This is a genomic window from Segniliparus rugosus ATCC BAA-974, assembly GCF_000185725.2.
Taxonomy (GTDB): Bacteria; Actinomycetota; Actinomycetes; order Mycobacteriales; family Mycobacteriaceae; genus Segniliparus; species Segniliparus rugosus.
This window is the reverse complement of the sequence record NZ_KI391953.1, coordinates 915540-970504: the sequence shown is the minus strand read 5'-3', so window position 1 is coordinate 970504 and position 54965 is coordinate 915540. Positions and strand designations below refer to the sequence as shown.

The window sequence follows — 54965 nt, the reverse complement described above, 5'->3', positions numbered from 1 at the left end:
TGCACCAGGTGCCGCACCGGGCGGGCCTGGTCATCGGCGCGCTCTCGATCTTCTCCTTCCTGCTCAGCGTCTCCGTGCACCTGCGGCATCTGGGCGAGCCCCTGCGGGAATACCTCGACAGATACTTCTTCGCCGTCCCCGACACCAGCTTCGCCTGGGCGTTCGTGCTCGGCCTGCTCGCCGCCGCGCTCTCCGAGCGCAAACGCCTGGCCTGGGTGGTGCTGCTCGGCTCGCTCGCGATCTACGCCGCGTACAACGTCGCCCAACTGGCAGACGGCGACCGGTTCTGGCCGATCGTCGGCCTGGCAACGCATATTGCCGCCATCACGCTGCTGATCGCAGCGCACCGGGAGTTCAGCACGAAAGTGCGCAGGGTCGCGCCGCTGCGCGCGCTGATCACGCTGTTCGTCGGGCTGCTGGTGGCGACCGGGTTCGGTTGGGCTCTGGTCGAGGCGTTCCACCACACGCTGCCCGCGAACGAGCGGTTGCCCTACACCCTCAACCGCGTCGTCATCTTCGCGGCGTTCGAGCGCCGCGATTTCAGCGGCTACACCTTCGGCTTCGTCAACACGCTGCTCGGGCTTTTCGGCGCGATGGCGCTCATCGCCGCGGTGATGGTGCTCTTCCGCTCCCAGCGGCTCGCCGCCGCGTTGACCGTCGAGGAGGAGTCTGCGATCCGGGGCCTCTTGGCCGCGTACGGCGAAGACGACTCGCTCGGGTACTTCGCGACCAGGCGGGACAAGGCGGCAGTGTTCGCGCCGAACGGCAAAGCCGCGCTCACCTACCGGGTGGAGGTCGGGGTGTGCCTCGCCTCGGGCGACCCGATCGGCGACGAGCGCTCATGGGCGGGGGCCATCGGGGCCTGGCTCACGACCTGCGAGAGCTACGGCTGGACGCCCGCGGTCATGGGCGCGAGCGAGCGGGGGGCGCGCGCCTACCGCGAAGCCGGCTTGTCCGCGCTCCAGCTCGGCGACGAGGCGATCCTCGACCCGCGCGGCTTCAGCCTGGACGGACCGGCCCGCAAAGTGGCCCGCCAAGCGGTCACCCGCGCAAAACGCGCCGGGCTCACCGTGCGGTTCCGCAGGCACAGCCAGCTCTCGGAGGAGGAGCTCGCCGCGACGGTGCGTCGGGCGGACGAGTGGCGGATCGGCGCGGAGCGCGGGTTCTCCATGGCGCTCGGCAGGCTCGGGGACGGCACAGACGGGGACTGCCTGCTCGTCGAGGCGGTCGGCCCGGACGGCGAGGTGGTGGGACTGCTCTCGCTCGTGCCGTGGGGCCGGTCCGGAGTCTCGCTCGACGTGATGCGCCGGGATCCGAAATCGCCGAACGGCGTGATGGACCTGATGATCTGCGAACTCGCCATGCGGTCGAGGCAGCTGGGCATCGCCAAGATCTCGCTGAACTTCGCCGTCTTCCGCAACGCCTTCGAAGAGGGCTCCCGGCTCGGGGCCGGGCCCGTGATCCGCTGGTGGCGCGGCGTGCTGCTGTTCTTCTCCCGGTGGACGCAGCTCGAGGCGATGTACCGCTTCAACCACCGGTTCGGCCCGGAATGGGTGCCGAGGTACGTCTGCTTCGAGGAGGCGAGGGTCGTGCCCCGCGTCGCCATGGCCTCCGGCATCGCCGAAGGGTTCCTGGTCGTGCCGAAGTTCGGCGGCAAATCCGAGCCGACCGGCCAGCATCCGATCACGGCGGCCGCCCTGCTCACGCCCGCCGAGGCTCCCTCGGACGACAAGCGGAACGAACCGCGCCTGCCGCAACAGGTGCGTGTGCGGATCGGGAAGCTCGAACGGCTCCAAGCGCAGGGGGTCAACCCTTACCCGGAGTCCGAAGCTCCGACTTCCACCGTCCGCGACGCGCTTGAGGCCGGCCGGTCCCGATCCGGGCGGCAGGTGCGCGTGTCCGGGCGCGTCCTGCGCGAGCGCGACCACGGCGGCGTGGTGTTCGTCGACCTCTCCGACAGCTCGGGCGTCGCGCAAGTGATCCTCGAGGAGCGCGAGCTCTCCCCCGGCAGCCTCGCCGCGTTCCGCAAGGAAATCGACCTCGGCGACCTGATCAGCGTGGACGCCGCCCCCGGAGCTTCGAGGACGGGGACGGCCTCCCTCTTGGCCACAGGTTGGCGGCTCGACGGCAAGTGCCTGCGCCCGTTGCCGGACAAGCGCCGGGGGCTCACCGATCCCGAGGCGAAAGTGCGTCTGCGGCATGTGGAGCTGATGACGAACCCGCAGGCCCGCCGGGCGCTCTCCGTCCGGGGCTCGGTGCTGCGCGCCCTGCGCGAGCAGCTATGGGGCGAGGGGTTCCTCGAAGTCGAGACCCCCGTGCTGCAGCGGGTCCACGGCGGGGCCAACGCGGAGCCGTTCCGCACCCACATCAACGCCTACGACATGCCGCTGTATCTGCGCATCGCCCCGGAGCTCTACCTCAAACGGCTTCTCGTCGGCGGCATGGAGCGAGTCTTCGAGATCGGACGCGTGTTCCGCAACGAAGGCGTGGACGGGACCCACAACCCCGAATTCACCCTGCTCGAGGCGTATCAGGCGCATTCGGACTACCGGGGCATGCGGGATCTGACCGAGCAGATGCTGCGCGCGTGCGCGCGAGCCGTCGGCAACGACGGGCCGCTCGCCGCCCCCGGCCCCTGGCCGATGATCCCGATGCTCACGGCGGTCTCCCACGCGCTCGGGGACGAGGTGGACGAGAACACCGCCGTTCCGAAGCTGCGCCAGCACCTCGCCTCGCGGGGCTTCGAGTTCCGGCCCGACTGGGACGCCGGGCAGCTGCTCCTGGAGCTGTACGAGCGCCTGGTCGAGCACAGGACGACCACGCCGACCTTCTACAGCGATTTCCCGCTGTCGGTCTCCCCGCTCACCAAACAGCATCCGGACCGACCGGCGATCACTCAGCGTTGGGATCTCGTGATCGGCGGCATGGAGGTCGCGACCGCGTACAGCGAGCTCAACGACCCCGTCGAGCAGCGCCGCCGCCTCCAAGCCCAATCCGCGGCGGCGGCGGGCGGTGACCCGGAGGCCATGGAGCTCGACGAGGACTTCCTCGAAGCCTTGGAGTACGCCATGCCCCCGACCGGCGGACTCGGAGTCGGCGTGGACCGGATCGTCATGCTGCTGACCGAGCGGAATATCCGCGAAACACTCGCCTTCCCGCTGGTCAAACCGAAATAATCCAGAGGTCTGCGCGGCGCTACGCTTTGACGACGACGGTGCGCATCACCTTGTCCGCGAACGTCTGCCGCTTGGCGTCCCACAGCGGCCAGAGGTAGCCGACGTAGCAGGAGACCACGTCGAGGATATGGGCGAGTTGGCGCACGAACACCACGCCCGGGCCGATCGGTCTGCCGGTGCTCTCCTGGACCAGTCTGATCTTCAGCGCCTCTTTGCCGACCGTCTGGCCGGTCCTGCCTTGTTTCACGATGACGTTCCAGACGCACACGCCCAGCGCGCCGAGCACGAGGAGCATGGAGGCGACAGCCGCGCCGTCCGGTGTTCCCGAGTAAGGGCTGGACGAGGACTCGTGCTCCCCGACGACCCCGATCAGCACTTGGAACGGGAGCAGGAGAAGCGAGTCGATCACCGAGGCGAGCACCCTCGACCCCCAGGTGGCGTAGCCTTTCCGCTGCGATTCCCTGGTATCGGCCGGTCTCCCGTCGCCTGCGAACTCAGACCCTTCTTCTGCGTACATCGTTCCCCGCCTTTCCGCGTGATGCTGTGGTGCAGGGACTCTAAACCATCGACACGCGGGGCAATCGGCCGGGTCACAGATCGGTCACAATTCGGTTGCGTCATGTTGCGCAACCGGCCCAGCGGGAGAATGCCTCCTGGGCTTTTCCCGAGCCGGCCCCCTCCGGCTATGCCAAGCGCCACAGAACCTCGCGAAACCGCCCTGTCCCGCCCCGCCGCGAACCGGAAAACCGGCTAAGATATTTCTTAGACATTCCACAGAATTTCGACCCTGAGGCTCGACGCGGAGCGCTCGGCTCACCACAGGAGAGAGTATGCCCTGGAGGCTGACATCGTTCCTCGCCCCGAAGAGGACCCACACCCCCGCGACAAGGCCGAGCGCGCTGATGGACTGGCCCCCGGAAGAGACCGAGCGCTTGGCGAACGGGCCGGAGCGGGCGCAGTTGACGCACGGCGGCGAAGAGGGCCGCTAGCCACCTCGCTCCGCGCCGCCGCAGCGTCGCGGCAACACATTGTAGTGATCCAGATCACTTGTAACGCCTAAGTTTCTCGGGAACTTGCGGCCATCGCTTTGCGTCTAACCCCATAAGCAGATTTTCGTGAGGCCTTGGCCCAGCCTGGCCGTGATCACATAAAAGGCAGGAGTGGGATGTCAAACAACGCTGTTTTGACGGTGAACGCCGAAGAGCTCAAGAGCTACGCGAGCGCGGTCCGAGGCGAGGCACCTGCGGCGCAGGCTCTTGCGAAGAGCTCCGCGGAGGCGCTGTCCGCGTATGGGCCCGCCCTCGGCGGGAAGGCCGCGCAAGCCGCCGCCGACTTGCAGGAAGCGTGGGCCGCGGCCGACGAGGCGTACATCAAGCGCCTCGGCGACACCGCCGACCAGGTCGAATCCAGCGCGGCGCTGTACGAGGGCTCCGACGACAGCGGGGCCCACGCGCTGCGACTCGTCGAGCAGGACGGGGGACACTGATCATGGCCTTGACCTGGGAAGAAATCCGAGACCATGACGCGAACGCGGCGGCAGCCCTGCTGCGCGCCCTCGTGCAGCGCGGCGAGGAGTTCCCCGCGCACGGCGCGGCGGTTCGGAGACACGAGGGCGTGATGGCCTGGGGCGGGCCCGCCCGCGAAGCCGCGAACACGACGTTCGAGGGGAACCAGGCGTACGCCAACGAGGCGGGCTCGGCCGCGACCCGGCTCGCCGCCGCGCTCAGCGGCAACTTCGACGCCCGCAGCCATCTCCGGGACGTGGTCTCCAACATCATCGAGGACGGGGCGCAGCTGCGCTTCACCTTCTCGGACTCCGGCGAGATCAAGGACTTCTACGGCTCCTCCGGGCTGTGGAGCGAGCTGCCCGCCGACCAGAAGTCGCTCTACCTCAAGCTGCGCGACGAGCTGCCCAAGCGGGTGGACGACGCGCTCGCCCAAGGCCAGAAGCTGGACGAAGCGGCGGCCACGGCGCTGATGGGCGCGGCCGGTCTTGCGGTGCCCTCCGCACTCAACCCCGAACAGACCAGCGCCGAGAGCCTGGGCGACGGGCTCGCGTTCACCCGCGACCAGGGCATGGTGGTCTTCAAGACCGGCGACGGAGACGACAACGTCTCGGTCAAGCAAGGCACGGGCGGACGCCTGGTGGTCACAGTGAACGGCCAGTCCCAGACGCTCAGCGCCCAAGACTCGCAGAACGTGCTCATCCAGACCCAGGGCGGCAACGACCGGGTGAGCGTGGACCCCAACGTGACCGTGCGGGTGCGGTTCCAGCTCGGCGACGGCAACGACACGATCGACGACCAGGCCATCGGCGGCTCCTACATCGACGCGGGCGCGGGCGACGACACCGTCACGCTCGGCGGCGGCCACAATACCGTCTACCTCGGCTCGGGCAACAACACCGTGACCGGGACGAAGGGAGCCGACTACATCAACGGAGGCTCGGGCAACAACAAGATCAACGCGGGCTCGGGCAATAGCGTCATCTACGCGGGCACCGGCAACAGCACGGTCAACGCGGGCACCGGCAAGAACACGATCTACGCGGGCTCGGGCCAGGCCACGATCAACAACCAAGGCGGCAACGACACCATCTACGCCCAGGCCGGCACCCACGTCAACGAGGGCTCCGGGCACAACCAGGTCGTCACCATCCAGCCGCTGGAAGTCCCCGACAACATCACCGTGAACGGCTCGCCGGAGTTCCAACGCCGGATGCAGGACGACTTCGAGCTTTTGGCCGCCTCGCCGGACGGGCAGAAAATGCTCCAAGGCCTCGGCCACAGCGGGCACACCCTGCTCATCGACGACGGCCACCTGCTCAACGACGGCAAGGTGCTCTACAACAACGGCTACACCGCGCCGGCCATTGGCGACCAGCCCGTGTCGAACAGCAACAGCGATTTCTACTACGACATGAAGCACGACCGGCCCGGCCCGGGGACGGACGCGATCATCAGCATCGACACCACGCTCACCTCGCTCGGCGACATCGCGCAAGGCTCGACCCCGGACTACCACGAGCTCAATCCGACCGTCGTGCTCTACCACGAGATGGCGCACGCCTACGACGATATGAACGGCACCATGATGCCAGGGGACTACGGCCCCAAGGGCAAAGACCCGGTGGACGCGCAGACGTTCGGTTGGGGCCAAAACCTCGCCAACGCGGAGCGCGAGGCCGTGGGGCTCCCGGTGGACTGGGACAACAACCCGAACACCCCGGAGGCTCCTGTGCCGGATTACGTGCACCCGCACGACGTCACCGAGAACGCCCTGCGCGAGGAGATGGGGCTCCCGGACCGCGAGCACTACCTCGGCTGACCACGTCCGAGCGTCGGGCTTAGACGTTCGATCAGACCGCAGAGCGGTGTTCTCGCGCGAAGGCGAAGTTCGCGGCGCTGCGGAAGTTGGAGCACGCGGAAGCGGTGTTGTCGTCGCGGAAGGCTGCGGTCGCCGCCGCTGTCGCGGAGGATGCGGCGGGGCGGGCGGCGGCGCTGGCGAGATCCAGGCGCCGCGCCCCTGCTCGAAGCCGCGATGGCGCAAGACCGGCCCGAAGCCGTCGCCAGAACCCTCTGCCCTGTGGACCCCAGAGCCAGATGGAACCGCCGAAGCGACGCCCTCGCCGCGCTCGTCGGGCACGGGGACGACCACCCGCGTTGCGAACCAAATCGGCCACTGGTGGTGGACCTCTCGGACCTCCCGGCTGGGGCGCCTCCCACTGCCCCCGCGCACGACGCCCATCCCGACACTCCACACACCGCCCCTGCGCGCCCGCTCCGTGTCCGTCCGACCAGCCCAACCGGCCAGCCCTCACCGCTGCGCTCTCCAGCGGAACCCGCTCCGAAACTCCGCGTCCCCCATTCCGTTGCGCTCAGCCTGAATTGATCGAAAAGCCGTGAGCAGTAGTGGAAAAACCCGGCCTCATGGTGTGCGAACAGGGTTTTCACGCCGCATCATGCTTTCTCGAGTCAATACGTCGCGGAGAAACACCCGCCCGACCAATCCCGTGAATCAGGAAGTAGAGCGCATGACCACCCTGCCCCGTGTCCGTTCCTCGGTTGCCCGCTGTGTCTCGGCCGCTGCCCTCGCCGCCTCGGCCCTCCTCCCTGCGGCTCCCGCGCACGCAGAGGCGCTGAACGGGCTGTTCTCCCTCACGCCTGGTTCCTGCGCCGGATCGCCGCAGGGTTCGTACTTCCGCATGATCCTCCCCGCTGGCGGAGAAAACGGCCCCTACCTCGGCAACAGCGACTCCCCGTGCGGGGACAACACGGTCACGCCGCTCGCTCCGGGCACCGACGGCGGTCTGATCAGCGGCAAATACCAGCCGCAGCCCGCGTCCCCGTTCGCGGGGAACGGAGACGCGACGGCGGGCACGGTGACCCGGCCGGTGCGTTTCTACGGTGTGCTGTTCGCGACCTCCACGAACCAGATCGACCCGCAGACCAAAGACCAGACGGCGCTGCCGGTGATCAATCGGGACGGCAACACCCTCAGCGGCGACCTGTCCGCGTTCGGCGTCACCTGGAACAACCAGCTGTTCAACCAGGGCGCTCCGAAACCTGGCGGCGACCTGCCCGGCCAGACCACCCCGGTCAAGGGGACGATCGACGGCAACGGCAACTTCACGCTCACCTGGACCAGCCAGATCGTCAGCGGCCCCTTCGACGGATTCACCGGCTACTGGCATCTGCAGGGCCACTTCCATTAAACCGGGATGGGCGCAGTTGTGACTGATCTGCCGAAGCATGAGGCTGACCAGCCAAAACTTCTCGAGCGTTCTTCGGCCCCGAGCCGTGGAGCCGGTTGGCTGCGGGCTCGCTGGCTCTGGTCGCTGCTCGTGCTCGTCGGCGTGGCTTTTATCCTGGCCCCGATCCGGCTCGGCATGTACGGCGAGGCGGCAGAAGGCCAGCGGATGGTGGAGCGCTTCACCCCGATCCTCACCGATCAACGCCTCGACCGGCTCGAGGACCATCTCAAAGTCATCGAGGCGGCGCGCGCGGAAACCGCCGCGCGGCGGCTGTCCGAAGAGGATCTGGCCCATGTGAACACGGTCCAGTTCGTCGCTCAATTCCCCGAGACGGAGAAACGTTTTTCCGGCTGGATCGCGGCGATGCGCGCGGACGAAGGGGTGTTCGGCGAGTTGCGATCGCTGCCCCCGTTCGGGATCTTCCCGTTCGTGTTCGGCTTCGCGGGCCTCGTCCTCGTCGTTGTGGGGACAGTCGGCCTCCTCTCGGACTCGACCGGCGGGCGGCGGGCGCTACGGGCCATCGCCGCGCTGGTCGGAGTCGGCCTCGTGGTCTTCCCCGTCGCGGCAGGAGTGTTCGCGCATTCCGCCTCGGGCTCCAAGCTCCTCTCCGATTTCCGCCCGATCCTCACCGAGGAGAACGTCCGCTGGGCGCAGAGCGAGTTCGTCGTGATCGGGCCTTCCTCCGCCGAACTGCTCAACGATTTGCACACCAACCCGCAGGCGGACCTGCCCGCGACACGGGCGTTCGTGGACCAGTGGGCCACGATCAGCTCGGACTTCGCGGGCGTGATCGAGGAGTTCGCCGACAACCTCGGCCACTTCCAGGCGCTCGAACGGCTCAATCAGACCGCCGGGCCGCTGGGCTTCGCTGCGTTCGACGAGTTCGGCTGGTTCTACCTCGCCCCAGGTCTGCTCCTCGTGCTGGCCGTGGGCGCGGACGCACTCTTGGGGGCCCGTCAAGGAAAGACAACATGAAGATCAAGGAACACACGACGAAGGCGCTCGCCGTGCTGCTGCTCGCAGCCGGAGTGTCCGCCTGCGGCAAAGAGGCGCAACCCGCGCAGCCGGATCGCGGCGGGACCGAGCTGGTCGGGCTCTTCCGGTTCGACTCGGGCAAGTCCCTCGGCCCCGACAAGCCGCCAACCGGAACCTGGTTCCAGATGCTCACGCCTGCGGGCGGGGTCATGTCGAACTCCAACCCCGGAGCCGAGGTCTGGCAGGTCGGCGGCAAACCGGTGCCCGGCGCGTACACGTATCTCGAACCGGGCTCCGGCGGCGGCCTGCGCGCGGGCGGGTACCAGAGCCTGCCCGACCCCGCGTTCGCTGGCACGCCGACCGATCCGAAGGCGGGCGACTCCCTCGCGAGCTCGGTGACCCGACCGACCCCGTTCTTCCTCGTGAAGTTCTCGATCTCCACCAACCCGACCGACCCGCAGACCAAGCGCCCGGTCGCCCCGCCGAAGGTGGTGCTGCTGAAAGACGGGACGCTCACGGCGGACCTGTCCAGCTGGGCCGCGACATGGAACGGCCAGTACTTCAACCAAGGTGCGCCGAAACCTCAGCCCGCGAAAGACGCCGAGGTCCAGGGCGCGGCGCAGGTCAAGCAGGTCTGGGACTGGGCCGCGCAGAAGTTCCTCGACGTGCCGATCGCCGATAACATCCCGCAAGGCGACTGGGCGAAAGGCACGTACGACCCTGCGACGAAGCATTACACCCTCGAATGGCGGAGCCTGATCGTCGGCGGCCCGTTCGACAAGTTCACCGGGCTCTGGCACCTCGAGGGAGTGTTCGAGCCAGCGCAAGCGCCAGCACCACCTCGATCTTGATCGTGAGCGGAGGACCAACGAATGACTAGCAGGAGGAGCATCGACATGAAGACTTCCGGGGGAGAACCTCGTCGGGCGCGGCGCGAGCGCCGTTCGGCGTTCTCGGCCGCGCGCGCCATCGGCACGGCGGTCCTTTCCGCCGTAGCCGTCGTCGGCACGCTTCCGGCGCAGCCCGCCTCGGCAGAGCCCGCGCCCGGCGGGCAAACGCTCGGCAAACCCGCATCGCATTTGCCGCAGCCCTGGAGCCAGCGAGAAGTGACCGAAGCGCTGACCCAGCTGGCCGGCGCAGTGCGGCATGCCAAGCAGCAGGCTCCGGCGAAGCAAACGCCGAAGGCTCCTGCGCAGCAGGCCAAGCTCGCGAGCAAGACGACCCCGTTCGCGCTGCCGGAGGCCCCGGAGCAGAACAATTCGCTCGACGACGAGGAAGACCTGCCCATCGGCATGAACCGAGGGCCGGGGTACGACCAGATCCTCTCGCTCGCGCTGCAAGACCCGCCCACGGCCAAGGCGCTGCATATGCTGGCGCGCGAGGAGCGCGCCTCAGCGGCCGCCGCTGAGGCGGACGACTCGGACGGTTCGGACACCGACGGCGGTGACGACGGGCCGCCTCCCGACCCGGCGCTTGCGACGGTGCTCAGTTTGAACAACGGGCCGATCCTCTACCAGCCGCCATGCCCGTTCGGCTGGCCGCCGCCGGACCGCTACGGCGGGCTCGCGGACATCATCGAGCTCGCGCCGATGGCTGGCGACTTCGTCTCGGAGGCCTTCGCCCCCGCAGCGGCGTGGCAGCCGATGGCCCAGCTCTTCGGCCCGCTGATCGCGATCATCCAGCCGACGATCAAGATGAACAGGTACTGGATCGACCCGACGATTATCAACGTGCGCAACCCCATCAACGCGGTCCACTACCTTTTCTTCGGCTGGTACGACATCTGGCACCGGCAGAAGTTCCTCCAGGAGGAGGTCGAGTGGGCCAACGAAGTCGCGCCGTGGCTCCAGCAGGTGTACCAAACGCCTCAGGCCGCCTGCTTCGTCGCCTTCGAGGGCATGTTCGAGCGGCTCGTGGAGACCGGCAACCCGTGGCCGCGCGGCTGGTACGTGGAAGACCACGCCACGACCTGGGACGTCGACAAGATCGGCCCGTACGAGCCCGCCTCCCCCGGCGCGCGGCCGAAGGCGCTGCAGGATCTGGACCGCCAGCTCGCGCTGGAAGACGGCGACGAGGTCGACGAGAGCGCGCCGAAAGCGCATCCCGCCGCGCCGAACACCCCGCAGCCCGCGCAGCCGCCGAAGGCTCCCGCCGTCGCGCCGCCCCAGCAGGAGACCCCGCCCGCAGCCCCGGCTCCGCAGGAGAGAACTCCACCGCAGAGCCCGCCGCCGCAGGCCCCCGTCCAGCCGAAGCCGCCGCTGGACTCGTTCCCCGGCATCGACGCAGGGATGAAAGTGCGCTGAGCTGCGCCGATAATGCAACGAGTGTGGCCGGACGAAGCACGTGCTTCGTCCGGCCACACTCGTTTATCCACAGGACTGTGCACAGATGTGGAATAAATCCCACGCGTGTAATTCCCGCCCCGCGATCTCCACAGGCTTGTGCACACCTGTGGATTGAATGACACGCGTGTCATTTCCCGGCTTCAGACCGGGAGGACGCTTCAGACTGGGAGGACATGGGCGGCAAGCTCGCGCACCAGCGCGTCGTCCACCGGCCGGCCGCAATCGCCGAGCCAGTTCGCGAGCATGCGGTGCCCGCCTTGGGTGAGAATGGACTCCGGGTGGAACTGCACGCCTTGCACGGGCAGCTCGCGATGGGCGACGCCCATGATCACGCCGCTTTCGCTCCGCGCCGTCACCGTCAGCGAGTCGGGCAGCGTGTCCTCTTGGATCGCGAGCGAGTGGTAGCGAGTGGCGGTGAAGCCCTGGGGGAGCCCCGCGAACACGCCGCTGTCGGTGTGCGTGATCCGGCTGGTCTTGCCGTGCAGCAGCTCCGGAGCCCGCCCGACGACGCCGCCGAACGCGACGCCGATCGCCTGATGCCCGAGGCACACCCCGAGCAGCGGCTTCGCCTGCCGCGCGGCGGAGAGGACGACGGGGATGCTGGCTCCCGCCTTCTCCGGCGAGCTCGGCCCGGGGCTGACGAGGACTCCGTCGTATTCGGCGATGGCCGCGTCGGGGTCCGCCAGCCGCGAGTCGTCGTTGCGCCACACCGTCACCTCCGCCTCAAGCTGACGCAGGTATTGCACGAGGTTGAAGACGAAACTGTCGTAGTTGTCCACGACAAGGACACGGGCTGTCATGGGCTTATTGTACGTGTTCACGATACGCGGAACACGTCAGTTTCCAAGGGCGGGAAACGAGCGCGGCGGGCGCTGGGCGACTGGCTGTCCCCTAGTGCCACTTCATGGTCATCAGAAGGCCCGCGACCATGAGCCCGAAGCCGATGGCGAAGTTCCACGCCTCAAGGTCGGCCATCCACTTGAGGGCCGACACATCGGCCGCGGCGACGTAGTAGACCACGAGCCAGATGAGCCCGGCCAGCATGAGGCCGAGCATGAGGGCCACGTACCAAGTGCTCGACGGAGTGGTTCGGACCGGACCCGCCCCGAACGCGCCAGGATTGATCGTGAAGTCGGCCTTCTTCCGGACCTTGGACTTCGGCATGATCTTCTCCTTGTTTCGTGTCACACGTCGTTTTGCTGCGAACCGCAGTCGCTGCCCGCGACCGCCGTGCGTCTGCGCTCGCTCGCGGCGCAACCGCGCCAGACTCTCCACCTGGGATTTCATCCCAGCCATGGCGCTCGCCGCTCCGCGAAGGCTAGTCGATGATAGCAGGCTTCATGATGAACGCGAGGCATGCCCGGAGCAACGGAACGATGTCGAGCACGGGTAGCCTTATGTTTCGATTTGATGTCGAAACATTTCGATTTGATGTCGAAATGATCTTCAAATGCGCAGACCTCGATATCGATCACTCCACATCCGGCAGCGGGAGCGAGGAGAGGAAAGAACGTGTTCCCATCGAAAGGACGAGTCGCGGCTTCCGGGGCCCCGTACGGCTCCGGGGTCCGCAGGGCGCTGACGGCGCTGGTCGCAGGGTTGGGCGCATGGGGGACGCTGCTCTCGTCGTCGAGCCCGGCGCTCGCGGACAACACGGTGGATTTGCCGGACGACTCGATCACGCAGACGCTGCCGGACGGCACGATGGTCACGCTGTCGGTTCGCGACCAGTACGCGATCATCTCGCCTGCGATGGTGGCGGTGCAGACTTCGCGGAACATATGGGCGAACGGCACGGTGCGGGTGGATATCGAGGGGCATAGCGACGAGGGCCGCATCACCCCCGGCTACATCGTCGGCTGCCAGTTCACCTTCGGCGCGCAGGCGGGCGGCTCGTTCAACGGCGGCACCGGCAACACCGGCACCGGGCTGAACGCGAACGCGATCGGCGGGGCGCTGAACTCCGTCGGCGGAGCGGTCGGCTCCATCACCTCGCCCCAAAGCATCCCCGGCGCGATCCTCAACGGCGCGCAAGGCGTCGGCAATTCGCTCGGCCCGGTCGCCTCGGCGTACCTGCCGAGCGGGGGCATCGGGTTCTCCATCGGACCGGGCCAGGCGATCGACTACCCGATGCTGCGGATCGAGGAGCCGGACGACTACGGCAACCAAACCTTCGACACCTACTTCGCCTTCGCGGGCAGCCACGGCGGCATCACCTACACGGACGTGACGTTCAAAGTGGACGGCTGCGCGGGCTACGCCCAGGCCCGGCCCTATTCCCGCGTGCGCATCAAGAACTCGACGACCATGGCATGGGTCACCATCTGGGGACCCCCCTTCAGCATCGGCTGACGCGCGGACCTGCTGCTAGCCTCATCCCCATGAGGGCACACACGGCGAAACACGCGCTCCCCTCGGCGCTCGTCATGATCGTGGCGTTGAGCGGCTGCGCCGGGTTCGGCCACAGCAAGCGCGCCACGTCTTCTCCGTCGAAGGCCGCCGAGCCCTCGTGGGAAATCCGAGAGGCGTGCTCTCGGTTGAAGGATGGAGTTGGCGACCTGGAAAAAGCGAGCGACGAGTTCACAGAGGAACTGGGGAAGTACGAGGACTACGTCGCCGACAACCTGCCCACGCGCGGCAACGGCGAGAGCATGCCCGCCTCTCTCAAGGGATCTGTCTTCCATCGCTACACCGCGGCCGCGCGGGATCTGGAGAACCTGCTCGCCAAGAACAGGGCCGCCCGAGACGATGTCTTCCGCGTCTCGCAAACCCGACTCCACGAAGCCGACGATCCCCTCAAATTCGACATACAAGAGGACGCGGCCGCGACCGGGGCCATAGACGATCAATTCCAGAAAATCGTCGCTGCTCGGGAGTACATCGACAAATTGTTCTCCCCGCTCCTCGACCCCGAGGCCAAGCTACCGGGGCCTCGGCCGAGCGGCTACGAGTACGACGACCACAAAGTCCCCATCGAGGCCTATCAGAGCATGGCCTGCGCGAGAACATGAAAGAGCGCGTCCGCCCTCAGACCGGAGAATAGGCCGGGCGCTTTGCCGACCTGCCGTCCCCCGAGGACCGTCCGCGCAGCCGCCGACCCACCCACGGGCCGCCGAACGCCCCGAACCATCGCAGATCCTTCGCCAACGTCCGGGGCGGCACCCGCTCCGGCAGCGGGTCCCACCAGCCGCCCTCGACGGCCAGTCCGAGCTGTTCCGCCGCGCCCCTGGCCAGCCGCTCGTGGCCGAGCGGGCTCAAATGCAGCCGGTCGTCCGACCAGGCCCTCGGGTCCTCGAACACCGATCCGGGCGGCGCGGACGGGGCGAGCGCGCCATGCCGGGCCGCGACGGACTCGATGATCTCGTTGAGCAACGAGTGGCGCGTGAGGAAGAGTTTGCCGAGCGGAATGAGGGCGGACAGGTCGGGGCCGGGGATCATCAGGACGGCCGCGCCAGCGCGCCGCAACGAGCCGACGAGATCGTCGAGCACCTCGGCCAGCTCGTCGAAATCGACTTTCGGGCGCAGCACGTCGTTGAAGCCCGCCGACATGGTCACCAGGTCAGGTCCGAGCGCCAAGGCCGGACCCAGCTGTTCGTCACGGACCTCGGCGGCCTCCTTGCCCCGCACCGCTAGATTCGCGTACTCCACCGCGCCGTGGTGCTCGCGCAGCAGCTCGGCGAGCCGGTCCGTCCAGCCTCTCGGCGTGCCGTCGGGCCACGGCGCGTCGCCCAACCCCTCGGACTGGCTATCGCCGATCGCGACATACCGGAACACCATGGCCACCTCACAAGCGCAAAGCCGACAACTCTTGTGATCATAAAAGGACGCGAAAACCCCGCCCTTCCCTGGCCTGCCCCCAACGTCCGCGCCGATCTGGCCTTCTCGCGCCGACACCAGCGGAGGAGCACCATGCCGGATGGCCGACGACCAAGGAGAAGCGGGGCGCGAGCCGCTTTCGCGGCATCCCCTTTGGGGCGAACGACGGGACTTGAACCCGCGACCACCTGAACCACAATCAGGTGTTCCGCCGTGCGGGAGTCTATCGCACCCGCGCACTGGACAGCAGCAGAGAGTAGCCATGGATACCCAACAACGTGCGGATTCGGGCCTGATCACCGCTCATAGCGCGACGGCCCCAATCTCACGTTTCCTACCGTCCGCTATCAGGGGTTATCGCCGGGAGTTGTGACAGCGTCGTGACAGCGAACGGGACCGAGAAAGGGCAGCCAGCGCCGGGCTTCGGCTCGGGCTGGCCGCCCCTCGCGTCGGGGGTCACACGGCGCGGGCGGCCCGCCCGCCGCGTCGTTTGTCGCGCAGGCGGCGCAGCCGTTTGGCGGCCTGAGGGTGCGCGGCGACGGCGGCGGGGCTGTCGAGCGCCCTGTTGAGCAGTTGGCAGTAGAGGATCGGGGCGAGGCCGAAGGCTTCGCGGATCGCTCTTTCTTTGTTGCCCGAGTTGCGCCACCATTGCCGCTCGAAGGCGAGGAGGGCGGCGGGGTCGGGGGTCATGCGGCCTTCCCGAGCGCAGCGCGGACGACGAGCCAGTTGGTCTCGTCCTTGCCAAGGTCGGCGACCGCCTTCTCGTCGCACCAGAGGAGTTCGGCGAGGCGGCCCGCTCGACTCCGGCCGTGAGAGGAGGTCAGCCGGAGGGGCGGGCCGCGTGCTCGCCCTACCGGCGATCAAGACCAATCCAACTGGTATATGGTTCGATACACCCCATGCCGCATCCTTTCGCCGGAAAGCTCGCCACCTGGCCCACAAACCGCGTGGTCGAAACACTCGGCGAGCACATCGACACATTGATCGCCGGATCGCGGACCTACGCCGACGCCTTCCTGCAAGTCGGCTCCCTCACCTGGGACTCCCCCTACCGGCCCGACCAACTCGCCGACCTCCCAGTCGGACAAGTCGCGTCCCAGATCGGCGAAGACCTCACCCACGCCGTCGCCGCCACCATCACCGCCATCGCGCGCAACCACCACGAGCACATCGACAAAATCGAAACCGCCTGGAACACCTGGCGCTCAGGAGGCGCATGGGAGCTGCGGCCCCTCCCCGCGCCCACGCCCTGGCCCCCGTTCGACCCCGCGCAAGCCCCGCCCCCGACCCTCGTGCTCACCCCACGGCGGCCCGAGCACACCATCACACATCAGAGCAACCGCGTCCTCGGCGACGGCGTCGAAAGCCTCATCGACGGCCTCCGCGCGAACGCGAACACCGCGAACAAACCCAATCCCGGCTACGAGACCGCGACCCACCCAGGCCACCTCTTCAACGCCCTCGACCGAGCCAACGCCCGCCACGCCAAAGCCGCCGCGTTCGTCCACACCCACGCCGCCGACTGGCTCGAATGGGCCTGGCAACAGCTCGAACACGCCGCCCGACTCTCCCTCGAGGACCAGAACCACTGGCACCGCCCCATCCTCCGATACCCCGGCCCCACCGGAAAATACTGGTAATAGCAACAGAGCGTGACCTTCAGGATAAAGGAGTCAGCCTCGGCGAAAGCCACACCGAAACTCGGCGGGATAAGGCTTGGGCATTCGATCATCCTTGCAGATCAGATGGAAACCCAACCCTCAGCAGACCCTTATGTCCGACATGGCTCAGAGAGATTCATGCTGTACCCGGTCGTATGATTCTTTAAAGGTTTGAACTCCGGCGAACATGGTTTCCGCGAAGCCACTTGAGGAGAGATACTTTCGGAGTTCGTCGCCGAGTTCTGCCCCGTTCGGCCCGTCTAAAGCTTCGATGCCAGGGAGATGTCCGTCAACGAGGAAGCGGTTGAGCGGTCCGGTTTCCGGCGCTCCTTGCTTTTGGATCAGCACGGATACGCCTGCATAGCAGGCGAAGTCGGTGACAACCGCGCTCCGGTGTTGCCAGTCTCCGACGTGCGCCCTGTCCAGTGATCCGACGAGTTCGCCAGCCTCCCGCATCAAGTGAGTCGCGGCTTCTTTTTCCCCGGAGACGACCGAGTCGGCGAATTCTCGCTCCCACTTCTCAGCGAGTTGTCTTCCTTGCTTGCCAAACTCGTTGCCCGCAGTTCGGTCAGTGCCGATCACCGCCGCTAGCTTGGTCACGTCCGCCGTCTTCAGACCGGGGGTGAAGCCTGACGCTCCCTGGTCCTCACCATACATGGCGGGAAGGTAGGCGGCGAAGGCTTTTGCGAGCGCACGGGCCAGGGCAGGACATCTGGCTCCGAAAGACTCTCGCAAAAGGGGCACGCTCTGGGATAGCTCCTTCTCATGCGCGACCGTGTAGACCGCCAACGCGCGGGTTATCGCACCGGCGTTGGACGTTGGGCGTGATGATGTGATCTTCGTGAGGAAGTCAGCGGCCGACTTGCAGTCTTGGTCCCATCTGCGTGTCAGCAGCGCACCGAGCGCCTCGCTGCCGGAGTTCGATCCGTCGCCGCCCAGCAACAACGAGTCAGCTTTCGCGTAGTCGCCCACGTCAGCAGCATGCGCAGCCTCGCTCAACTGCCTGTCGGGGAACGGCACCGGCCGGGTCCACCAGTAACCAGCCGCGAAGGATGCGGCGCAGACAACGATCACCGCAACACTGGCACGGGCCCTTGCGGACTTGAGGAACGGTGTCATTTCTTCGGCGGGTTGATCTTGTCGTAGTATTCGTGGAACCTCACGATGTCAGAGGTGACATCTCCGCCGACCGACTGGCCGTTGAGGTAGCGTTGGATAGCGTCACCCATACCAGCCCGTTGGTCCGGGGTCAGGTTGTCCCAGTTCGGCATCTGGCCGTTCTGAAGCAGCCCCGCGAGCTGACCTGAAACGGGGTGGTGACCGCTCGCGATCAATATGGTGGCGATCTGATAACGGATCGCGTCACCGTCGACCACCCGACCCGGTCCGCCGTCACCCGCGAGCGCCTTCTTCATCTCGTTACCCATGAGGTCATCCACCATGTCCCCGAATGGCCCCGCTTCCCCGCGAATAGCCTTCACCAGCACTTTCGCCCACGGTTTCGCGGCATCGAAGCCGTCTTCTCGCATTTTCTTCCCTGCGTCGCCGAGGTCTTGCGTGCCCTTGTCCACCGCTCCCAGCAGCTCGGCCGCGTTACGCATCGATCTAGTGTCTGTTTCTCCGCTGTCGAGCGACTTCGCGTACTGCTGCTCCCATGCGATGACCTGGGCGTACGAGGCTTTCGTCATCGTCTGGCCCGCGTCGTGGTCGGTGGCGAGCACCCGGATCACGTCGGCCATGTCGCCGCGTTTGTCATCCGCCAGAGCATGGAACCCCAAGGTGTGCTGACCGGGAAGCTCGTTCCCGTACGCAGCCCCGACGTAATGGGACAAATCGTCGGCGAGTTCCCTGGTGAGAAGCGGGCTCTGCGAGCCGAGGGAGCCAAAGAGGTACTGCCCGAATGCGTTGGCGCCCTTGAACGCGCCCGCTTCCTCTTTCAACTGGTTGAAGAAGGTTTGGGAGACCTCCCCGGCACGCTCCGCGACAGCTCTCTGCGCGGGACTGCCGCCGTCGTCGGGGATCACCGCGCCTGCAGTGGCATGGTGGATCATCTCCTTCGCCGCAGCGCCCCCGTCGTCCCACTTGTAGTGCAAAAGCGCCGAGGCGTAGCCCTTCGAGGCGGGGTTGGACGGGTCAAGCATTTGGTGGTCGGCGATCTGGTCCGCTCCCGCTGTGCGCATCGACGATTCGAGGAACGCGTCCACCTGCGGCGGGTGCCCCTCCACGCGCGTGTTCACGAACGCCATGATCTCATACTGCTTGTCGAGCAGACCCTTGTCGAGCGCGGTGCCCTGTCTGGCGGACTCGTCGCTCCCGCCCACGAGGTCGGAGAGCGCTTGCAACTGGTCCAGGGTCGGGTACTTCTGCCCAGGGATGACATCGTGCCCAGTGTCGTGCGAGTCGTCCAACGCCGCCTTGTCCCGCAACGCCTGCTGCACCTTCGCGGGCAGTTTGTCCATGCCGCCGCGCCACGGCGCGGTCTTGTCGCCCTGCACGACCGGCACAGCCGAGGCCACGTGATCGTCGCTCATCAGTTCCAACGCGTTCGACACCGCTTTGCCGTCCCCATGGAGCTTGTCTTTCACAAGCGCGCGGATGTCGGTGGCGGACTTGTCCCGCAACTGCCCGGACATCTCCGAGACCACGGAGGTCTGCTCGGGCGAGAGCTTCGCGTCACCGCCCTCCTGCAACGCCCGCTGCTGCGCGTCCGACAACCTCGTCGCGGCCTCCACCCGTGCTTTCTGCTCCGGGGTGGCGGTGCCCGCGAGATACGCCTTCACATCAGCTTTCGCCTGCGCGGGAGTCTCCCCGACAAGGGAGCCGATCTGCCCGTCCGTGGCGACCTGCTCGAAATGGACATTCGCGCGCAGATCGGCGGCGGCTTTATCGCTAGCTTGTTCTAAGGCCTCGCGGTTTTTGTCCAAGCCTTCTTGCGCGCGTTGCTGCCACACGGTCAGCGCCTCGCTCTGATCCTGCGTTAAGCTGCCGCTGAACCGCGAGAGGTCGGCTACGACTTTCCAGTCCTCGGTCACGTAGAACGCGACAGAGAGCTGGGCGAGCCGATCACCATCTTGGATGATAACTGGGCCGGTGGCATCGTTGATGGACGTGCGCAGATTCCACGCTGCGGGCCACAGCGCCTCATGCGCGGTTTTCAACACGTTCGCCGCGTTGTCGGTCTCGGCATGGAACCGATTCAGCGCTCCTGCGACCGTTCCACCCTTGTCCTGCGCCGCGTCCCCCGCCTGCCCGGTGAACGGCTCCCCGCCGGGAGCGCGGGTCTGTGTCTGCACGAACGCGGCGTTCAACGAGTAGGGCTCGCCCGATTCCCGCAGCCTGTCCGCCGCCCACGCGGTGTGATCAAACTGCATTTGCAGGAACTGGCTCAACGTGAACATCGCCATCACGCCACCACCAGCGAGGAGAGAGCCGCAGCGCCGTCCTCGTCGGTCTCCCCGACGACGTGCGCGACCGAGACCAGTGCCTCGCCGAAGTTCTCGTACTCCCCGCACGCCCTTCGGTTCGCCTCTTTGAACGCGCCGTCCGCCTCGGTGAGCGCACTCGCGAAGGAGAGGCCCCGCAAGTAATGCGCCAAAAACTCGAACGGACTGCCCTGCACATCCGACGAGGCCACGCCCTTGTCCGCTCGGGATTTCAGCTCGCTCGCGTGCTCGGCCATTTGTTTGCCGACCTGCGCCAATGCTTCGATATTCACCTGCAACGGGTGCGTCATGCGTCCTCGCCTCTCTTCGACCCCAGCTCGTGATTCAACTGCTCTAACCTGCGCTTCTCACGCCGGAACTCATTCACGTCTACAAAAACCACTTCGCCTGCCCGCACCAACTGGCGTAGCTGTTCCTGCTCCTCGCGGTCCTCCCGCTCCGCTTGCTCTTGCGCAAGTACCTCTTCTACCTCCTGCGGAGAGAGGTTCCGCCCATCATGGCGGATCACCCGCTCAACTGTCTCCAGCTCGTCGTCGGAATCCCCAGGGCCGAATCTACGCACAGACAGATCCTCGTGCTCAGCTTCCAGGTCCGACTCCAGACGCACCGAGACCTCAGACCGTGCGCGTGGAATCCATTCCTCCTCGTCCTCCTCAACGTGCCCGAACTTGCGCACGCCGCTGTCCCAGTAATCCGCTGGCATAAGCCGTGGTGCTCCTTCATACGGCTGCGGGCGCAGCCTTCGTCTAAGTCAGACGCGCCGCAACACCGTTCAGTTCCCTTCATCATAAACATGGCCGTTATCCGTCAGCTCCCGCGTGACGGGATCTCGCCTTGAACTTATCCGCCGGGCGCGTCTGTGAGCCAGATCCTGCTGTGCCGGTGCTCCTCGATCTGGTCGAGCAACCACGGGGCGAACCCGCCCATGGCGTACTCGAAGGAGAGCAGCATCCAGTTCAAGTACTGGTACCAAGACTCCACTAGCTCCGCACAGCACCCCAAGGGCAGGCCGGTGTGCTCAACCTGCCAGCACCGCGCGATCTTGAAGACTTCATGCACGCGCTCGCGCATGCCCCTGGTCGCGCCCGGCTCCCCGACGTCGACGAGCGCGAGGCGCGCGTGGTAGTCGTTGAACAGGTAGCGCTTGCCCTCCGGGTCCTCCTCAGGACCAGGCTCGCGCCACACACCACTCGATTCGGGCCACGGCCCCGGCCCGCCCCACACAGGCAGCCCGATCTGCTCGGGAGTCTCCTCGCGGCAGAACCACGCGGCCTCCCCAAACGCAGTCCACGCCTCCTCGCTCCCAGCCCACTCCCGGACTGCGGCCATGTAGCGCCCGGCCTCGCTGACGGCCTCTTCGGCGTGGACCCAGGCCGCGAGCGCGAGACGGTCCCAACAGCCCTCCAAGGCGCGGCGCACGGTCCGCACGAGCGGGTGCGCGCCGAAATCCCGCTCGTCGCGGATCGCCAGCATCTCCCGGTGCGCGGGGATCCAGCCCTCGCGCGGCTCGCGGCACTTGTGGCCGTTCACCCGGCAATACTCACAGCCCATGTTCGACAACGCGAACTCGAAACCGATCAGCTCGTGCGCGCACGCCCGCGCGCGGATCTCCGCCACCACATCCGCGACCGAGCCGAGGAAGTCCTCAACACGGACCTGCGCCAGGGCTGCGTGCTCCAAACGGGCCTCGCGCGCGTCCCCGGCCGCCATCTCTCACGCGCCTTTGCCCGCGAGCAGCCCGGAGACCTCTTCCGCGCCCGCGCCCGAGTTGCGCAGCAAAAGCACCACGTCCAGCAACCGGTCCTCGTGCTCCGCCGTGTACAGGCTCGCGAACGCCCGTAGCAACGCTGCCCGCCGCGCGGAGGCGGCCACCTCGCTCGCCGCAGGCTCCCAGCCCTCCACCTTCACCCAGCCCGCGTGCGCCGCCCGCATAGCAGCCGCGTCGCGCTCCTCGGCCTCGACCGCCGCCCACGCGGCGCCGACCAGCTCCGCGTCCGGCTCCTGATTGTTGTTCGCCAAACCGTAGAGCGTGGAGAAGACCCTGTCGTCGTCCGTCGAGAAGTTGCTGCTCGCCAGCTGCGGCCTCAACAGCGCGTACCCCACCTCGCGGTAACGGTCCCGCGCCACACCCGCAGCCCGCTCCGCCAGCTCCGGGTCCATCGCGCGCAACGGATGCGCCATATCGCTCTCCTCCCCGCCCGGCTAGAAGCTCAGGCTCTCGTCCACGGTGCCGTCCGCGTTGCGCCGCCGCGCCAAACGGTCCTCCACGTACTCCTTCGCAGTGGGCGAGCGCCCCAGCTCCCGCCTGTAATGCTCGTACGACGCGAGGTCTTTCCCCTTCAAGCCCTCCCCGCCGAACGGCTCGTCCGGTCGAGCCCCGGCAGGCACCCCGAACTTCTCGCCCCTCGCGTCGAACGCGGCCTGCTCCTCGCGCTCGGCCCGAGACCCCGCAGCCCCCACCCTATCGACACCGGACACGAGCGCGTCCTCCGCGTCCGCGCTCTCAAGCGTGTAGCCGCCCCGGCCCGGCCAATAAGCCTCCACCCCCAGCTGCGCCAAACCCAGCACGGCGGTCTCCCCCGGATCCGCGAGGAACCCCACCGCCACTGGCCGCCAACTCGTCGCGTGCGCCTCGTACGACTCCAACCGCCACTTCACCAAATACAAGGCCAGCTTCCCCGCGTCCGCCTCCGCGTCCGACGCCACCGACGCCGCGGAACGGTCCAAAACCCGCACCCCGTCAGGCACCTCGAACCCCGGACGCAACAACCCGTTCGCCTCCGTGCTCGTCACCTCCGACGCAACCGGCCGGAACACCCCCACGTCCGGGTTCGGCGCCACCGAATAATCCTCCGACACCAGCAACAAGAACGAAGCCCCCGAGTACGCGAGATCAGGCAACGGCAACCGCCGGAACACGTACGTCTTCTCGTCCAAGCCCTTGCGCGCCGCCCCCGACAACGTCCCCCCGCCGACCAGCACCTGCGCGTCCTGCTCCCCCAACACCGGAGAACGCGCCGACAAACGATCCGGCAACGCCTCCCACGCGGACGCAGCCGCCTGCGTCCGCGTCGTCAAAGCACTCAACGACGGCCCATGCAAACCCGACACCACGCCCGTCCCCAGCACCTGCGCATTCGCCGCCGCCCGATCAGCATGCGCCCCAGCCCCCGCCGCCATGTCCCCACGCATCGCCTCACGCACCCCAACCGCCGAAGCCGACTGCGTCCTCGTCTCGCCCCCCACAGCCCCAGCCCCAGCCGAACCGCCACGGCTCAAACCAGAGCCCCGCGACTCGCCAGAACCAGACGACGAAGAAGAACCAGACGACTTCTCCACCGCACCCGCGCCCTGCGCCCCCGTCCGAGGAGCCTCCCCACCAGAACCGCCGCCGATACCGCCGATCCGAGGAGCCTGCCCAGCCCCACCACCAGCCGGGCCACCGCCAAGACCACCGATCGACGGAGAAGCCCCCACACCCCCACCACTAGAAGCCGGGGCCGCCTGCGGCGCAGCCGCAGGCGCCGCGTGCTCAGCCAAAGCCCCCGCAGCAGACTGTAAGCCAGTGGACGCGCCACCAGCAGGAACGCCCACACTGCCGCTCTTCCCGCTAGCCAACCCTTGACTCTGGCTGCTACCCGTTGGCAGGTTACTTGTGGAAGAGGCAGGAGCAATTCCACTAGTTCCTTGCTGCGTTTCCGCTCTCTGCGGGCCAGCCGTGGCCTGCTGCAGATTAGTGCGTGCTGGCCCACCCGTTCCTTGCTGCGTTTCCCCTCTCTGCGGGCCAGCCGTGGCCTGCTGCAGATTAGTGCGTGCTGGCCCACCCGTTCCTTGCTGATAATTGACTCCGCTATCAGAGCCGCCTATGCCTTGGCTGTAGTCGACCTTGTTTCGGATTTCGTACTGAGGGACCTGCGGTAAGGCTTGGTTCTTCCCAGCGTAATCTTGTTGTTTCTGTTTCGCGCCGGACGCGAGCTGATCGAAGACCTGCTGGTTCATGACCGGCAAGAGCGCGCCGCTCCCGTAGATGCTGGTCGAGAGGAGCTGGTTCTGCTGGATCTGCGCCGCTGCGACGTGCGCGAGCGCGCTGATCTGGTCTTTCGCGTGGTCGGTGTTGTCGGGAGCTGCGGACATGACTTGGTCGTTCGCTTCCGCGATGCTCTCGAAATCCGAGATGTCCTTGTTGAACCCGTCACGCCGTTCAATGACCGCGTCGTACGTGTCCGATGCCGGTTTGCTCGGGTCGGCCCAATAACCACCCCCAAGCTGCCCGTACCCGCTCCCGACAAGGGCCGCGCCCTCTTTGCCCTTCGCCCAAGCAGCCTTGTACCTTTCGTAAGCCGCGCGCATACCCGTCGCGTCCGCCTTCGGCCACACCGGCTGCACATACGGCCACAACTCCGGCACCGGAAAATCCTGATCCGCCATACCGCCTCCTAGCTCTAACTTACGTACTATGAAATCTTGCAGGCGGTTTCTAAAGCATCTCTAGCATTTCCAAAATGGCTGGCAGAAGAGTTCAATTCCTCTTTTGTTCCATTTCCAGTAATTGAGTCCGAAAAGTCTTTCGATGCCTGTATATACTCTTTTACGGGATCGCCAACATTTGACGGCGCATTAGGTGCCACTATCCCCTCTATCAGCGGAATATCTTTCCCTTGCGCATCCTCAACCCTTTTTACCGCAGCTTCTACTTTTGGATCACTTGGGTCGAAAGAAACACCTTGGACCAGCTTCCAGTAGCTATCAAAAGCATTTTGGAGGTCTCTTGTCTTGCGACGGACTTCGCGACAGAGTTCTTTGGGGTCCGAGAGGGGCACCACTACGGGTTTCGCGGGACTGGTCGAAGCGCTGGAGCTAGTGGTGGCGGGTTGTTGGATGATGGTGGTGGTTCCGCCGCTGCCGGAGCCTCGGTCACATCCGGCGAGGGCGAGCGCGGCCATCGCTGTTGCGGCGATCACCGCTCGTGTGCTGCTCGGGGCCATGTTGTTCGCTCCTTGGTTCTTCTTGTCGCCCAGGGTCACTTCCCGTCTCCTTCGAGAACAGGCGCGGCGTTGGTGCTTGTCGCGGGGATGCTGGCGAGGGGGATTTCGCCTTGGATTTGGTCGATGGACTTGTGGGATTGCTCTTCGACCTGCTGGTAGGTTTTCGCGGACTCTTCGGCGGTCGCCGCGTCGTTGGACGCGCCGAGCTGGGTAGAGCCCGCTTGCTCGCTGGTGGCGGTCGCGCCTTTGTCGGCGCGGGTCTTCAAACCGCCGTCGATTCCGTCGTCCCCGGCGGCGTTGTAGAAGTCGTCCAGCGCGGCGGCCATGTCGGCGACCGCGTTGTTGTACTGCTCGATCCCGCTGTGGATCATCGCCTTGCCGACGTTGATCAGCTCGGTGTTCACGTTCGTGTGGCCCGTCATCGGTGTCCTCCGTTCCGCGAGACCACGCGTTCTACGCCCTGCCGCGTGATCACGCCGTCGATTCTATACCGCCGCGCTGTGGGCCGCTCGACGCTCAGCCCCGCGGTCAACAGATCGGGCCTTGCGCCCAGCCGAACTCCTCGGGCACGTCGAGGGCCAGCGCGGCGCGGAGTTCCTCGTGCGCTTTGCGGGCGGCTTTGACGACCCGGTCCTCGTACTGCTTCGCCGTGCACGAGGCCAGCGCGTTACCCGCCACGTCGAGCGCCACAATGCCGCCGAGGGCGATCTGCACGGCGACGGTCGGGCTCGTGTCGTGGTCGCCCGCCGCGACCGTCGCGCCCTTCGAGAACTCGCCCAGACGGCGGGACTGCTCCGCGCGCCACGCCATCGCGCGCTCGCTGATCGGCCCGACCTTCTTGCCCACGGGCGTGGCGAGGATCTTCGCCGGATCGGTCTCCACCGGCATGTGGTGCTCGCGCCCGAACCCGGCCTTCTCGTCGCGCTCGCGCCGCTCGGCCTCTGTGGGGGGTTTCGGCAGGCGCGAGTAGTAGTCGCGCTGGAAGTCGATGAAGGAGTGGTCCCAGTCGATCTCCCCGGCCTCGGCCGCTCGCTCGAACGCCGCAGCCGCGTCGGGCCTCTTCTCGGGCTTGGTCAGGCTCGCGTGCTTTTTGTCCAGCGCCGCCGACTCGGCCTTGTGGATCGCCTCCAACGTCGCCGCGCGCAACGCCTCGCGCCCTATCAGCTGCCCGCTCTGATCGCGTAGCGTCTGATAGAACGCCCACGCCCCCTCCACCAGCTGGACCCGCGTGACCTGGCAGTCCGCAACCCTCGCCCACACGACGAGCTTGCCGTCGCCAGAACGCCCCTCGGCCTCAGCCTCCTTCAACTTCTCGAACACAGCAGCCGCGTCGTGCGGCTCTAAAGGCTCGCTCGCCCCCGGCCCGCTCATGCCCGCCCGTCTTCCGCGCGCCGTAGCGGGGCGGGCTCGCCCTCATGCGCCGCGAGAAGCCCTGCGTGCTCGCGGGCCTGTTCGAGCAGCGCGAGCACGTCGTCGGCCGCCGTTTGGAAGTCCGCACGCGCACGCTCGGACTGCGCGCGCAGCCCGCCGTCCTTGTCTGGCTCTCCCATCGCGGCTCTCTCCCATGCGTCTCGTCCTGGCAGTGTGATCGTAAACCGCGCCTCGCCTGGCCGCAAACCCCCTTGGCGGTTCGTGCGCACAAGCCGCCTTGGGCCGGAGCACCCGCCCCGGAACCGCTCGGGGCAAGTCGGGCCGGGCGAGGCGTGAGCCCGGATTCCGGCCACGAGGACAGCTACACTCCCCGAGCATGCCGAAGCAGCACCCGCCGCACGTCCGGGCGCGCGCGTTGTTCCTCATCGGCAGACAAGGCCTCACCGCCGAAGCCGCCGCGCGCGAGATCGGCGTGAACACGCAGACCGTGCGGGCCTGGTGGCACGACCACCGCACGGCGCACGGCATCGCGCCCGCCGTGCGCCGCCACTCTCCGGAGGTCAAACAGGCCGCGCTGCGCCTGGTCGTCCACGACGGGCTCGCCCCCGCAGACGCCGCGAAAGCCCTCGGGATCAAAGCGGGGATCGTCAGCCACTGGGCCAACGAGCACCGCAAAGCCCAATGCCTGCCCCCGCCCGAGCAAGGCCACCCCGAACACGTCCGCCGCGAAGCCCTCCGGCTCGTCTTCGAGCACGGGCGCAGCAGCGCCCAGGCCGCCCGCGAAGTCGGCGTGCCCACCCAGACCGTCGCGCACTGGGCCAACGAGCACCGGAAAACCCATGGCCTGCCCCCGGCGAAAGCCCGCCACCCCGAGCACGCCCGGCGCGAGGCCGTCCGCCTGGTCCTAGAGAACGGCCTCACCTGCGCCCGAGCGGCAGAGCGGGTCGGGGCTTCCGAAACCAGCGTCGGGCTCTGGGCCAAAGAGCACCGCGCCCTGCACAGCATCCCGCCCACGCGCAGAGGCCACCCCGAGCACGTCCATCGCGAGGCCGTCCGCCTGGTCCTAGAGGACGGGCTCTCCCGAGCGCAAGCCGCCAAACAGACCGGCGCCCACACGGGCACGGTCGAGCGCTGGGTCCAACTAAGCCTTCGCGAGCTCCACCGCGACCCCGGCCAGCTCCAAGCCCTCGCCGCACGCCTGGCCGTCCACCGCAACCAGCCCCTCCCCGACATCGCCAAACGGCTCCGCATCCCCCTCGGCGACCTCGCCCGCTGGCTCTCTGACGACCACCGCGCAAAACGCGGCAAACGCCACGCCGCCCTGCGCGCGAAGGAGGGGGCCTAGCCCGCCGGAACGCCTCGCCGCCCCGAGCCGCGGCCCTCGCCCCCTCCCGTCTCCTTCGGCAGCAGGTCCCGCTCGCCCACCCCGAGCCAGACCGACACCGCCTCCACCTCGTCCAAATCCCACGAGCGGCGGTCGTTGACCAGATCCGACGCCGGGCGAAGGCTCACCCCAGCGCGTCCGCCAAATCCCGGCGCCCCAACCGCAGCCGCGCCATATGCGCCCGCACCTCGCCGGTCAAGTACCGGTTCGTCTCGCCCATGCGCCAGACCATAACCCCAGCTCGCGAGCAGAGTCAAGGCACGGCGGCGAGGTTCCGGCCAGGCATTTTCAACGCCGCCCTCCACAAGCGCGCCCACGCCTTGAAGTCGAACTATTGTTCGGTTACGGTTCGAGCCCGACCACCTGACGACAACGCCCCGGACCAAGGCGGACCAGGGCGAACGGCGGTCGGACGAACCGAAAGAGAGGAACGCGATGGCGCGGCAACAACTGCCCCCGCAGATCAAGAAGACCACCGTCAAGAACCGCAAGACCAGCAAAGACGAGACCCGCTACGAGGTCACCGTCGAGACCGGAGTCAACCCGCGCACCGGGCGCAGGTCCCAGTCCAAACGGCGCTTCACGAACGAGAAGGACGCCCGCCAGCACCTCGCCGACACGCAGAGCAAGGTCGCCCAAGGCATCTACGTCCACAAGAACGAGCTGACCTTCGAGCAGGCCTGCGACGACTTCCTGAACGGGATGCACGGATTGAAGGAGTCCACGCTCGCCGGGTACCGCTTCGACCTCCAGGTGCCGCGCCACCCCTGAACTGCTCGCGCAGCTCAAAGCCGCCAAAGCGCGGCAGGCCGCCGAGAAGCTCGCGCACGGCGAGGGCTACAACGACGGCGGCTGGGTCGCCTGCGACGAGCGCGGCAACCCCTACCTCCCCGACACCCTCACCCGGAAATTCCGGCAACGCCAGACCAAGGCGGGCGTCAAGAAGATCATCCGGCTCCACGACGCCCGGCACACCTGCGCGACCAACATGCACATGCACGGCGTCAAAACGGCCGACATCACCGCATGGCTCGGCCACGCCAACCCGTACGTGACGATGAAGATCTACACCCACACCACCGAGGGCGCGGCCGAGAGGGTTGCGGAGAGTTACGGGAAGGTTGTGACATTCCGTGACAACGAGCCCCTCACGCGGCCCCGCCCGGCCTCCGGCGAGAGGAAAGCCGGATGACCGCCGCAGCAGGTGAGAGCATGTTTCCGGCGGCATCCCCTTTGGGGCGAACGACGGGACTTGAACCCGCGACCACCTGAACCACAATCAGGTGCTCTACCAACTGAGCTACGCCCGCCATCTGCCACGTCTACGACGTGAGCCAGGACAGCATACTAGGCGCGGGCCGAACCTGCAATTTGATTGCCGTAAAGCATTGCGCGTGATCTATTCTGCGATACGATGAATGAGCGCGGCCGTCAATGACGACGGCCCTCTCCAGGAGGTTGCCATGCGACGTACCCCCAGTCTCCCAATCGCACGGTGGATCCGGCCCCTCATCGCCGCAGTCGTGATCGTCGCCGGTTTCGCCGCCGGGCCCGGCCTGGCCCGCGCCGACACCCCCGATCAGCTCCAATTCACCGGCACCACGCTGGACGGGAAGAACATCGACGGGGCGAGCTACGCGGGCAAGCCAGCCGTGTTCTGGTTCTGGACGCCGTGGTGCCCCTTCTGCAACCAGGAGGGCTCGTTCGTCGGGAAGGTGGCCTCGGAGCATCCGGGCGTGCCGTTCGTCGGCGTGGCCTCGCGCAGCGATCCTGGCGCGATGAAGGATTTCGCGAACAAGTACGGCCTCGGCTTCCCGCAGATCAACGACACCAGCGGCGAGATCTGGGCGAGGTTCGGCGTGACGTGGCAGCCCGCGTTCGCCTTCGTCTCCTCGAACGGCGATGTGGACATGGTGAAATTCGGCGACCTCTTGAACGAGGACCAGCTCGCCGAACGGGTGAGCTCGCTGCGCTAAAAGCGCAGGATCGCTCGCCTCGGCATCAGACCTCTCCCCACGGGGTGACGATGGGGTCCGCGCCCTGCTTGGGCTCCGGCAGCCCGTCGAGGAGGCAGTCGAGCAGCTCTTTGTAGTCCGCGTGCAGGAGCTGGCTCATCAACGTCGCCTCGAGCGGGTGGACCACGGCGTGGCGGTCCGGGTCTTTCTTGTCGGCGACCCGCACCGCGTGCGGGCCCGATTCCTCGACCGTCGTCTGCGGGTGCTGGCCTTTCGCGTACCAGCCGTCGAGCACGCTCGGCTGCTCCAGGCTGGCGCGCAGCCGGTCGCCGTAGTGGACGAGGCAGTATTTGCCCGCGACGTCGAACCCGGAGAACGCAGGGCCCGGCAGCAGCTCATTGTTCACCTTGCGCAGCAGAAGCAGGCTCTTCTCGTGGACTCGGAGCAATTCGGGGATGCTGGGGCTGTTGAACACCACCGTGCCCACCGGGCCGACGCCGGCGCGGACGAACCCGGAGCCTCCGCCGCGCTGCTGCGCGGCGGAGAGCACGGCCCCCATGGAGCCGAGGAACTCGCCGAGGTCGCGCATGAGCGCTGCGGAGTCCGGGTGGCCGAGCGGTTCGGACTCCTCTTTTTTGTCTTTGTCCTTTTTGGCTTTCTCATCCCCGGCATGCCGGTGCTCGATTATTTTCGGCAACGGGCCGAAGGCCTGCAGCTGCTCTTCGGTGAATTTCCGGGCGACCGTTTCCCAGATCTCTTTGTAGCTCGCGGCCATGATGTGCGCGACCTCGGCATTCGTGTCCTGGTCGTCCGGATCGATCGGGTACGTGATGTACGGAGCGCTTTTGACGTAAAGCTGCTGGACCCTTTTGTTGTTGGGCCCCGTCTTGTCGTTGGATATTCCGACGTCCGAAGACGGCGGACGGTGGATCCACTGCTGGTAATGCTCGTAGCCGTCTTCCTCGTCGAGCATGCCGCTAAGCAAGTCGAACCAGACGCATTTCCCCGCGAGCGGGAAAGCGGAGAAACTCCGGGCGATCTCGTCCGATCCTTCCTCGGTCCACACTTCGTCGACCGTGTCTCCGGTGACCAGCGTGAGTTTGACGTCGCCGCTGGTGAACCCGACCCCTCCGGTCCAGTCGACCGCAGGGGCGCCAGCGCCTCGAGCGGCCATGCTGAAGTAGGCGATGAACTCGCCGATATCCTTCAGCAGGGCGTCCACATCGTCGCAGGGGAGCATTCGGCTCATCCTATAGGAAGATCATGAAGCCTATGTCGCTGACGCGGATTCTTGCTCAGCGAGCACCGCGTGATGCCTGGCGTAGGCGAAATACACGACGACGGCGATCGTCATCCAGACGCCGAACATGCTGTAGGTCAGCCAGCCGTGCGGGGAATCCGCCAACGTGTACATCAAATAGAGGCACGCGCCGATGGAGGCGAACGGCAGCACGGGATAGAACGGGACCTGGAAGCTGTCCGGCTCGCCCTGCCCGCGTCGGCGCAGAATGACGACGGTCGCGGAGACGACCGCGAACGCGACCAACGTCCCAAGGCTCACGAAGTCCGCAAGGATGTCGAGGGGCACCAGGCCGGTGAGCACCGCGACGAAGAGGGCGACGACGACTGTGCCGCCGATCGGCGTCCTCGTCCTCGGGCTCACCCTGGAGAACACCTTCGGCACGAGCCCGTCGCTCGACATCGAGTGCAGCACTCGGGTTTGGCCGTAGAGGGTCACGAGGGTGACCGAGAAAATAGAGATCACAGCGGCGGCGGAGAGCAGGGACGAGGTCCAGGTCCAGCCGGTGACCTCGCGCAGGATCGCGGCGAGCGGAGCCGTTTCGTTCTTTGTGAACGCGCCCGAGGGCCGCGCCCCGACCGCTGCGAGCGCGACCAGCAGATAAATGCCCGTGACGATCACCAGCGCCAAAAGCAGCGCCTTCGGCAGCGCTTTGCGCGGATTCTCCACTTCCTCCGCCGCCGTGGAGACCGCGTCCATGCCGATGTAGCTGAAGAAGACGAGGCCCGCCGCCGTGCCGATCCCGCTGACGCCGTGCGGGGCGAAGGGGTGCAGGTTCGAGGCGCGGAAGCCGAAGAAGGCGACGAACGCGAAGAACGCGAGGACGGCGAGCTTGATCGTGGTCATGATGGCGTTGGTCCGAGCGGACTCGGAAGTGCCCTTGATCAGCAGCAGCGCGCACAGGAAGACGAGCAGCACGGCGGGGAAGTTCACGCCGTACGCGATGTGGTCGTACACCTGCTGGGCGTTCTCGCCCTCGCCGACCGTCCGGTAGACGGCGTGGGTGGCGAAGGCAGCCCAGTCCGGGATATCGATATGGACGACGTTGGCCAAAAGGTCGTTCAAATAGCCGCTCCATCCCGAAGCCACCGCGGCGGTGGAGACGGAATACTCCAAGAGCAGGCACCAGCCGACCAGGTAGGCGGCGATTTCGCCGAGGCTGGCGTACGTGTAGCTGTAGCTCGACCCCGCGGACGGGATTTTGGAGGAGACCTCCGCGTAGCAGAGGGCGGTGAGCCCCGCCGTGACGCCCGCGATCACGAAGGAGATCAGCACGCCCGGCCCCGCAGCGGGCACCACCTGGGAGAACGTCACGAAAATACCGGTTCCGACCGTGCAGGCGACACCGATGGCCGCGAGCTGCCAGATCGACAGGGTGCGCTTGAGCGTCGCGCCGTCCCCTGCGTGCGGCACCATGATGTCGACCGGCGGCTTAAGTCGGAACATCGTGTCGCTGAGGTTGCCGAAACGCCCGGAAAATGCCATGCGCCTTAGCTAAGCACAGGGAAAAGGTTTCCGCGCGAGACGCGCGGAAACCGACGCGGCGCCTGGCGACGGCTCCCTGGCAGGGGTTTCCCGCCTCCTCGCAACGCGTGGACCGCCCTTGTGCGCTGGCCCACTAAAGACTAGAATCGCGTTATGCCCGTGCCTCCCGCCTCCACTTTCGCCCGCCTTGGCCAGTTGGTCGCCATCGACAAGCCCTCCGAACGGTCCTCGCGCTCCATCGTCGAAGTGTTTACCGGCAAAGAGCTGGCCCAGGTTCCGATCGGGACCGAGGAGGACGTCGAGGCCGCCCTGGCCCGCGCCCGCGCGGCGCAGAAGGAGTGGGCGAAGACTTCGCTGCAATCCCGCGCGGCGATCCTGCGCCGGTTCCAGACGCTCGTGTTCCAGCGGATCGACGAGCTGGCCGACATCGTCCAGGCGGAAACGGGCAAAGCGCGCCCCAGTGCGGTCGAGGAGCTGTTGTTCGTCGCCACGGCGGCGGGCTGGTACTCGGCGAACGGCCCGAAGATCCTCAAGGACAAGCGCGTGCAACCCGCCTTCCCGATCCTGGTGGACGCGCGGGTCCGGCACCTGCCCAAGGGCGTGGTGGGCGTGATCTCGCCGTGGAACTACCCGATGGCGCTGTCCGTGCAGGACGCGAACCCCGCCTGGCTCGCGGGCAACGCCGTGATCATGAAGCCGGACAGCCAGACCCCGTTCTCCACGCTCGCCCTCGCCGAGCTGCTCTACGAGGCGGGCCTGCCCCGCGACGTGCTCCAGACCCTGCCCGGCTCCGGGCAGGTGGTGGGCAACCTGCTCGCCGAGAACGTCGACTACCTCATGTTCACCGGCTCCACCGCCACCGGCAAGACCTTGGCCGAGCTGTGCGGCCGCAGGCTGGTCGGCTTCTCCGGTGAGCTCGGCGGCAAGAACCCCATGATCGTCACCGCGACGGCGAACATCCGCCGCGCCGCGCTCGGAGCCACCCGCGCCTGCTTCTCGAACTCCGGGCAGCTCTGCATCTCCATCGAGCGGATCTACGTGCAGCAGCAGGTGTTCGAGCAGTTCGCGAACGAGTTCGTCGCCCAGACCAGGGCGATGCGCCTCGCCCCTGGCTACGAAGCCGACATCGACATGGGCTCGCTCATCTCCGAGAGCCAGGTCAAGACTGTGGACAACCACGTCACCGACGCGGTCAGCAAAGGCGCGAAGGTGCTCTTCGGCGGCAAGGCGCGGCCCGACCTCGGCCCGTGCTTCTACGAGCCGACCATCCTTTCGGGCGTGACCGAGGACATGACCCTCTACAAGGAGGAGACGTTCGGCCCGGTCGTGAGCCTCTACCCGGTCAAGACGGTGGACGAGGCCATCGAGCGGGCCAACGACACCCGCTACGGCCTCAACGCCAGCGTCTGGGCGGGCACCTGGCGCGAAGGCCAGGAGATCGGCAGCCAGATCTACGCGGGCTCGGTGAACGTCAACGAGGGCTTCGCCGCGTGGGCCTCGCACGAGGCCCCGTGCGGCGGCACGCGCGAGTCCGGGGCCGGTCGGCGCAACGGAGCCGAAGGCCTGCTGAAGTACACCGAGACCCAAGGGCTGGTCACGGAGCGGTTCATCAGCCTCTCCGGCGAGCGCTGGTTCCCTGTCAAACTGCTGCGCGCCCTCCTGCCTCCGCTGCTCAAGTTCCTGCGCATCTTCCCCGGCCGCTAAACCCCGGAAGGCTCACGGCAGCCACGAGACGTGGCCGTGCAGCAGCGGGTAGCCGACGAACGCGACCGAGTCGATGAGAGCGTGCGCCGCGACGAGCGGGGCCAGCCGCCGCCAGCGCAACCAGACCAAGCCGAAGACGAGCCCCATGGCCACGTTGCCCGCTCCTGCGGGCAGCCCCTGGTAGAGGTGGTAGCAGCCGCGTAAGAGCGCGCTCGCGCAGAGCGCGAGCCTCGACGAAACCCCGAGCTGGCGCAGCCGCGTGATGAGATAGCCCACCACCACCACTTCTTCGGCGAGCCCGTTGGCGAAGGCGAGCAGGACGAGTTCCGGCGCACGCCACCACGGGTAGCCTTGCGCCGGCGCGACCGCCGGCGCGAGGCCGAGCTGATGCGCGGCCAGGTAGAGCGCGAGGCCGGGCACGCCGATGAGCGCGGCGAGGCACATCCCCGACCCGAGATCGCGCGCCGCCTGCCGCGCGCCGGTCCAGGACAGTCCGAGCCGTCCGAGGATGCCGCCCTCCCCGTTTCCGCGCCGGTCCTTGGCGAGCAGCACGGCCGCCAGCCCGGCGAAGGCGGCGAGATGCGCCGCGTACACCAGGCCCCGACCGACGTCGAGGGCCGCGACGCGCAAGGCAGGGGCGTTGAGCGTCACCCGGTGCGCGCCGACGCCGCCCGCCGTCAGGCTCATATCCGCCAAGTCGAGGACGGAGGTGAGCGCGCTGGCCCCGAATGTGACCAGCAAGACCACCCCCACCTCGACCAATAACGGTTTTATCGGGGGTCTCTCCGCGTCCTCGGTCTGGCCCATAGCGGGTACCTTACCGCTCCAAGCTGGACTGATAGGATCGCGAGCATGGACGACGCGACGCACAGCGGCCAACGACCGGCGGCATGGCGGGAAGGTTGGACCGAGGGGCCCGACTCTCCGTTCGCCGGTCGCCCCGCGCCCGGCGAGGACGTCGAATACCGGACGCTCACCTACGAGAGGACCGGGCGGATCGCCCGGATCGTGTTCAACCGCCCCGAGCGGGGCAACGCCATCACCCCGGACACCCCGGTGGAACTCGCCCACGCCGTGGAGCGCGCAGACCTCGACCCCGCCGTCCACGTCATCCTCGTCTCCGGCAGGGGCAAGGGCTTCTGCGGCGGCTACGACCTCGACCTCTTCGCGGAGAAAGGCAACGAGGGAGCCGCGGCGGGCGTGGACCGGACCGGGACCGCGCTGGACCCGGCCGCCCAGGCGGTCAACCACAACCCGTGGGGCACGTGGGATCCGATGCTCGACTACGCGATGATGAGCCGGTTCAACCGGGGCTTCGCGAGCCTGTTGCACGCGAACAAGCCAACAGTCGCCAAACTGCACGGCTTCTGCGTCGCGGGCGGCACCGACATCGCCCTGTACGCGGATCAGATCATCTGCGCCGCCGACACGAAGATCGGCTACCCGCCGACGCGGGTCTGGGGCGTTCCCGCTGCGGGCATGTGGGCGCATCGGCTCGGCGACCAGCGCGCCAAACGCCTGCTCTTGACCGGCGACTGCATCAGCGGCAAGCGGGCCGAGGAATGGGGGCTCGCGGTCGAGGCCCCCGAGCCGGACCAGCTGGACGAGCGGACCGAGGAGCTGGTGGGGCGGATCGCCCAAATGCCGATCAACCAGCTCATGATGGTCAAACTCGCGCTCAACAGCGCCCTGCTCGCCCAGGGCACGGCGAACTCGGGCATGATCTCCACCGTCTTCGACGGCGTCTCCCGGCACACCCGCGAGGGCTATGCCTTCCAGTTGCGCGCGATGACGGCGGGGTTCCGCGAGGCCGTCCGCGAGCGCGACGAGCCGTTCGGCGACTATAAACGAGCGCAATTCGCCGACGAAGACGCCTCGGCGCGAGAGCAAGGCCGAGCATGAGGACCGCGTATTTCGGCCCGTCCGGAACGTTCACCGAGGCGGCCCTGCTGGATTTCGTGGAACGAGGGCTCGCCCCAGGGGCCGACCCCCTCTCCCTCGGCAGCCCGCAGGATGTGATCGAAGCCGTGCGGCAGGGTACGGCGCGCTACGGCTGCGTCCCCATCGAGAGCACGGCGGACGGTTCGGTCGCGCCCACCCTCGACGGGCTCGTGGCGGGCTCCCCGGTGCAGATACTCGCCGAAACCCAGCTCTCTGTGAGCTTCTCCGTGATCCTTGCCCCGGACGTCGACCCCGACAAGGTCGCCACGGTCGCCGCGTACCCGGTGGCAGCCGCGCAAGTGCGCTCCTGGCTCGGGGCCCGCTGGCCGAACGCCGTCATCGTCCCGGCGAGTTCGAACTCCGCGGCGGCGCTGGACGCCGCCGAAGGCCGCGCGGACGCCGCCGTCACAACGCCGATCATGGCCCGTCGCCTACAGCTGCGCGAGGCACAGGACGGGGTGGCCGACCACGCCGGGGCCAAGACCCGATTCGTCTTGGTGGGCACACCCCAGGGCCCGTTCCCCCGCACCGGGTCGGATCGGACCGCCGTGGCGCTGCGCCTTGCCCACGCCCCCGGCTCGCTCGCGAACGCGATGAACCACCTCGCGCTGCGCGATCTGGACCTCATCCGTATCGAGTCTCGTCCGACCCGCAATCAACCTGAACCTTATTGGTTCTTCCTCGACTTCGTCGGCCATTTGGACGACCCCGCCGTCGCCGAGGCGCTGAAGTCGCTCCGGCAGCATGCGATCGAGGTTTTCTACCTCGGATCCTGGTCATGTGAGTCTTTCGGCGGCACGCCGGGGCGCCCGATCGGGGTCGCGCCGCAGTCGGACGAGGACGCACGGGCATGGGTCGCCAACTTGCGTTCACCCGTGCTTCACGGAGAAGACTGAATGAATACCGTGAGAGTTCAGCGTTACATCGTTGTGGGCCTCGTTAAGAAACTGTAATATTTCAGACCGTTGGAGCGCGGCCATCGAAGATCGCGACTCTGAACCCTTTGCTTACTCAATACGTTCGCTTTTCCGAATACTAGATTCCCCGAGGAGCCGTGGTGCCCCTGATGCTCTGCGCAGACGCAGCTGTTTGCCCGCACGAACGCTGTATCGCGCGGACCACCGATACATCCGTCTGAACACCCCATACCAGGGCTTTTCGCCCCGGCACTGCTGAATCAACGTCACCGCACCATGCTCAAGGCGGCTGGAAACCCGCCTCTCATCACGAAATTCTGGGAGTATCTCTATGTCTGTTTCGCGCGAAAACTCCGCGTCCGCGCTCACTGCCGCGAAAAACCGCACCGGCCTCATCGGCGGCACCGTCGGCATTCTGTCTGGGATCACCGCCCTGGCCGTCGGCCTCGCCTCGATCACCGAGACCGGCGGCGCGCAAGCCTTCCACACCAACACGGTTCTGCCTTCCAACGCCGCCCTTCCCGTCTTCGGGGGCGACAAAGGCACAGACCAGCGCTCCTTCCGGCTCATCGACGAGCACAGCGGCGGCGGCTCCTCCGGTGGCGGCACCAGCCACTCCGGCGGCTCTAGCTCGGGCGGCGGGTCCAGCTCCGGCGGCTCTAGCTCCGGTGGCTCTAGCTCCGGCGGGTCCAGCTCGGGTGGCTCTAGCTCCGGTGGCTCTAGCTCGGGCGGCGGGTCCAGCTCGGGTGGCTCTAGCTCCGGCGGCTCTAGCTCGGGCGGCGGGTCCAGCTCCGGCGGGTCCAGCTCCGGCGGGTCCAGCTCCGGCGGGTCCAGCTCCGGCAGCGGGTCCAGCTCCGGGTCGTCCTCCAACGGCGGCTCCAGCTCCGGCAGCGGCTCCGGCTCCGGGTCGTCCTCCAACGGCGGCTCCAGCTCCGGCTCCGGCGGCTCCGGCTCCGGGTCGTCCTCGTCTTCCAGCGGTTCCACCTCTGGCGGTGGCGTGAGCGCCGCCGAGCGCGCGGCAGGTGGCACCAGCAGCGGGTCCACCTCTAGCGCGAGCACCGGCGGCACCGGCGCGACCAACGCAGGCACCGCCTCTACCGGCACCACCGGCACAGGCACCGCCTCTACCGGCACCACCGGCACGGGCACCGCCTCTACCGGCACGACCGGCACGACCGGCACCGGCACGACCGGCACGACCGGCACAGGCACCAGCGGCTCTAGCTCCTCCTTGGGCAGCACGAGCGGTGGTGTCAGCGCCGCCGAGCGCGCGGCAGGTGGCACCGGCTCGGCTTCCACCGGCACCGGCACCGGCACCGGCACGACCAACGCGAGCACCGGTACGACCAACGCGAGCACTGGCACCACCGCCAACACCGGCACGACCAGCACCGGCACCAGCAACGCGAGCACCGGCACGACCTCAACCGGCACCACCAACCCCGGCACCAGCAACGCGAGCACCGGCACGACCTCAACCGGCACCACCAACCCCGGCACCAGCAACGCGAGCACCGGTACGACCAGCACGGGCACGGGCACGGGCACCAACAGCACCGGCACGACCAGCACCAGCACCAGCACCGGCACCGGCACCGGCGCGGGCACCACCAGCACGGGCGCGACGAGCGTCGGCTCCGCTTCGACCGCCGCCACGGCAGGCGCCACCGGCGGCGGCTCGACCGCGAGCGCTCCGAGCACCGGCTCGACCGCAAACGCGAGCTCCACGGGCTCGACCGGTTCGGATCCGTTCGGCCTCGGGCAGGCGGTCCACACCACGGTGAACGGCCAAGTCCTCGGCGGCCAGATCGGCCAGACCCTCGGCAACACCCTGAACGCCAGTTATGGCGTGGTCGGGGCGGGCATCGGCGGGGCCATCGGCGGCGCGGTCGGCGGCCTCTACTCCACCATCGGCACCACCATCGCAGGAGCCCAATCCGGCGCGGCGGTCGCAGGACCCCTCGGAGCCATCGCGGGCGGAGCCATCGGCCTCGGCCTCGGCCTCGGCGTCACCGCCGTCGGCACAGCGGTCGGAGTCTACAACGGCATCGTGAATAAGACTCCGATCGGAGCCACCGGCACCATCCTCGGCTCCCCGGCCGGCACCACCAGCGCCTTCGGCCTCGACGCCGCCATCAAATCCACCGCCGCAGCTGGAGTCAACGGCACCCCCCTCGGCACTCAGATCGGCCTCGGCGGCATCGTCTCCATCCCGGCCAACGCCCTCGGCGGAGCCATCAACGGCGCGATCCAAGGAGCCCAAGACGGCGCCGCCGTCGGCTCCGCCGCTGGCAACAGCCTCGGCACCATCGGCGGAGCGCTCGGCGGCATCCTCGGCGGCGGCATCGGCCTGGCCGCAGGCGGAGCCCTCGGCGGATTCAACGCCGCCTACGGCACCAAACTCGGAGCCGACTTCGGCAGCAAATAAGCCCACCAAAAAGAACCAGTTGTGGCCGCGGTCTGGGACTGCGGCCACAACTGGTTCTTTTGGCGAACTTTTCGGCCTATGATCACCAAAGGCCAACCCGCCATCCGCTCAGCCGAAACGTTTCACGGCCTTGCGACCGTTTCCAGCCCCCAACACAAAATAGCCAACCCCTCAACCTCCAAGGAGTGTCCGTGTCCGTCCCTCGCTTCGCCGCCGTCGCCCTCCTCGCCCTCGCGCCCCTCGTCGCCAGCTGCTCGGACGACGCAAAGCCCGCTCCGCCGCCGCCGAAGGCAGCCCCCGTGTCCGACATGGACATCATCAAGTACCTGGACAACCACAGCGTGACGAGGGCCCCGCAAACCGCCGCGGACGATTTCCCGCTCAGCGTCTCCGTCCGGCTCCCGTCTCGCTGGTCCGCGTCCCAGGGCATCCCGAGCCTCTACCTGCTCCTGGAAGACGCGAGGGACACGGACCAGCAGTTCCGGCCGAACGCCGTCATCAGCATCCTCAAACTCACTGGGAACTTCGACCCGAAGCAGGCGGTGCTGCGCGGTTTCGTGGACATCTCCGCCGCGAAGGGCTTCCAGAAGATCCGCGAATCGCTCGACGACTTCGACAAGTTCCCCTCCGCCGTGATCGAAGGCACCTACGTCGAGGACGAGCAGCAGCGGAAAGAGGCCAAAGCGCGGGTGGACGAGCAACAGCGCCAGAGCGGCCAGCAGCCCGATCCCCAGCAACCGGTCGGCGACCTGAAATTGCACGTGCTCAACCGCTATGTGATTGCTGTCTCCGGCGAGGACAAATACCTCGTGCAGCTCCAGATCACCGTCACCGACAAGCAAAGCGCTCAGCTCGCAGACGACATCAAGACCATTGACGAAGGACTCCAACTCAGCTTCAAGAAGTAGTTCCTCGCCTCCGGCCGGGAAAGGCTTCGCCCGAACCGCTGCTCGTCGCCGTACGGCGACGAGCAGCGGTTCGTTTTGCGACCGGGTTGCCTCCCTCACTTCCTGAGAATGTAACGATTCGGCGAATGCAACTTAACAAAGGGTAAATAAAAGTCGAGAGAATAGAGCCGAGCCGCTGAGCGAACGGACAGCCCGACTGAATGTTCGATCTGGGGTTCAGACCCTCGCGCCGTCAGTCAACGCCGCCACGCCACGACTCCGGCGACACCGCCTCGCACACCCCCTGGGAGTTTCTTCATGCGTCTTCCGCGCAAAAAACTGGACGTTCCATCCCCGCTCAAGCTCAAGACGATGAAGAACCGCCCCGGCGCGGTCGGCGGCGCTGTGGGTGTCCTGTCGGGGATCACCGCCCTGACCGTCGGACTCGCCTCGATGACCGAAGCCGGCGGAGCACGAGCGCTCCGCGCCCCTGCTGCTCCCGCGTTCGCGTCTTTCGGCAGCAAACAAGGAGCGGACGGACGCTCGTTCCGGCTCATCGACGAGCACAGCGGCTCCTCCGCAGGCGGCGGCGGGTCAGGCTCCAGCGGCTCGGGCTCCAGCTCCGGCGGCTCGGGCTCCAGCTCCGGCGGATCGAGTTCTGGCAGCGGCTCAGGCTCCAGCTCAAGCGGCTCGGGCTCCAGCTCGGGCGGGACTTCAAGCGGCAGCAGCTCCGGCGGATCGTCTTCTGGCAGCGGTTCAGGCTCCAGCTCCAGCGGCTCGGGCTCCAGCTCCGGCGGATCGGGCTCCAGCTCCAGCGGCTCGGGCTCCAGCTCCGGCGGGACTTCAAGCGGCAGCAGCTCCGGCGGATCGTCTTCTGGCAGCGGCTCGGGCTCCAACGGCTCGGGCTCCAGCTCCGGCGGGACTTCAAGCGGCAGCAGCTCCGGCGGATCGGGCTCCAGCGCAAGTGGTTCAGGCTCCTCTTCCAACGGCGGCTCGACTGCTAGCTCCGGCGGAGGAACGTCCTCGTCTTCTAGCGGTTCCACCTCGAGCGGTGGCGTGAGCGCCGCCGAGCGCGCGGCAGGCGGCTCGGCTTCCGGCTCCACCTCAGGCACGAGCACCGGAACCACCGGTTCGACCAACACCGGCACGACCAGCACGAGCACCGGAACCACCGGCGCCGGTTCCACCTCGACGGGCGCCACTTCGACAGGATCGACCTCGACCGGCACGACCAACGCGAGCACCGGAACCACCAGCGTCGGCACGGGCGCCACTGGAACCAGCGGGTCAAGCGGCTCCAACGCTTCCTCGGGCAGCAGCATCAGCGGCGGCGTGAACGCTGCTGAAAATGCGGCGGGAGGGGGCAGCACGAGCGGAGCCACCTCGGGCACCAGTAGCTCCGCTTCGAACGGTTCGACCAGCACCGGCACGACCTCGACCGGCACGACCAACACGGGCACCAGCAACGCGAGCACCGGTACGACCAACACGGGCACCAGCACGACCTCAACCGGCACCACCAACCCCGGCACCAGCAACGCGAGCACCGGCACGACCTCAACCGGCACCACCAACCCCGGCACCAGCAACGCGAGCACCGGCACGACCTCAACCGGCACCACCAACCCCGGCACCAGCAACGCGAGCACCGGCACCAGCAACGCGAGCACCGGCACCACCGCCAACACCGGCACCAGCACGACCTCAACCGGCACCACCAACCCCGGCACCAGCAACGCGAGCACCGGCACGACCAGCACCGGCGCGGGCACCACCAGCGTCGGCACGACTAACACCGGCGCGGGCACCACCAGCACGGGCGCGACGAGCGTCGGCTCCGCTTCGACCGCCGCCACGGCAGGCGCCACCGGCGGCGGCTCGACCGCGAACGCGAGCGCTCCGAGCACCGGCTCGACCGCGAACGCGAGCTCCACGGGCTCGACCGGTTCGGATCCGTTCGGCCTCGGGCAGGCGGTCCACACCACGGTGAACGGCCAGGTCCTCGGCGGCCAGATCGGCCAGACCCTCGGCAACACCTTGGGCGTCGATGCTGGTTACGGCGTGGTCGGGGCGGGCATCGGCGGGGCCATCGGCGGCGCGGTCGGCGGCCTCTACTCCACCATCGGCACCACCATCGCAGGAGCCCAATCCGGCGCGGCGGTCGCAGGACCCCTCGGAGCCATCGCGGGCGGAGCCATCGGCCTCGGCCTCGGCCTCGGCGTCACCGCCGTCGGCACAGCGGTCGGCGTCTACAACGGCATCGTGCACGAAACCCCGATCGGCGCGGGCGGCACGCTCCTCGGCGGCCCTGCCAATAACACCAGCGCCTTCGGCCTCGACGCCGCCATCAAATCCACCGCCGCAGCTGGAGTCAACGGCGGAGCGCTTGGCACTCAGATCGGCCTCGGCGGCATCGTCTCCATCCCGGTCAACGCCCTCGGCGGCACCATCAGCGGCGCGATCCAAGGAGCCCAAGACGGCGCCGCCGTCGGCTCCGCCGCTGGCAACAGCCTCGGCACCATCGGCGGAGCGCTCGGCGGCATCCTCGGCGGCGGCATCGGCCTGGCCGCAGGCGGAGCCCTCGGCGGATTCAACGCCGCCTACGGCACCACGCTCGGAGCCGACTTCGGCAGCAAATAACCCGCCCCCGACCAAACCGGTTGTGGCCGCAGTCTCAGACTGCGGCCACAACCGGTTCCGCCTGCGACTAAGTTTGTGATATGGCTTACCGTCAGCTGCTGTTCCGGACCATGTACCTCCTCGGCTTCACGCCGTGGGACGGACATCCCTTGCCGGAGCGGCTGGCCGAACTGGTCGATGGCGACGGGGAGCGTCCCGCCCTTGCCCCCGGCAGGGCACTCGACGTGGGATGCGGGACCGGGGACGCGGCGATCTACCTCGCGCGGCGCGGCTGGCGCGTCACCGGGGTGGATTTCACTCCGAAAGCGCTGAGGCTCGCCCGCCGAAAGGCCGCCTCGGCGGGAGCGGACATCGACTTCGTCCACGCGGATGTCACCAAACTCCGCGAGAACGGTCTTCAGCCAGGCTTCGACCTGATCGTCGACTTCGGCCTGCTACACGGCGTGGACGACAAGACCCGGGCGGGCTATGCCCGCGAAGTCTCCGCGCTCGCCGCTCCCGGCTGCACGCTCCTGATCGTCGGTTTCCTCCCCGGCCAAGGCAAGCCGGTGCGCGGCATCAGCCAGACCGACCTGCTGGCCTCCTTGGGATCGGACTGGTCGCTCGTCGGGGCGGGCGACGGGCGGCGGGGTCCGCTCCGGACGCAAGGCACTATGCGCTGGTACGAGCTGCGCCGGGCGTAGATCGCCGCGAGGGGGCCAGCTAGAGCCGGTTGGCGGAGATGACGCTGACCACTGCGGCCCGCAGATCCTCGGCGGTGATGCTCATCAGATCTGTCTCGGTCAGATCCGCCGGGTCGACGTCGCCCTGGGTGAGCCGGAATTCTCGCTCTTCCTCCGCGGCCTCGATGACGTTGCGGACGAAACGACCGTTGCCCGCGAGGTCGACCAAGCGCATCTCCTGGCCGCTCGAAGCGATCTTCGTCTGGTCGTACAGGCGCTGGGTCTGCGTGATGAACTCCTGCATCGCGTCGGGCGTGATGATCGCGTCCCGGCGCTTGGCCTGGAACTCGGCGATCTTCCCCAGTTCCTCGGGGGTGTACGAGTCGAACCGGATGCGCTTGGCGAACCGGGAGGCGAGACCTTCGTTCCCGGCGAGGAAGCGGTCGATCTCGTTGTCGTACCCGGCGATGATCACCACGAGCCGGTCGCGGTCGTTCTCCATCCGGGCCAGGAGGGTGTCGATGGCCTCCTTGCCGAACGCGTCGCCGCCGGACAGGCCGCTTTGGAGCAGGGTGTACGCCTCGTCGATGAACAGCACGCCGTCCATCGCGCGGTCGATCAGGGCGGTGGTCTTGATCGCGGTGGAGCCGAGGTGCTCGCCGACGAAGTCTTTCCGGCTGGTCTCGAGCACGTTCGCCGTCTTCAAGAGGCCAAGGCCGCAATAGATCTTCGCGACCACGCGGGCGATGGTGGTCTTGCCCGTGCCGGGAGGCCCGGTGAAGGCGAGGTGCTGGCTCTTCGCCTGGCCGCCGCCGAGCCCCTTCTCCGCGCGCAACCGCGCCATCTGCACGGTGGCCTGTAGTCTCGCGACCTGCTGTTTGACCCCGGTCATGCCGATCTGCAGATCGAGCTCCTGCTGCGCCTCGGCGAGGAGGATCTCGTTCTCGGCGGAGCGCTTCTCCTCCTCCTTCGCCTCCTCTTCCTTCTTGATCTCCTCCTCCGACGGCGCGGAGGCGGGATCCCACCGGTTGGCGCGCAGCGCGATGCGCTCGGGGCTGGTGGTCACGATCCGGAAGGTCGGCTCCTGCATGGCCCGCTTGTTCGCCTCGAACTCCGGGGCCTCGGCGTAGATCCCCTCGAAGATAGCGCGCGCCTTCTCGGCCTCGCCCTGCTCGCGCAGCACCAGGCCCCGGCTGTATTTCGCGGCGATCCGCGCCGCCGGGATCACCCCCGCCTCGGCCTGCTCCAGCCGCTGCACCGCTTGGCTGAACAGACCCAGCTGCGCGCAGGAGGAGCCGACCATGAGGTGCGCGCCGGACGCGAGGAACTGGTCCGTCCAGCCCGAGGACTCGCGCAGCGCCACCAGCACGTCCGGCCACAGCTGCGTGCCGTAGTACAGGAAGCCGGTCATGTAGTCCACGATGGCGAGCTTGCCGCCCGTGCGCTCGCGCAAATCTTTGAGCAGCCGCTCGGCCTCGTCGTAGCTCTGCTCCCGGATCAGGAGGGCGGCCTTCGCCAGCTGGACCTCGTTCCAGTCCGTGAGAGGGTAGTCGATGTAGAGGCCCGTGGAGAACCGCCCGCCAAGCGTGCGCGGCGGCAGGCCGAGGCGGCGGTGCTCCGCGAACAGGTTGTGGTCCCCGTTCTCGTACAGCCGGTTGACGACCTCGGGGGTGGCGACCTCCTTCGCCTCGGCCAGCATGGCGGCGAGGCCGAGCCACGCGTCGCTCATCGTCGGATCCTGCCGCGTGGCCAGCTCGAAGGCCTTGCGGGCGTGGGCGGGGTCCCTCGGGGCCTCCTGGCCGTCGATGGGGATGCCCAAAGAGAGAATGCCGATGTCGAAAGACCTGCGGGCCGCGCGCGTGTCGTACAAGGTGCCCCCATATGCCGGACGTGGACGAGTTAGGTATCGGAGCACATTCTAGCCGTGCAGACCAGGGCGCGCAGCCCCAGGTCCGGGCCCTCGCCCGTCCGCGCGCTTGCCGACCACGAGGAGCAGATTGCTCACAAGGATTTCCCGCAGCCCCGGCAGGCGGACCATCCACCACGCCCAGCGCGGGTGGTACCTGGGCAGCGCCGCGAGCAGCGTCGCGCCGGGCGGCAGCCGCCGCGCCCACTCCAGCCCGGCAGCCGCGCTCACCGCGAACAGCGAAGTCCCGAACAGGTTCTTCGGCGCGTGCCCGTGCTTGCGCGCGTATCGGCGCGCGGCGTACCGTCCGCCCAGCCAGTGCCACCGGCCGGTCTCGTGCCCGCCGAACGGGCCGAGCCAGACCGTGTAGGAGAAGACGACCAGCCCGCCGGGGCGGGCGACGCGCAGCAGCTCGTCGGCCAGCCGCCACGGCTCGGGGACGTGCTCGCCCACGTTCGAGGAGGCGACAAGGTCGAACGTGCCGTCCTCGAACGGCAAGCGCTGCCCGTCGCCGTGCACCACCAGCGCCCCCGCCGCCATCGCCTCGCGGCACCCTTCGGGGTCCGCGTCCACCAGCACCGAGCGTTCCACCAGGTCGGCGAGCGCGGTCGCCGAGCGCCCTTCCGCCCCGCCGACGTCCAACGCGCGAAGCGTCGATGGGTCCGTTTCCGGCCGCCAGGCCCGCCAGGCCGCGAGCAAGATGCGCACCCAGTCTTGCGCGAGCGGGTCGTAGAACTGGTCCGGATCGGAAGACTCGAACCGGAAGGCTCGCAGAAGGCCGAACGACCTGCGCAGCGTTGCGCCCTCGGCGAGGGCCGACCTGACAGCATTCTGCCAGGTCTTTGCGTTAGGCTCGGTGACCATTATGGCTCAGCTTACCCAAGTCCTGCTCTTGAGCTGGCGGGATACCACCCATCCGCAGGGCGGGGGAGCGAGCAGTACCTGGAGCGGGTCGGCGAACTGCTCGCGCAGGAGGGGTCGAAGTCGTCGTGCGCACCGCGCGCCATCCCGGCTCGACGCGCTCGCAGACGCGCGCGGGCATGCGCTTCTCCCGAGGCGGCGGCCGGCTCACGGTCTATCCCAGGGCGTTGGCCGCCCTGGCCCTGGCCCGGTTCGGGGTCGGCGGCCTCGCCGGATTCCGTCCGGACGTCATCGTGGACACCCACAACGGCATGGGGTTTTTCGCCCGGCTGGCGACCCGCGCCCCTGTGGTCGTCCTCGTGCATCACTGCCATAAGGAGCAATGGCCGGTCGCGGGCCGGCTGCTCGGCAAGCTCGGCTGGTGGCTCGAATCCACCGCGTCGCCCTGGGTCCACCGCCGCGCCCAGTACCTCACCGTCTCGCTCCCCTCTTTGGAGGGGCTGGTCCGGCTCGGCGTGGGCAGGGAGCGGGCGGCGGTGGTCCGGGCCGGAGTCGACCAGGTGCCCGCGAGCGTCCCTGTCGGGGGCCCCGAGACGCGCGACCCCCGCCCGACCTTGTGCGTCCTGACCCGCCTCGTGCCGCACAAGCGGGTGGAAGACGTGCTGGAAACCTTGGCGGAGCTGCGCGCGGGCGGGCTCCCCGAACTGCGTCTCGACGTCGTCGGGGACGGCTGGTGGGCGGACAACCTCAAACGCCGCGCGCACGAGCTGGGCGTCGCCGACGCGACCCAGTTCCACGGCAGGGTGAGCGAGGAGCGCAAGCACGAGGTGCTCTCCCGCGCCTGGCTGCACGTCATGCCCTCCCTCGCCGAGGGCTGGGGGCTCGCGGTGATCGAAGCCGCCCAGCACGGCGTGCCCACGGTCGGCTACACCGGCAGCGGCGGGCTGACCGACTCCATCCTCGACGGGGTGACCGGAATGCTGGTGGACAGCCACGAAGAGCTTGCCGCCGCCGTGCGCGACCTGGTCTGCGACCACCGGCTGCGCGAGGCGCTGGGCGAGAAAGCACGTCGGCGCGCGCGCGAATTCAGCTGGAACCAGACCGCGGACGGCGTGCGCCGGGTTCTCGAAGCGGCGATGCGCGGCGACCGGGTCTCGGGCCTGGTCGGGCCCGCGAACGACCAGTGACCTAGCCCTCGGCGCGGAGCGGCCACGACTGCCAGCGCCCGTCTGGCAGGCCGCGCAACCGCGCCGCGTCGGCCTCGAACGCGTCGTCCGCCTCCACGACCTGCCAGCCCGACCCTGCCCCTTCCATGCGGTACCCGACCGAGGGTTTGCCTTTGTGCGGCCCCTCGTGCTCGATCATCTCGACGAACTTGCCTGCCGCAGTCCCCAGCGCCCATGTCTCCAGCGCGTCCGCGCAGTCCTCGAACGGCTCGTCGCACGCGTCGCAGCCGCACCACGGCAGCATCACGCGCTTGCGCAGGCCCGCCCCGATCTCCACGCCGGGGAAGTCGGCGTAGCGCAGCGTCAGACGCGCCCCGTCGGGGTTCGTCGGCACGAGTTCGACCGTGCGCTCCCCAGAGGCCGAGACGGTCTCGACGGCTTCGACCTGGTACTCCCGCAGCAGATAATCGATCAGCTCGTCTGCGACCAGATGCAGGGGCGCGAACCGCTCCAAGTTGCCGGCCTGCGAGTACGTGCCGTCCGGCGGGGAGCCCTCCCATCGGTTCCCGTAGTCGATGGTGGTCCCCGACGCGTCGAGGAACACCATCGACGGGACGTCAGGACGGCGGTATGCGCTCATCCCCGGAACCTAGCATTGCGCGCCGAACCACCGGGCGAGCGCTTCGCGCAGCGCGGGCGCGGCCACCTCGGCGGGCTCGCCCACCGCCGAGGCCCACGCGACATGGGCGTCCGGGCGGATCAGGAGGGCGTCGGCTGGCCGGTCCTCGCACCGCGCGGCGAACGTCTGGACCCTGCCCCGCCACGCCCCGGCGACCTCGCGCAGCTCCGGGCGGCCGGCGAGGTCGAGGAAGACCGGGCGGGCGGGCCGCATGAGCTCCGCGACGCTGGTCGGGCCCGAGCCGGCGGCCAACGCGAGGTCGGGCGCGAAGGTTCCGGCCAACGGATGGCGGCCGGGGTCCGGCGACGGGTAGCGGATGTCCGAGCCCGCGATGAGGGAGCCGATCCGCCGTAGCGGCTGCTCGTCGGCGGTGACCAGTTCCAAGAAGATCTCCCGCAGCGCCTCGGAAGCCTCGTCGTGGCCGCGCCGCAGCGCGACCTGTGCCTGGGTGTGGCGCAGCGTGCGCGCGTTGGCGAAGCGGCGCTCGTCGTGGTAGCTGTCGAGCAGCCCGTCCGGGGCCCAGCCGTGGACGCAGGCCGCGAGCTTCCACGCGAGGTTGACCGAGTCGAGCATCCCCGCCCCCAGCGCCACGCCGCCGGAGGGGAACTGGTGCGCGGCGTCGCCCGCCACCAGGACGCGCCCGGCCCGGTACTGTTCGACGTGCCGGGCCCCGAACGTGAAGCGGGTCAGCCGGGTCGGCTCCCCGAGCGGCAGCTCCGCGCCGAGCACGCGGCGGATGCTCGCCCGCAGCTCGTCCAGGGTCATCGGGACGTCGTCGTCGTAGTCGTGGTCCTCGTCCTCGCTCGTGTACACGCCCAGATCGCCCGGGGTGTACGACGCGACGGCGAAGACGCCGCGCTCGGTCTGGGTGTAGCCCGAGCGGAGCCTGCCGTAGCCCGCCACGTCGTAGTCGCCGTCCTCGCGCAACGTCACCGAACTCGGCATCGTGGTCGACGCGAGCCGGTTGACCTCGGGATAGGTGGAGCCGGGGAACGCGATGCCCGCCAGCTCGCGGACCCTGCTGCGCACCCCGTCGCAGCCGACCAGGTACCGCGCCCTCGCCTGGTACGGCCCGTCCGGCCCGAAGACCTGCGCGGTCGCCCCCGCCTCGTCCTGGCGCAGCCCGACCAGCTCGTGCCCTCGCCTGACCTCGGAGCCGAGCTCGACGGCGTACTGCTCCAACAGGCGCTCGATCTGCGGCTGGGGCAGGAGCAACGCCTCCATCGGCGGCGGGCCCGACAGCCTCGTCAAGTCGATGTGCAGCCCGCCGAACGGGAACCGAGGCTCGGGGCGGCCCATCTCGCTCGCCGCCTCGAAGCGTTCGAGCACGCCCCGGTAGCGCAGCAGATCCAGGATCCGCCCGCCCAGCCCGCCCGCCTTGGCCACGGCCCGTATCTGCGGCTGCCGCTCCAGCACCAACGGTCGCGCCCCTGCGAGGCGCAGCTCCGCCGCCAAGATCAAACCGGACGGACCCGCCCCCGCGACAATCACGTCGAATTCGGCCACACACCGCTCCTCTCTGCGCGAATTTGCGACTGGGCCAGCGAGTATGCACCTCGTCCCGGCCTTGCCACAAGCCCCCCTCTGCGCTCTATAATGAGAGTGGGAACGGGCGGGGCCTCCTTTCTCCCGCAGCTTTTCCCCGCAGTTTTTCCCCGCAGCGCGCGCCTAGCGCCGGAACGCCCGACGGTACGCGCTCGGCGTGGTCGCGGTCGCCTTGCGCAGATGCGCGCGCATGGCCGTCACGCTCCCGAAACCGCAGTGCTCGGCGATGGACTCCACGGCGAGGTCGGTGTTCTCCAAGAGCGCTCGGGCGCGGGCGACCCGCTGGGCGTCCAGCCAGCGTTTCGGCGTGGCCCCGACTTCCTCGCCGAAGCGGCGGTTGAACGTCCGCAGGCTCATATGGGCCCGCCTCGCCAGCGCGGCCACGTCCGCGACCTCGGCGAGGTGCTCCGCCGCCCAGCTCAGCGTGGGGCCGAGCCCGCCCGCGCCCCTGCCGAAGTCGGCTGGCGGGATGAACTGCGCCTGCCCGCCGTCGCGGTGCGGGGCCATGACGTTCCACCGGGCCAGGTCCGAAGCCGCGGCGGCCCCCATCTCCCGACGCACCACGTGCAGGCACAAATCCATTCCCGCGCACAGCCCCGCCGAGGTGAGCACGTCGCCGTCGTCCACGTACAGCGCCTCCGGGCGCAGGTCCACCAGCGGATACAGGCGCCGCATATCGTCGCAGTACTCCCAGTGCGTCGTCGCCGGCCGCCGGTCGAGCAGCCCCGCCGCCGCGAGGACGAACGCGCCGATACAGATGCTGACCACCACTGCGCCGCGCTGGTGGGTGTCCCGCAGCGCGGCGAGCACCTCGTCCGAGGGCGGGAAGTCGTGCGGGGCCCGGCCCGGCACGACGACGACGTCGGCGGAGCGCAGAGCGTCGAGGCCGCGCTCCACCTCGATGGTGAAGCCGTCCGGGGTCCAGACCGTCCCCGGCTTCTCGCCGCACGTCACCAGTTCGAAGCCGCCGGACTCGCCGCCCCTGCCCGGTCCTCTTCGAAACATCTGGACGGCGCACGCCAGGTCGTAGGTGATGACGCCGTCCAGCGCCAGCGCGGCCACCGTTTTCAGCCCCATGCCCCATTATGGCATGAATCCGAGCATGAATGGCATTTCTGCCAATGGCCGTCCCGAGCGCGCTCGGCTTGACTGATCCCATGACGACAACCGACCTGAACTGGCAGTGGGCCGCGCGAACCGGCGGCGAACTCGGGACGGCCCAGCGGCGCGAGCTGCTGCGGGCCCTCGCCCGCGCGTTGCCGGGCTTGGTGAGCGACGTGGTCCGCACCAAGCTCGGGCGCAGAGGCCAGGGCAGGGTCGCGTTCGGGTCGATCAGAACGCCCGACTCGGCATTGGCCCTTGCCGCCGAACAAGAGGCCAGGGACTGCCTGTCCCCGCACGTGCTCGAACACAGCTACCGCACATACTTCTTCGGGAAGGCGCTGGCCGAACTGGACGGCGCGCAGGTCGACGACGAGCTGGTGTACGTGGCGAGCCTGCTGCACGACCTGCAGCTGGAGGATCCGACCCCTGGCCGGTGCTTCGCAGTGGTCGGCGGCGAGCGCGCCGCCCGGTTCGCGCTGGCCCAAGGAGCCTCGCCCGCCCGCGCCGAAGCGGTCGGCGCGGCGATCGGCGCGCACATCACGCTCGGGGCCAGCGACGACCTCGGCGACCCCGGCGGTTTCGTCTCCGCAGGCGCGGGGACCGACGTGTTCGGTTTCCGGATGTCCGAGCTCGACTCCGCCTGGGTCGACGAGCTGCTGGCGCGCCACCCCCGATTGGGCTTCAAGCGGCGCATGGCCGAGGCGTGGGCGGCGGAATCCGCCGCCGTCCCGAAGGGCCGGGCGGCGTGGCTGACCCGCTACGCGGCGTTCCCGCTCTTGATCAAGCTCGCCCCGTTCGAGGAATAGCGCGCTCCTCGGACCGCCCCGCCCAGTAGGCTGTGCCCATGGCAACCGAACAGCGGCGCGCGCGGCGGACTGCGGCGCTCTTGGGGGCCTGCGCCGTTTTGACCGCCGGCTGCGACATCGGCGCGGTGGACCGCCACGACTTCAACCGCCTGGCCGAAGAGCGCGGCGGCGGCCTTGTCTCCGCTCTCCCCCAGGAGGGGATCTCGGCGCTGCGGGCCGCGCTCGGCGTCTCCGATTTCGACGTGGTCGGCGTCCTCCTCAGCGCGTCCGGGCAGCGCGCCGATTTCCGCGTCCGCCAACCCGGACGGCCGGATCGCGAGGACTCCTACAGCTACGCGCAAGGGAGGTTGAGCGCCCCGAGGCCGGTGCGCGTCTCGGCGCAAAGCGCCGCCTCCGCCAGCGTTTTCCCGATCAGCCAGCTGACCGCCTTCGACCGGGTCGAGGAGATCGTGGACACCGCGCTCGCGAAGACCGGGTTCGAGGACGGACGCGTCACCTCCATCTCCGCCGACCTCGTCGGCGGAGCCATCCAGGTCGCCGCCTCGGTCGACTCCCCCCGCGCCGCCACGACCGTGCTCTTCGACAAGGGCGGATCGTTCGTCGAAGTCAAGCCGTGGTGAGCACGCGCAGAGGGCCGGACTGGCGCTCGAAGCTGCTCGGAGTCCTCGCGCTGCTGGCCGTCTGCGGCTTCACCGTCGCCGTCGCCCAATGCGCCACCATCGCGATCTGGCCGGGCGAAGCCGCGTTCACCGGACCGCTCTTCTGCGCCAGCCCGTACAACGAGGCGATCGTCGTCGCGGACACCGAGAGCTATCCGGGCGGCACGGCCACCAACTACACCTTGATGTGCGTCGGAGCCCGAGGGCAATACCGGGACGCGGGGTTCCTCCTGCCCTGGCTCACGCTCTGGGCCTGCCACACCGCGCTCGCCTTCGCCGCGACGTCCGTCGCGCTGGCGCTGCGCCGCGCCCGACGGGCCAAGTCCGAGGCTACATCCGCATGGATTCCAGATCGCTGACCTCCGCGATGGCTTTGACGAGCCTGCCGACGATCTGATCCGCCTCCTCGCCGTCGCGCCCCACCAGGTACAAGCTGATGCTGAGCTTCCCGCCGTACGTCACCACGACGTAGGAGCGCTCTTGCACGCTCGCCTGGGGACTGGCCGTCTCGCCCGCCGGGGCGGCGAAAACCATGGCCTCCATGTCGTCCACGACCACGCCATCGGGCAGCGGCAGCGGCGGGAGCGCGCCCACGTTCGTGATGAAGATCCGCGCGGGCTCCGCGCCGTCCGTCCCCCTCGCCTTCAACGCCGTCCCAATGAACTTGGAGAGGAGCAAGACGCTCTGCGGCAGCAGGCCTTTCTGCAAGTCCGCCGCCAGCTGGTCCCCGACGTGCCGCGCCCAGACCTCGGGGCTCTCGCTCCGCGACGCGGGGAAGACCGCGACAGTCGCCCCGGCGAAGTTGGTCGCGTCCGTGACCGCCACCGGCGGGTAGACCCGGTTGCGGATGTCCACCGACGAGCGCAGCACGACGAGCCGATCCTCTTCGGAGTCGCTGAGCGAAAGCTCGACGAGCACCGTGGCCGCGGACAAGAGCGCGTGCAGGCTCACCCCGTGCTTGCGCGCCATCTCCACGAGCGCGGCGGTCTCCTCGTTGTTCAGCAGCACCCTCCGGTTGATGATCCGCAGCGCGCCGAGTGCCTCGCCCGAGGAAGCCGCCTGGCCGCCGGCCTGCGCAGGAGGCGGATTGAGCAGCAGCTCGGCGACGTCGTTCTCGTACAACTGCCGCAGGAAATCGCCGAACGGGATCGGCCCGTGCCCGCGCTCGGCGAGCAGCTCCTCGGGGGTCCCCGGCAGCGCGAGCGGCTCGCACGAGTCCGGCGCCTCGCCCCGTGCCGCATCGGTGTAGCGGCTGAACAGCTCGAACATGTAATGGATGAAATGCCTGCCGTCCATGAGCGCGTGATGCCCGACGCACGTCACCCGGAAGCGCTCGCCCGCCGTCACGACGCGCACCCCGAACGCCTTCCCGTCCGTCAAGAAATGGTCGTCGTCGCCGATCGGGGCGTCGACGTCCCCAGGGCCGAACAGGAAAACCGGCTCGCCTTCGGGTTCCGCCGAAAGCTCGAAGCCCGAGGCGCCCAGTCGCACTTGCGCGCCGAGGACCGGGTACTTCGCCCGCAGCGCCACGAGCGCCTTCCGGAACGCCGACTCGTCCAATTGCCCTCGCCCTTGAGAAACGATGCCGAGCGTCATCCCGAACGCCGCCATCGTCATCTCGAATCTCGACAACGGCCGCGAGGCCGCATCCTGCGCCATAACGTTTCCACCTTCTTCCCGAGTCGTCTGGCCGGTCTCCCACAGATTTATGACCATGGATTTATGACCGTCGTAATTTCAAGTGTTACTTCTTTGTTTCATCCGAATCTGAACCAGGACTCTCGCGAAGATCCGGGCCGATGAACCGCACCACAGTCGGCAGAACCTTGCAGGAAACCACCGACCCGGCTCGGGTCGTAAACCTATGACCCGAGCCGGGTCATAGAGCCATTACGCCACAGCCGCGCTTATTTCGCGCTCGGAAAGTATCGAAATTTATCCGACAGTTATCATACTTATTTTTCCAGGATATTTACGGCATTTATTACCCAGACGGATAAGCGGGCACAGGGTAATGCCGATAATGCTCACGCTGCCGCTTTTCTCCGAGAGAAATCAGCTCGCGCCAAAATGCGTGCTTTCTCCGCCAAAATATGCGCCACGCCGATGGCCCATATTCTCCATATTCTACAGATTATCCACGTCACATAAATTATCGAGAATTGCACAGGACATATTCCCCGTGGCCGGCCGCCTCCAGCGCGAGATTGCTATCATCGCTCGATGCGCGACTCGTCGGCGGCAGGAAGCCGAGGAACTCCCCTCGTGTCCAGGCGCGAGGCCCTCCGGTACGCCGCCGCCGCGCCGGTCCTCGCGGCCCTCCCGGCCTCCTTCGCGCCGACCGCCTCGGCGGACGGCCCGAAGCTCGTCGACTTCACCGAACGGCTGGTCGGCGTTGACCAGATCAAGGC

At 68.1% G+C, this 54965-nt stretch carries 54 protein-coding genes, 1 tRNA gene and 1 pseudogene (2 of these 56 cut by a window edge); 27 read left to right on the top strand and 29 right to left on the bottom strand.

What is annotated here, in order from left to right:
- Positions 1-3176 carry the 3' portion of a bifunctional lysylphosphatidylglycerol synthetase/lysine--tRNA ligase LysX gene (lysX, locus tag HMPREF9336_RS04740; protein WP_007469529.1) on the top strand. It extends 106 nt beyond the left edge of the window, so only the last 3176 of its 3282 coding nucleotides appear in the window; its start codon lies beyond the left edge, outside the window; it ends in the stop codon at positions 3174-3176.
- A gap of 19 nt (positions 3177-3195) precedes the next feature.
- Here lysX and HMPREF9336_RS04735 read toward each other — a convergent pair whose 3' ends face one another.
- Positions 3196-3693: an RDD family protein gene (locus tag HMPREF9336_RS04735; protein WP_007469527.1), complete on the bottom strand. Its 498-nt coding sequence runs from the start codon at positions 3691-3693 to the stop codon at positions 3196-3198.
- Positions 3694-4006: 313 nt separating this feature from the next.
- On the opposite strand from HMPREF9336_RS04735, the gene HMPREF9336_RS18330 reads away from it, so the two are divergent.
- The 7 genes from HMPREF9336_RS18330 to HMPREF9336_RS04705 all read left to right on the top strand — a co-directional run bounded on the left by HMPREF9336_RS18330 (position 4007) and on the right by HMPREF9336_RS04705 (position 11207).
- Positions 4007-4165, top strand: coding sequence for a hypothetical protein (locus tag HMPREF9336_RS18330; protein WP_021030115.1), 159 nt, complete (start codon positions 4007-4009; stop codon positions 4163-4165).
- Positions 4166-4341: 176 nt separating this feature from the next.
- Positions 4342-4662 (top strand): type VII secretion target, encoded by a 321-nt coding sequence (locus tag HMPREF9336_RS18325; RefSeq protein WP_021030114.1) that lies wholly within the window; start codon positions 4342-4344, stop codon positions 4660-4662.
- A gap of 2 nt (positions 4663-4664) precedes the next feature.
- Positions 4665-6503 carry a M91 family zinc metallopeptidase gene (locus tag HMPREF9336_RS04725; protein WP_021030113.1) on the top strand — a complete coding sequence of 613 codons (1839 nt, stop codon included), beginning with the start codon at positions 4665-4667 and terminating at the stop codon, positions 6501-6503.
- A gap of 706 nt (positions 6504-7209) precedes the next feature.
- On the top strand, positions 7210-7890 hold the full coding sequence (locus HMPREF9336_RS04720; protein WP_007469523.1) for a hypothetical protein: 681 nt from the start codon (positions 7210-7212) through the stop codon (positions 7888-7890).
- 18 nt (positions 7891-7908) lie between these two features.
- Entirely contained in the window at positions 7909-8904 is a 996-nt protein-coding gene (locus HMPREF9336_RS04715; RefSeq protein WP_211235441.1) for a hypothetical protein, read from the top strand.
- A complete protein-coding gene (locus HMPREF9336_RS04710) occupies positions 8901-9755 on the top strand; it encodes a hypothetical protein (protein ID WP_007469519.1) in 855 nt (284 codons plus the stop codon). The genes HMPREF9336_RS04715 and HMPREF9336_RS04710 overlap by 4 nt, the downstream gene beginning before the upstream one ends.
- 45 nt (positions 9756-9800) lie before the next feature.
- Positions 9801-11207, top strand: a complete 1407-nt coding sequence (locus HMPREF9336_RS04705; protein ID WP_007469517.1) for a hypothetical protein — start codon at positions 9801-9803, stop codon at positions 11205-11207.
- A gap of 200 nt (positions 11208-11407) precedes the next feature.
- Here HMPREF9336_RS04705 and HMPREF9336_RS04700 read toward each other — a convergent pair whose 3' ends face one another.
- Complete coding sequence (locus tag HMPREF9336_RS04700; protein ID WP_007469515.1) at positions 11408-12049, bottom strand: aminodeoxychorismate/anthranilate synthase component II; 642 nt, start codon at positions 12047-12049, stop codon at positions 11408-11410.
- A 91-nt stretch (positions 12050-12140) separates the two neighbouring features.
- A complete protein-coding gene (crgA, locus tag HMPREF9336_RS04695) occupies positions 12141-12413 on the bottom strand; it encodes a cell division protein CrgA (protein ID WP_021030112.1) in 273 nt (90 codons plus the stop codon).
- Between the two features lie 348 nt (positions 12414-12761).
- Here crgA and HMPREF9336_RS04690 point away from each other — a divergent pair, with 348 nt between their 5' ends.
- Complete coding sequence (locus HMPREF9336_RS04690; RefSeq protein ID WP_007469511.1) at positions 12762-13601, top strand: MspA family porin; 840 nt, start codon at positions 12762-12764, stop codon at positions 13599-13601.
- A 29-nt stretch (positions 13602-13630) separates the two neighbouring features.
- Complete coding sequence (locus tag HMPREF9336_RS04685) at positions 13631-14260, top strand: hypothetical protein (protein ID WP_007469509.1); 630 nt, start codon at positions 13631-13633, stop codon at positions 14258-14260.
- 16 nt (positions 14261-14276) lie between these two features.
- Here HMPREF9336_RS04685 and HMPREF9336_RS04680 read toward each other — a convergent pair whose 3' ends face one another.
- Complete coding sequence (locus HMPREF9336_RS04680) at positions 14277-15026, bottom strand: SGNH/GDSL hydrolase family protein (RefSeq protein WP_007469506.1); 750 nt, start codon at positions 15024-15026, stop codon at positions 14277-14279.
- A gap of 495 nt (positions 15027-15521) precedes the next feature.
- Positions 15522-15755, bottom strand: coding sequence for a DUF3263 domain-containing protein (locus HMPREF9336_RS04675; RefSeq protein WP_021030111.1), 234 nt, complete (start codon positions 15753-15755; stop codon positions 15522-15524).
- A 209-nt stretch (positions 15756-15964) separates the two neighbouring features.
- Here HMPREF9336_RS04675 and HMPREF9336_RS04670 point away from each other — a divergent pair, with 209 nt between their 5' ends.
- Complete coding sequence (locus tag HMPREF9336_RS04670) at positions 15965-16705, top strand: hypothetical protein (RefSeq protein WP_021030110.1); 741 nt, start codon at positions 15965-15967, stop codon at positions 16703-16705.
- A gap of 147 nt (positions 16706-16852) precedes the next feature.
- Here the strand turns inward: HMPREF9336_RS04670 and HMPREF9336_RS04665 are convergent, their stop codons facing one another.
- The 11 genes from HMPREF9336_RS04665 to HMPREF9336_RS04615 form a co-directional block, all read right to left on the bottom strand.
- On the bottom strand, positions 16853-17845 hold the full coding sequence (locus tag HMPREF9336_RS04665) for a hypothetical protein (RefSeq protein WP_007469503.1): 993 nt from the start codon (positions 17843-17845) through the stop codon (positions 16853-16855).
- Positions 17842-20124, bottom strand: a complete 2283-nt coding sequence (locus tag HMPREF9336_RS04660) for a TPR repeat domain-containing protein (RefSeq protein ID WP_156920294.1) — start codon at positions 20122-20124, stop codon at positions 17842-17844. The genes HMPREF9336_RS04665 and HMPREF9336_RS04660 overlap by 4 nt, the downstream gene beginning before the upstream one ends.
- Before the next feature lie 5 nt (positions 20125-20129).
- Positions 20130-20459, bottom strand: a complete 330-nt coding sequence (locus tag HMPREF9336_RS04655; RefSeq protein ID WP_007469499.1) for a hypothetical protein — start codon at positions 20457-20459, stop codon at positions 20130-20132.
- On the bottom strand, positions 20456-20872 hold the full coding sequence (locus HMPREF9336_RS04650; protein WP_007469497.1) for a hypothetical protein: 417 nt from the start codon (positions 20870-20872) through the stop codon (positions 20456-20458). The genes HMPREF9336_RS04655 and HMPREF9336_RS04650 overlap by 4 nt, the downstream gene beginning before the upstream one ends.
- 137 nt (positions 20873-21009) lie before the next feature.
- Positions 21010-21879, bottom strand: coding sequence for a hypothetical protein (locus HMPREF9336_RS04645; RefSeq protein WP_007469495.1), 870 nt, complete (start codon positions 21877-21879; stop codon positions 21010-21012).
- 3 nt (positions 21880-21882) lie between these two features.
- Positions 21883-22350, bottom strand: coding sequence for a hypothetical protein (locus HMPREF9336_RS04640; RefSeq protein ID WP_007469493.1), 468 nt, complete (start codon positions 22348-22350; stop codon positions 21883-21885).
- A 21-nt stretch (positions 22351-22371) separates the two neighbouring features.
- The gene (locus HMPREF9336_RS04635) at positions 22372-23349 is read right to left on the bottom strand and encodes a hypothetical protein (protein WP_211235440.1); all 978 of its coding nucleotides are present in this window, start codon (positions 23347-23349) and stop codon (positions 22372-22374) included.
- A 1274-nt stretch (positions 23350-24623) separates the two neighbouring features.
- Complete coding sequence (locus HMPREF9336_RS18320) at positions 24624-25193, bottom strand: hypothetical protein (RefSeq protein WP_156920293.1); 570 nt, start codon at positions 25191-25193, stop codon at positions 24624-24626.
- Entirely contained in the window at positions 25190-25576 is a 387-nt protein-coding gene (locus HMPREF9336_RS04625; RefSeq protein ID WP_007469487.1) for a hypothetical protein, read from the bottom strand. The genes HMPREF9336_RS18320 and HMPREF9336_RS04625 overlap by 4 nt, the downstream gene beginning before the upstream one ends.
- A gap of 106 nt (positions 25577-25682) precedes the next feature.
- Positions 25683-26525 (bottom strand): hypothetical protein, encoded by an 843-nt coding sequence (locus HMPREF9336_RS04620; protein WP_021030108.1) that lies wholly within the window; start codon positions 26523-26525, stop codon positions 25683-25685.
- Complete coding sequence (locus tag HMPREF9336_RS04615) at positions 26522-26704, bottom strand: hypothetical protein (protein WP_007469482.1); 183 nt, start codon at positions 26702-26704, stop codon at positions 26522-26524. The genes HMPREF9336_RS04620 and HMPREF9336_RS04615 overlap by 4 nt, the downstream gene beginning before the upstream one ends.
- Positions 26705-26901: 197 nt before the next feature.
- On the opposite strand from HMPREF9336_RS04615, the gene HMPREF9336_RS04610 reads away from it, so the two are divergent.
- Entirely contained in the window at positions 26902-27870 is a 969-nt protein-coding gene (locus HMPREF9336_RS04610; protein ID WP_007469480.1) for a hypothetical protein, read from the top strand.
- Here HMPREF9336_RS04610 and HMPREF9336_RS18315 read toward each other — a convergent pair.
- Complete coding sequence (locus HMPREF9336_RS18315; protein WP_021030107.1) at positions 27867-28037, bottom strand: hypothetical protein; 171 nt, start codon at positions 28035-28037, stop codon at positions 27867-27869. The two genes, HMPREF9336_RS04610 and HMPREF9336_RS18315, sit on opposite strands and share 4 nt — an antisense overlap.
- A 307-nt stretch (positions 28038-28344) precedes the next feature.
- On the opposite strand from HMPREF9336_RS18315, the gene HMPREF9336_RS04600 reads away from it, so the two are divergent.
- Positions 28345-28680 (top strand): Arm DNA-binding domain-containing protein, encoded by a 336-nt coding sequence (locus HMPREF9336_RS04600; protein WP_007469477.1) that lies wholly within the window; start codon positions 28345-28347, stop codon positions 28678-28680.
- A 1-nt stretch (position 28681) separates the two neighbouring features.
- Positions 28682-29101 carry a tyrosine-type recombinase/integrase gene (locus HMPREF9336_RS17805; protein WP_084206616.1) on the top strand — a complete coding sequence of 140 codons (420 nt, stop codon included), beginning with the start codon at positions 28682-28684 and terminating at the stop codon, positions 29099-29101.
- Between the two features lie 42 nt (positions 29102-29143).
- Here HMPREF9336_RS17805 and HMPREF9336_RS04590 read toward each other — a convergent pair.
- A tRNA-His gene (locus HMPREF9336_RS04590) sits at positions 29144-29219 on the bottom strand.
- A gap of 153 nt (positions 29220-29372) precedes the next feature.
- On the opposite strand from HMPREF9336_RS04590, the gene HMPREF9336_RS04585 reads away from it, so the two are divergent.
- Positions 29373-29885 (top strand): redoxin family protein, encoded by a 513-nt coding sequence (locus tag HMPREF9336_RS04585; RefSeq protein ID WP_007469473.1) that lies wholly within the window; start codon positions 29373-29375, stop codon positions 29883-29885.
- Positions 29886-29910: 25 nt separating this feature from the next.
- Here the strand turns inward: HMPREF9336_RS04585 and HMPREF9336_RS04580 are convergent, their stop codons facing one another.
- Together HMPREF9336_RS04580 and HMPREF9336_RS04575 are read right to left on the bottom strand one after the other, a co-directional pair.
- Positions 29911-31104 (bottom strand): hypothetical protein, encoded by a 1194-nt coding sequence (locus tag HMPREF9336_RS04580; RefSeq protein WP_021030105.1) that lies wholly within the window; start codon positions 31102-31104, stop codon positions 29911-29913.
- 30 nt (positions 31105-31134) lie between these two features.
- Positions 31135-32649: an APC family permease gene (locus HMPREF9336_RS04575; RefSeq protein ID WP_007469469.1), complete on the bottom strand. Its 1515-nt coding sequence runs from the start codon at positions 32647-32649 to the stop codon at positions 31135-31137.
- Between the two features lie 153 nt (positions 32650-32802).
- Here HMPREF9336_RS04575 and HMPREF9336_RS04570 point away from each other — a divergent pair, with 153 nt between their 5' ends.
- Positions 32803-34353: a succinic semialdehyde dehydrogenase gene (locus HMPREF9336_RS04570; RefSeq protein WP_007469467.1), complete on the top strand. Its 1551-nt coding sequence runs from the start codon at positions 32803-32805 to the stop codon at positions 34351-34353.
- 12 nt (positions 34354-34365) lie between these two features.
- Here HMPREF9336_RS04570 and HMPREF9336_RS04565 read toward each other — a convergent pair whose 3' ends face one another.
- On the bottom strand, positions 34366-35160 hold the full coding sequence (locus tag HMPREF9336_RS04565) for a CPBP family intramembrane glutamic endopeptidase (protein WP_007469465.1): 795 nt from the start codon (positions 35158-35160) through the stop codon (positions 34366-34368).
- A gap of 45 nt (positions 35161-35205) precedes the next feature.
- Between HMPREF9336_RS04565 and HMPREF9336_RS04560 the strand changes: the two genes are divergently transcribed.
- Positions 35206-36255 (top strand): crotonase/enoyl-CoA hydratase family protein, encoded by a 1050-nt coding sequence (locus tag HMPREF9336_RS04560; protein ID WP_007469463.1) that lies wholly within the window; start codon positions 35206-35208, stop codon positions 36253-36255.
- Positions 36252-37190, top strand: a complete 939-nt coding sequence (gene pheA, locus HMPREF9336_RS04555; protein WP_021030104.1) for a prephenate dehydratase — start codon at positions 36252-36254, stop codon at positions 37188-37190. Before HMPREF9336_RS04560 ends, pheA begins: the two co-directional genes overlap by 4 nt.
- Positions 37191-37301: 111 nt before the next feature.
- On the opposite strand, the gene HMPREF9336_RS17395 is transcribed toward pheA, so the two are convergent.
- A complete protein-coding gene (locus HMPREF9336_RS17395) occupies positions 37302-38939 on the bottom strand; it encodes a hypothetical protein (protein ID WP_156920292.1) in 1638 nt (545 codons plus the stop codon).
- A gap of 52 nt (positions 38940-38991) precedes the next feature.
- Here HMPREF9336_RS17395 and HMPREF9336_RS17390 point away from each other — a divergent pair, with 52 nt between their 5' ends.
- Positions 38992-39639, top strand: a complete 648-nt coding sequence (locus tag HMPREF9336_RS17390; protein WP_021030102.1) for a hypothetical protein — start codon at positions 38992-38994, stop codon at positions 39637-39639.
- 191 nt (positions 39640-39830) lie between these two features.
- Positions 39831-40547: an LpqN/LpqT family lipoprotein gene (locus HMPREF9336_RS04540; protein ID WP_007469455.1), complete on the top strand. Its 717-nt coding sequence runs from the start codon at positions 39831-39833 to the stop codon at positions 40545-40547.
- Between the two features lie 236 nt (positions 40548-40783).
- On the opposite strand, the gene HMPREF9336_RS17385 is transcribed toward HMPREF9336_RS04540, so the two are convergent.
- Positions 40784-42559 carry a hypothetical protein gene (locus HMPREF9336_RS17385; RefSeq protein ID WP_156920291.1) on the bottom strand — a complete coding sequence of 592 codons (1776 nt, stop codon included), beginning with the start codon at positions 42557-42559 and terminating at the stop codon, positions 40784-40786.
- On the opposite strand from HMPREF9336_RS17385, the gene HMPREF9336_RS17380 reads away from it, so the two are divergent.
- The gene (locus tag HMPREF9336_RS17380; RefSeq protein WP_007469450.1) at positions 42513-43166 is read left to right on the top strand and encodes a hypothetical protein; all 654 of its coding nucleotides are present in this window, start codon (positions 42513-42515) and stop codon (positions 43164-43166) included. The genes HMPREF9336_RS17385 and HMPREF9336_RS17380 overlap by 47 nt on opposite strands.
- Positions 43167-43246: 80 nt before the next feature.
- Positions 43247-43849, top strand: coding sequence for a class I SAM-dependent methyltransferase (locus HMPREF9336_RS04525; protein ID WP_007469448.1), 603 nt, complete (start codon positions 43247-43249; stop codon positions 43847-43849).
- 19 nt (positions 43850-43868) lie between these two features.
- Here the strand turns inward: HMPREF9336_RS04525 and eccA are convergent, their stop codons facing one another.
- Both eccA and HMPREF9336_RS04515 read right to left on the bottom strand, forming a co-directional pair.
- Positions 43869-45698, bottom strand: coding sequence for a type VII secretion AAA-ATPase EccA (gene eccA, locus HMPREF9336_RS04520; protein WP_007469446.1), 1830 nt, complete (start codon positions 45696-45698; stop codon positions 43869-43871).
- Between the two features lie 48 nt (positions 45699-45746).
- Positions 45747-46598: a class I SAM-dependent methyltransferase gene (locus tag HMPREF9336_RS04515; RefSeq protein ID WP_007469444.1), complete on the bottom strand. Its 852-nt coding sequence runs from the start codon at positions 46596-46598 to the stop codon at positions 45747-45749.
- A gap of 1 nt (position 46599) precedes the next feature.
- Here HMPREF9336_RS04515 and HMPREF9336_RS04510 point away from each other — a divergent pair.
- A pseudogene (locus tag HMPREF9336_RS04510) lies at positions 46600-47782 on the top strand (glycosyltransferase family 4 protein).
- Position 47783: 1 nt separating this feature from the next.
- On the opposite strand, the gene HMPREF9336_RS04505 reads toward HMPREF9336_RS04510, so the two are convergent.
- The 3 genes from HMPREF9336_RS04505 to HMPREF9336_RS04495 form a co-directional block, all read right to left on the bottom strand.
- Positions 47784-48401: a DUF6226 family protein gene (locus HMPREF9336_RS04505; RefSeq protein WP_007469440.1), complete on the bottom strand. Its 618-nt coding sequence runs from the start codon at positions 48399-48401 to the stop codon at positions 47784-47786.
- 9 nt (positions 48402-48410) lie between these two features.
- Positions 48411-49946, bottom strand: coding sequence for an FAD-dependent monooxygenase (locus HMPREF9336_RS04500; protein WP_007469438.1), 1536 nt, complete (start codon positions 49944-49946; stop codon positions 48411-48413).
- 162 nt (positions 49947-50108) lie between these two features.
- The gene (locus tag HMPREF9336_RS04495; protein ID WP_007469436.1) at positions 50109-51062 is read right to left on the bottom strand and encodes a GlxA family transcriptional regulator; all 954 of its coding nucleotides are present in this window, start codon (positions 51060-51062) and stop codon (positions 50109-50111) included.
- A gap of 29 nt (positions 51063-51091) precedes the next feature.
- Here HMPREF9336_RS04495 and HMPREF9336_RS04490 point away from each other — a divergent pair, with 29 nt between their 5' ends.
- Genes HMPREF9336_RS04490 through HMPREF9336_RS04480 form a run of 3 tightly spaced genes read left to right on the top strand, consistent with a single transcriptional unit; the run spans position 51092 to position 52913 of the window.
- Positions 51092-51895 carry an HD domain-containing protein gene (locus HMPREF9336_RS04490; protein WP_021030099.1) on the top strand — a complete coding sequence of 268 codons (804 nt, stop codon included), beginning with the start codon at positions 51092-51094 and terminating at the stop codon, positions 51893-51895.
- 38 nt (positions 51896-51933) lie between these two features.
- The gene (locus HMPREF9336_RS04485) at positions 51934-52515 is read left to right on the top strand and encodes a hypothetical protein (RefSeq protein WP_007469434.1); all 582 of its coding nucleotides are present in this window, start codon (positions 51934-51936) and stop codon (positions 52513-52515) included.
- Positions 52512-52913, top strand: a complete 402-nt coding sequence (locus HMPREF9336_RS04480) for a hypothetical protein (protein WP_156920290.1) — start codon at positions 52512-52514, stop codon at positions 52911-52913. Before HMPREF9336_RS04485 ends, HMPREF9336_RS04480 begins: the two co-directional genes overlap by 4 nt.
- On the opposite strand, the gene HMPREF9336_RS04475 is transcribed toward HMPREF9336_RS04480, so the two are convergent.
- Positions 52885-54213, bottom strand: a complete 1329-nt coding sequence (locus tag HMPREF9336_RS04475; RefSeq protein WP_021030098.1) for a phthiocerol/phthiodiolone dimycocerosyl transferase family protein — start codon at positions 54211-54213, stop codon at positions 52885-52887. The genes HMPREF9336_RS04480 and HMPREF9336_RS04475 overlap by 29 nt on opposite strands.
- Positions 54214-54777: 564 nt before the next feature.
- Here HMPREF9336_RS04475 and HMPREF9336_RS04470 point away from each other — a divergent pair.
- A protein-coding gene (locus HMPREF9336_RS04470; protein ID WP_007469431.1) for a DUF1906 domain-containing protein crosses the window boundary here: on the top strand, positions 54778-54965 show its start. Its footprint extends 607 nt past the window's final position; 188 of the gene's 795 nt are visible here — the first part of the coding sequence; its start codon is at positions 54778-54780; its stop codon lies beyond the right edge, outside the window.

Excerpts from the sequence above, each read along its gene's own strand:
- HMPREF9336_RS04665 (WP_007469503.1), bottom strand. The coding sequence starts at position 17,845 with ATGACACCGTTCCTCAAGTCCGCAAGGGCCCGTGCCAGTGTTGCGGTG.
- HMPREF9336_RS04655 (WP_007469499.1), bottom strand. The coding sequence starts at position 20,459 with ATGACGCACCCGTTGCAGGTGAATATCGAAGCATTGGCGCAGGTCGGC.
- HMPREF9336_RS04490 (WP_021030099.1), top strand. The coding sequence starts at position 51,092 with ATGGCATTTCTGCCAATGGCCGTCCCGAGCGCGCTCGGCTTGACTGAT.
- HMPREF9336_RS04515 (WP_007469444.1), bottom strand. The coding sequence starts at position 46,598 with ATGGTCACCGAGCCTAACGCAAAGACCTGGCAGAATGCTGTCAGGTCG.
- HMPREF9336_RS04600 (WP_007469477.1), top strand. The coding sequence starts at position 28,345 with ATGGCGCGGCAACAACTGCCCCCGCAGATCAAGAAGACCACCGTCAAG.
- HMPREF9336_RS04625 (WP_007469487.1), bottom strand. The coding sequence starts at position 25,576 with ATGACGGGCCACACGAACGTGAACACCGAGCTGATCAACGTCGGCAAG.
- HMPREF9336_RS04640 (WP_007469493.1), bottom strand. The coding sequence starts at position 22,350 with ATGGCGCATCCGTTGCGCGCGATGGACCCGGAGCTGGCGGAGCGGGCT.
- HMPREF9336_RS04725 (WP_021030113.1), top strand. The coding sequence starts at position 4,665 with ATGGCCTTGACCTGGGAAGAAATCCGAGACCATGACGCGAACGCGGCG.
- HMPREF9336_RS04710 (WP_007469519.1), top strand. The coding sequence starts at position 8,901 with ATGAAGATCAAGGAACACACGACGAAGGCGCTCGCCGTGCTGCTGCTC.
- HMPREF9336_RS04615 (WP_007469482.1), bottom strand. The coding sequence starts at position 26,704 with ATGGGAGAGCCAGACAAGGACGGCGGGCTGCGCGCGCAGTCCGAGCGT.
- HMPREF9336_RS04610 (WP_007469480.1), top strand. The coding sequence starts at position 26,902 with ATGCCGAAGCAGCACCCGCCGCACGTCCGGGCGCGCGCGTTGTTCCTC.
- HMPREF9336_RS04705 (WP_007469517.1), top strand. The coding sequence starts at position 9,801 with ATGAAGACTTCCGGGGGAGAACCTCGTCGGGCGCGGCGCGAGCGCCGT.
- HMPREF9336_RS04565 (WP_007469465.1), bottom strand. The coding sequence starts at position 35,160 with ATGGGCCAGACCGAGGACGCGGAGAGACCCCCGATAAAACCGTTATTG.
- HMPREF9336_RS04620 (WP_021030108.1), bottom strand. The coding sequence starts at position 26,525 with ATGAGCGGGCCGGGGGCGAGCGAGCCTTTAGAGCCGCACGACGCGGCT.
- pheA (WP_021030104.1), top strand. The coding sequence starts at position 36,252 with ATGAGGACCGCGTATTTCGGCCCGTCCGGAACGTTCACCGAGGCGGCC.
- HMPREF9336_RS04700 (WP_007469515.1), bottom strand. The coding sequence starts at position 12,049 with ATGACAGCCCGTGTCCTTGTCGTGGACAACTACGACAGTTTCGTCTTC.
- HMPREF9336_RS04670 (WP_021030110.1), top strand. The coding sequence starts at position 15,965 with ATGCCGCATCCTTTCGCCGGAAAGCTCGCCACCTGGCCCACAAACCGC.
- HMPREF9336_RS04525 (WP_007469448.1), top strand. The coding sequence starts at position 43,247 with ATGGCTTACCGTCAGCTGCTGTTCCGGACCATGTACCTCCTCGGCTTC.
- HMPREF9336_RS04505 (WP_007469440.1), bottom strand. The coding sequence starts at position 48,401 with ATGAGCGCATACCGCCGTCCTGACGTCCCGTCGATGGTGTTCCTCGAC.
- HMPREF9336_RS04485 (WP_007469434.1), top strand. The coding sequence starts at position 51,934 with ATGGCAACCGAACAGCGGCGCGCGCGGCGGACTGCGGCGCTCTTGGGG.
- HMPREF9336_RS04560 (WP_007469463.1), top strand. The coding sequence starts at position 35,206 with ATGGACGACGCGACGCACAGCGGCCAACGACCGGCGGCATGGCGGGAA.
- HMPREF9336_RS04675 (WP_021030111.1), bottom strand. The coding sequence starts at position 15,755 with ATGACCCCCGACCCCGCCGCCCTCCTCGCCTTCGAGCGGCAATGGTGG.
- HMPREF9336_RS04650 (WP_007469497.1), bottom strand. The coding sequence starts at position 20,872 with ATGCCAGCGGATTACTGGGACAGCGGCGTGCGCAAGTTCGGGCACGTT.
- HMPREF9336_RS04495 (WP_007469436.1), bottom strand. The coding sequence starts at position 51,062 with ATGGGGCTGAAAACGGTGGCCGCGCTGGCGCTGGACGGCGTCATCACC.
- HMPREF9336_RS04735 (WP_007469527.1), bottom strand. The coding sequence starts at position 3,693 with ATGTACGCAGAAGAAGGGTCTGAGTTCGCAGGCGACGGGAGACCGGCC.
- HMPREF9336_RS04685 (WP_007469509.1), top strand. The coding sequence starts at position 13,631 with ATGAGGGCACACACGGCGAAACACGCGCTCCCCTCGGCGCTCGTCATG.
- crgA (WP_021030112.1), bottom strand. The coding sequence starts at position 12,413 with ATGCCGAAGTCCAAGGTCCGGAAGAAGGCCGACTTCACGATCAATCCT.
- HMPREF9336_RS04720 (WP_007469523.1), top strand. The coding sequence starts at position 7,210 with ATGACCACCCTGCCCCGTGTCCGTTCCTCGGTTGCCCGCTGTGTCTCG.
- HMPREF9336_RS04580 (WP_021030105.1), bottom strand. The coding sequence starts at position 31,104 with ATGCTCCCCTGCGACGATGTGGACGCCCTGCTGAAGGATATCGGCGAG.
- HMPREF9336_RS04635 (WP_211235440.1), bottom strand. The coding sequence starts at position 23,349 with ATGGCGGCGGGGGCTGGGGCGCATGCTGATCGGGCGGCGGCGAATGCG.
- HMPREF9336_RS04475 (WP_021030098.1), bottom strand. The coding sequence starts at position 54,213 with ATGGCGCAGGATGCGGCCTCGCGGCCGTTGTCGAGATTCGAGATGACG.
- HMPREF9336_RS04680 (WP_007469506.1), bottom strand. The coding sequence starts at position 15,026 with ATGGTGTTCCGGTATGTCGCGATCGGCGATAGCCAGTCCGAGGGGTTG.
- HMPREF9336_RS04660 (WP_156920294.1), bottom strand. The coding sequence starts at position 20,124 with ATGTTCACGTTGAGCCAGTTCCTGCAAATGCAGTTTGATCACACCGCG.
- HMPREF9336_RS04575 (WP_007469469.1), bottom strand. The coding sequence starts at position 32,649 with ATGGCATTTTCCGGGCGTTTCGGCAACCTCAGCGACACGATGTTCCGA.
- HMPREF9336_RS18325 (WP_021030114.1), top strand. The coding sequence starts at position 4,342 with ATGTCAAACAACGCTGTTTTGACGGTGAACGCCGAAGAGCTCAAGAGC.
- HMPREF9336_RS04585 (WP_007469473.1), top strand. The coding sequence starts at position 29,373 with ATGCGACGTACCCCCAGTCTCCCAATCGCACGGTGGATCCGGCCCCTC.
- HMPREF9336_RS04645 (WP_007469495.1), bottom strand. The coding sequence starts at position 21,879 with ATGGCGGCCGGGGACGCGCGCGAGGCCCGTTTGGAGCACGCAGCCCTG.
- HMPREF9336_RS18330 (WP_021030115.1), top strand. The coding sequence starts at position 4,007 with ATGCCCTGGAGGCTGACATCGTTCCTCGCCCCGAAGAGGACCCACACC.
- HMPREF9336_RS04570 (WP_007469467.1), top strand. The coding sequence starts at position 32,803 with ATGCCCGTGCCTCCCGCCTCCACTTTCGCCCGCCTTGGCCAGTTGGTC.